The 57,671-nt window shown below is 35.4% G+C and carries 56 protein-coding genes, 1 pseudogene and 1 riboswitch (1 of these 58 only partly in view); of the genes and pseudogenes, 14 read left to right on the top strand and 43 right to left on the bottom strand.

Annotated elements, in window-relative coordinates; translation table 11 throughout:
- Positions 1 to 148 precede the first annotated feature (148 nt).
- Complete coding sequence (locus SPB_RS02555) at positions 149 to 847, top strand: hypothetical protein (protein ID WP_003105495.1); 699 nt, start codon at positions 149 to 151, stop codon at positions 845 to 847.
- 622 nt (positions 848 to 1,469) lie between these two features.
- Positions 1,470 to 2,183: a DUF554 domain-containing protein gene (locus SPB_RS02550; RefSeq protein ID WP_003104790.1), complete on the top strand. Its 714-nt coding sequence runs from the start codon at positions 1,470 to 1,472 to the stop codon at positions 2,181 to 2,183.
- Positions 2,184 to 2,479: 296 nt separating this feature from the next.
- On the opposite strand, the gene SPB_RS02545 is transcribed toward SPB_RS02550, so the two are convergent.
- From SPB_RS02545 to gyrA, 6 genes are all read right to left on the bottom strand, one after another.
- The gene (locus SPB_RS02545; RefSeq protein ID WP_003103708.1) at positions 2,480 to 4,927 is read right to left on the bottom strand and encodes a pneumococcal-type histidine triad protein; all 2,448 of its coding nucleotides are present in this window, start codon (positions 4,925 to 4,927) and stop codon (positions 2,480 to 2,482) included.
- Between the two features lie 12 nt (positions 4,928 to 4,939).
- Entirely contained in the window at positions 4,940 to 5,863 is a 924-nt protein-coding gene (locus tag SPB_RS02540) for a metal ABC transporter solute-binding protein, Zn/Mn family (RefSeq protein WP_372696721.1), read from the bottom strand.
- 185 nt (positions 5,864 to 6,048) lie between these two features.
- Positions 6,049 to 7,023, bottom strand: a complete 975-nt coding sequence (locus tag SPB_RS02535; protein WP_003104904.1) for a DUF1002 domain-containing protein — start codon at positions 7,021 to 7,023, stop codon at positions 6,049 to 6,051.
- 152 nt (positions 7,024 to 7,175) lie between these two features.
- Positions 7,176 to 7,589, bottom strand: coding sequence for an SMU1112c/YaeR family gloxylase I-like metalloprotein (gene gloA2 / locus SPB_RS02530; protein WP_003104317.1), 414 nt, complete (start codon positions 7,587 to 7,589; stop codon positions 7,176 to 7,178).
- Between the two features lie 212 nt (positions 7,590 to 7,801).
- Entirely contained in the window at positions 7,802 to 8,545 is a 744-nt protein-coding gene (locus SPB_RS02525; protein ID WP_003103235.1) for a class A sortase, read from the bottom strand.
- Positions 8,546 to 8,547: 2 nt separating this feature from the next.
- On the bottom strand, positions 8,548 to 11,076 hold the full coding sequence (gene gyrA / locus SPB_RS02520) for a DNA gyrase subunit A (protein WP_003105044.1): 2,529 nt from the start codon (positions 11,074 to 11,076) through the stop codon (positions 8,548 to 8,550).
- 190 nt (positions 11,077 to 11,266) lie between these two features.
- Here gyrA and SPB_RS02515 point away from each other — a divergent pair, with 190 nt between their 5' ends.
- Complete coding sequence (locus SPB_RS02515; RefSeq protein WP_003104251.1) at positions 11,267 to 12,250, top strand: L-lactate dehydrogenase; 984 nt, start codon at positions 11,267 to 11,269, stop codon at positions 12,248 to 12,250.
- 37 nt (positions 12,251 to 12,287) lie between these two features.
- On the opposite strand, the gene SPB_RS02510 is transcribed toward SPB_RS02515, so the two are convergent.
- From SPB_RS02510 to SPB_RS02465, 10 genes are all read right to left on the bottom strand, one after another.
- Complete coding sequence (locus SPB_RS02510) at positions 12,288 to 12,818, bottom strand: dihydrofolate reductase family protein (protein WP_003103327.1); 531 nt, start codon at positions 12,816 to 12,818, stop codon at positions 12,288 to 12,290.
- A 22-nt stretch (positions 12,819 to 12,840) separates the two neighbouring features.
- Positions 12,841 to 14,208, bottom strand: coding sequence for a H2O-forming NADH oxidase (gene nox, locus SPB_RS02505; RefSeq protein WP_003105841.1), 1,368 nt, complete (start codon positions 14,206 to 14,208; stop codon positions 12,841 to 12,843).
- A gap of 294 nt (positions 14,209 to 14,502) precedes the next feature.
- Positions 14,503 to 15,105 (bottom strand): lysozyme family protein, encoded by a 603-nt coding sequence (locus tag SPB_RS02500; RefSeq protein ID WP_003105012.1) that lies wholly within the window; start codon positions 15,103 to 15,105, stop codon positions 14,503 to 14,505.
- Positions 15,106 to 16,083 carry a nucleoid-associated protein gene (locus tag SPB_RS02495; RefSeq protein WP_003102637.1) on the bottom strand — a complete coding sequence of 326 codons (978 nt, stop codon included), beginning with the start codon at positions 16,081 to 16,083 and terminating at the stop codon, positions 15,106 to 15,108.
- A 2-nt stretch (positions 16,084 to 16,085) separates the two neighbouring features.
- Positions 16,086 to 17,345 (bottom strand): serine hydroxymethyltransferase, encoded by a 1,260-nt coding sequence (gene glyA, locus SPB_RS02490; protein WP_003105793.1) that lies wholly within the window; start codon positions 17,343 to 17,345, stop codon positions 16,086 to 16,088.
- Between the two features lie 4 nt (positions 17,346 to 17,349).
- Positions 17,350 to 17,784 carry a GNAT family N-acetyltransferase gene (locus SPB_RS02485; RefSeq protein ID WP_003104430.1) on the bottom strand — a complete coding sequence of 145 codons (435 nt, stop codon included), beginning with the start codon at positions 17,782 to 17,784 and terminating at the stop codon, positions 17,350 to 17,352.
- Positions 17,785 to 17,792: 8 nt separating this feature from the next.
- A complete protein-coding gene (locus tag SPB_RS02480; protein WP_003103626.1) occupies positions 17,793 to 18,383 on the bottom strand; it encodes an L-threonylcarbamoyladenylate synthase in 591 nt (196 codons plus the stop codon).
- Entirely contained in the window at positions 18,358 to 19,206 is an 849-nt protein-coding gene (prmC, locus tag SPB_RS02475) for a peptide chain release factor N(5)-glutamine methyltransferase (protein WP_003105423.1), read from the bottom strand. The genes SPB_RS02480 and prmC overlap by 26 nt, the downstream gene beginning before the upstream one ends.
- Entirely contained in the window at positions 19,206 to 20,285 is a 1,080-nt protein-coding gene (prfA, locus tag SPB_RS02470; protein WP_003104152.1) for a peptide chain release factor 1, read from the bottom strand. The genes prmC and prfA overlap by 1 nt, the downstream gene beginning before the upstream one ends.
- A 30-nt stretch (positions 20,286 to 20,315) precedes the next feature.
- Positions 20,316 to 20,897, bottom strand: coding sequence for a thymidine kinase (locus SPB_RS02465; protein ID WP_003102557.1), 582 nt, complete (start codon positions 20,895 to 20,897; stop codon positions 20,316 to 20,318).
- 192 nt (positions 20,898 to 21,089) lie between these two features.
- Here SPB_RS02465 and SPB_RS02460 point away from each other — a divergent pair, with 192 nt between their 5' ends.
- Together SPB_RS02460 and SPB_RS02455 are read left to right on the top strand one after the other, a co-directional pair.
- Entirely contained in the window at positions 21,090 to 21,275 is a 186-nt protein-coding gene (locus SPB_RS02460; RefSeq protein ID WP_003103505.1) for a 4-oxalocrotonate tautomerase, read from the top strand.
- Positions 21,276 to 21,339: 64 nt separating this feature from the next.
- Entirely contained in the window at positions 21,340 to 22,275 is a 936-nt protein-coding gene (locus SPB_RS02455) for an FAD:protein FMN transferase (RefSeq protein WP_003105270.1), read from the top strand.
- A gap of 35 nt (positions 22,276 to 22,310) precedes the next feature.
- Here SPB_RS02455 and SPB_RS02450 read toward each other — a convergent pair whose 3' ends face one another.
- The 9 genes from SPB_RS02450 to SPB_RS02410 form a co-directional block, all read right to left on the bottom strand.
- Positions 22,311 to 23,579 carry a nucleobase:cation symporter-2 family protein gene (locus SPB_RS02450; protein WP_003106009.1) on the bottom strand — a complete coding sequence of 423 codons (1,269 nt, stop codon included), beginning with the start codon at positions 23,577 to 23,579 and terminating at the stop codon, positions 22,311 to 22,313.
- Complete coding sequence (locus tag SPB_RS02445; RefSeq protein WP_003103086.1) at positions 23,579 to 24,160, bottom strand: xanthine phosphoribosyltransferase; 582 nt, start codon at positions 24,158 to 24,160, stop codon at positions 23,579 to 23,581. Before SPB_RS02445 ends, SPB_RS02450 begins: the two co-directional genes overlap by 1 nt.
- Positions 24,161 to 24,245: 85 nt before the next feature.
- A riboswitch (purine riboswitch) is annotated at positions 24,246 to 24,341 on the bottom strand.
- A gap of 52 nt (positions 24,342 to 24,393) precedes the next feature.
- Positions 24,394 to 25,377, bottom strand: a complete 984-nt coding sequence (gene guaC, locus SPB_RS02440; protein ID WP_003103987.1) for a GMP reductase — start codon at positions 25,375 to 25,377, stop codon at positions 24,394 to 24,396.
- Between the two features lie 228 nt (positions 25,378 to 25,605).
- Positions 25,606 to 27,027, bottom strand: coding sequence for a glycoside hydrolase family 1 protein (locus SPB_RS02435; RefSeq protein ID WP_003103451.1), 1,422 nt, complete (start codon positions 27,025 to 27,027; stop codon positions 25,606 to 25,608).
- A 128-nt stretch (positions 27,028 to 27,155) separates the two neighbouring features.
- Complete coding sequence (locus tag SPB_RS02430; protein ID WP_003104769.1) at positions 27,156 to 28,679, bottom strand: ABC transporter permease/substrate-binding protein; 1,524 nt, start codon at positions 28,677 to 28,679, stop codon at positions 27,156 to 27,158.
- On the bottom strand, positions 28,672 to 29,400 hold the full coding sequence (locus SPB_RS02425) for an ABC transporter ATP-binding protein (RefSeq protein WP_003106081.1): 729 nt from the start codon (positions 29,398 to 29,400) through the stop codon (positions 28,672 to 28,674). The genes SPB_RS02430 and SPB_RS02425 overlap by 8 nt, the downstream gene beginning before the upstream one ends.
- The gene (locus SPB_RS02420; RefSeq protein WP_003105856.1) at positions 29,397 to 29,834 is read right to left on the bottom strand and encodes a MarR family winged helix-turn-helix transcriptional regulator; all 438 of its coding nucleotides are present in this window, start codon (positions 29,832 to 29,834) and stop codon (positions 29,397 to 29,399) included. The genes SPB_RS02425 and SPB_RS02420 overlap by 4 nt, the downstream gene beginning before the upstream one ends.
- Before the next feature lie 10 nt (positions 29,835 to 29,844).
- Positions 29,845 to 30,798, bottom strand: coding sequence for a zinc-binding dehydrogenase (locus SPB_RS02415; protein WP_003102796.1), 954 nt, complete (start codon positions 30,796 to 30,798; stop codon positions 29,845 to 29,847).
- 151 nt (positions 30,799 to 30,949) lie between these two features.
- Positions 30,950 to 31,792: a Cof-type HAD-IIB family hydrolase gene (locus SPB_RS02410; protein WP_003105919.1), complete on the bottom strand. Its 843-nt coding sequence runs from the start codon at positions 31,790 to 31,792 to the stop codon at positions 30,950 to 30,952.
- A gap of 163 nt (positions 31,793 to 31,955) precedes the next feature.
- Between SPB_RS02410 and SPB_RS02405 the strand changes: the two genes are divergently transcribed.
- Positions 31,956 to 32,642, top strand: a complete 687-nt coding sequence (locus SPB_RS02405; protein WP_254655061.1) for a Na+ driven multidrug efflux pump — start codon at positions 31,956 to 31,958, stop codon at positions 32,640 to 32,642.
- A 47-nt stretch (positions 32,643 to 32,689) separates the two neighbouring features.
- On the opposite strand, the gene SPB_RS02400 is transcribed toward SPB_RS02405, so the two are convergent.
- The 6 genes from SPB_RS02400 to yjbM form a co-directional block, all read right to left on the bottom strand.
- Positions 32,690 to 34,033 (bottom strand): MFS transporter, encoded by a 1,344-nt coding sequence (locus tag SPB_RS02400; RefSeq protein WP_003104345.1) that lies wholly within the window; start codon positions 34,031 to 34,033, stop codon positions 32,690 to 32,692.
- A gap of 173 nt (positions 34,034 to 34,206) precedes the next feature.
- Positions 34,207 to 34,965, bottom strand: a complete 759-nt coding sequence (locus SPB_RS02395; protein ID WP_003104893.1) for an SDR family NAD(P)-dependent oxidoreductase — start codon at positions 34,963 to 34,965, stop codon at positions 34,207 to 34,209.
- 65 nt (positions 34,966 to 35,030) lie between these two features.
- Positions 35,031 to 36,023, bottom strand: a complete 993-nt coding sequence (pta, locus tag SPB_RS02390) for a phosphate acetyltransferase (RefSeq protein WP_003104541.1) — start codon at positions 36,021 to 36,023, stop codon at positions 35,031 to 35,033.
- A gap of 16 nt (positions 36,024 to 36,039) precedes the next feature.
- Positions 36,040 to 36,933: an RluA family pseudouridine synthase gene (locus SPB_RS02385; RefSeq protein WP_003105449.1), complete on the bottom strand. Its 894-nt coding sequence runs from the start codon at positions 36,931 to 36,933 to the stop codon at positions 36,040 to 36,042.
- The gene (locus SPB_RS02380; RefSeq protein ID WP_003102823.1) at positions 36,930 to 37,766 is read right to left on the bottom strand and encodes an NAD kinase; all 837 of its coding nucleotides are present in this window, start codon (positions 37,764 to 37,766) and stop codon (positions 36,930 to 36,932) included. Before SPB_RS02380 ends, SPB_RS02385 begins: the two co-directional genes overlap by 4 nt.
- Positions 37,741 to 38,412, bottom strand: a complete 672-nt coding sequence (gene yjbM / locus SPB_RS02375) for a GTP diphosphokinase (protein ID WP_003103704.1) — start codon at positions 38,410 to 38,412, stop codon at positions 37,741 to 37,743. The genes SPB_RS02380 and yjbM overlap by 26 nt, the downstream gene beginning before the upstream one ends.
- A gap of 92 nt (positions 38,413 to 38,504) precedes the next feature.
- Here yjbM and SPB_RS02370 point away from each other — a divergent pair, with 92 nt between their 5' ends.
- From SPB_RS02370 to SPB_RS10985, 7 genes and pseudogenes are all read left to right on the top strand, one after another.
- Positions 38,505 to 39,077, top strand: coding sequence for a CYTH domain-containing protein (locus tag SPB_RS02370; RefSeq protein WP_003104780.1), 573 nt, complete (start codon positions 38,505 to 38,507; stop codon positions 39,075 to 39,077).
- Positions 39,078 to 39,194: 117 nt separating this feature from the next.
- Positions 39,195 to 40,163, top strand: coding sequence for a ribose-phosphate diphosphokinase (locus SPB_RS02365; protein WP_003103411.1), 969 nt, complete (start codon positions 39,195 to 39,197; stop codon positions 40,161 to 40,163).
- Between the two features lie 8 nt (positions 40,164 to 40,171).
- Positions 40,172 to 41,299: a cysteine desulfurase family protein gene (locus tag SPB_RS02360; RefSeq protein WP_003104403.1), complete on the top strand. Its 1,128-nt coding sequence runs from the start codon at positions 40,172 to 40,174 to the stop codon at positions 41,297 to 41,299.
- Between the two features lies 1 nt (position 41,300).
- A complete protein-coding gene (locus SPB_RS02355; protein WP_003103804.1) occupies positions 41,301 to 41,648 on the top strand; it encodes a DUF1831 domain-containing protein in 348 nt (115 codons plus the stop codon).
- A 20-nt stretch (positions 41,649 to 41,668) separates the two neighbouring features.
- On the top strand, positions 41,669 to 41,881 hold the full coding sequence (locus SPB_RS02350) for a DUF4649 family protein (protein WP_003102643.1): 213 nt from the start codon (positions 41,669 to 41,671) through the stop codon (positions 41,879 to 41,881).
- A 170-nt stretch (positions 41,882 to 42,051) separates the two neighbouring features.
- Positions 42,052 to 42,696 carry a redox-sensing transcriptional repressor Rex gene (locus SPB_RS02345; protein WP_003105900.1) on the top strand — a complete coding sequence of 215 codons (645 nt, stop codon included), beginning with the start codon at positions 42,052 to 42,054 and terminating at the stop codon, positions 42,694 to 42,696.
- Positions 42,693 to 43,401, top strand: a pseudogene (locus SPB_RS10985) (gamma-glutamyl-gamma-aminobutyrate hydrolase family protein). Before SPB_RS02345 ends, SPB_RS10985 begins: the two are co-directional and overlap by 4 nt.
- Positions 43,402 to 43,407: 6 nt before the next feature.
- On the opposite strand, the gene radC reads toward SPB_RS10985, so the two are convergent.
- The 10 genes from radC to SPB_RS02290 all read right to left on the bottom strand — a co-directional run bounded on the left by radC (position 43,408) and on the right by SPB_RS02290 (position 53,743).
- Positions 43,408 to 44,088, bottom strand: coding sequence for a RadC family protein (radC, locus tag SPB_RS02335; protein WP_003105348.1), 681 nt, complete (start codon positions 44,086 to 44,088; stop codon positions 43,408 to 43,410).
- A 46-nt stretch (positions 44,089 to 44,134) separates the two neighbouring features.
- Positions 44,135 to 45,259 carry an AI-2E family transporter gene (locus SPB_RS02330; protein ID WP_003104468.1) on the bottom strand — a complete coding sequence of 375 codons (1,125 nt, stop codon included), beginning with the start codon at positions 45,257 to 45,259 and terminating at the stop codon, positions 44,135 to 44,137.
- A 113-nt stretch (positions 45,260 to 45,372) separates the two neighbouring features.
- On the bottom strand, positions 45,373 to 46,812 hold the full coding sequence (locus SPB_RS02325; RefSeq protein WP_003105914.1) for a 6-phospho-beta-glucosidase: 1,440 nt from the start codon (positions 46,810 to 46,812) through the stop codon (positions 45,373 to 45,375).
- A gap of 26 nt (positions 46,813 to 46,838) precedes the next feature.
- On the bottom strand, positions 46,839 to 47,768 hold the full coding sequence (locus tag SPB_RS02320; RefSeq protein WP_003105211.1) for an AEC family transporter: 930 nt from the start codon (positions 47,766 to 47,768) through the stop codon (positions 46,839 to 46,841).
- Between the two features lie 18 nt (positions 47,769 to 47,786).
- Positions 47,787 to 48,404 (bottom strand): histidine phosphatase family protein, encoded by a 618-nt coding sequence (locus tag SPB_RS02315; protein ID WP_003104859.1) that lies wholly within the window; start codon positions 48,402 to 48,404, stop codon positions 47,787 to 47,789.
- Position 48,405: 1 nt separating this feature from the next.
- Positions 48,406 to 49,020 (bottom strand): histidine phosphatase family protein, encoded by a 615-nt coding sequence (locus SPB_RS02310; RefSeq protein WP_003106087.1) that lies wholly within the window; start codon positions 49,018 to 49,020, stop codon positions 48,406 to 48,408.
- Positions 49,021 to 49,087: 67 nt separating this feature from the next.
- The gene (locus SPB_RS02305; RefSeq protein WP_003103308.1) at positions 49,088 to 50,554 is read right to left on the bottom strand and encodes a glycoside hydrolase family 1 protein; all 1,467 of its coding nucleotides are present in this window, start codon (positions 50,552 to 50,554) and stop codon (positions 49,088 to 49,090) included.
- 135 nt (positions 50,555 to 50,689) lie between these two features.
- Positions 50,690 to 51,541: a Cof-type HAD-IIB family hydrolase gene (locus SPB_RS02300; protein WP_003104375.1), complete on the bottom strand. Its 852-nt coding sequence runs from the start codon at positions 51,539 to 51,541 to the stop codon at positions 50,690 to 50,692.
- Between the two features lie 28 nt (positions 51,542 to 51,569).
- The gene (locus SPB_RS02295) at positions 51,570 to 52,184 is read right to left on the bottom strand and encodes an SGNH/GDSL hydrolase family protein (protein WP_003104376.1); all 615 of its coding nucleotides are present in this window, start codon (positions 52,182 to 52,184) and stop codon (positions 51,570 to 51,572) included.
- 71 nt (positions 52,185 to 52,255) lie between these two features.
- Positions 52,256 to 53,743, bottom strand: coding sequence for a family 1 glycosylhydrolase (locus SPB_RS02290; RefSeq protein WP_003105623.1), 1,488 nt, complete (start codon positions 53,741 to 53,743; stop codon positions 52,256 to 52,258).
- A 559-nt stretch (positions 53,744 to 54,302) separates the two neighbouring features.
- On the opposite strand from SPB_RS02290, the gene SPB_RS02285 reads away from it, so the two are divergent.
- Positions 54,303 to 55,229 (top strand): AraC family transcriptional regulator, encoded by a 927-nt coding sequence (locus SPB_RS02285; protein WP_003102850.1) that lies wholly within the window; start codon positions 54,303 to 54,305, stop codon positions 55,227 to 55,229.
- A 30-nt stretch (positions 55,230 to 55,259) separates the two neighbouring features.
- Here the strand turns inward: SPB_RS02285 and SPB_RS02280 are convergent, their stop codons facing one another.
- Together SPB_RS02280 and SPB_RS02275 are read right to left on the bottom strand one after the other, a co-directional pair.
- Positions 55,260 to 56,951 (bottom strand): carboxylesterase family protein, encoded by a 1,692-nt coding sequence (locus SPB_RS02280; RefSeq protein WP_003103691.1) that lies wholly within the window; start codon positions 56,949 to 56,951, stop codon positions 55,260 to 55,262.
- Positions 56,952 to 57,018: 67 nt separating this feature from the next.
- Positions 57,019 to 57,671 carry the final stretch of a beta-glucoside-specific PTS transporter subunit IIABC gene (locus SPB_RS02275; RefSeq protein WP_003102809.1) on the bottom strand. The gene runs 1,267 nt beyond the window's last position, so only the last 653 of its 1,920 coding nucleotides appear in the window; the start codon falls outside the window, past its right edge — the gene reads right to left on this strand; it ends in the stop codon at positions 57,019 to 57,021.

Here is a 57,671-nt window from a genome sequence, read left to right as displayed (position 1 = left end):
AGTCTGAAATTTCAATTATTCCCCAATATAGTCAAATCTTTTTTCTTTTAAAAGTGTCTATCTAAGAGTATTCTACCCCTTTCCTGTATAATGAAAGTATCCCAAAAATTACAATGCTCTTAATAACAAATTAAATAGGAGATTTGATATGAAACAAATTCACAACCGTCTTACTAAAGTCTTGGTGCCACTACTGGTGCTTGTCGCTCTTGCCTGTGGCCTCGGCTTCTTTTTCCGTGATCAACTCACCCACCTCTTCGGCGGCACAACAACCGCTGATTACAATTACGTCCTCAAACGATTTGACAAGCAAGTCCAGTTGGTTGTCGCTGACGCCGAGACTGATACTACCCGTAAGCAAACCTTTCAAAACGACAATTTAACAGAATGGCCGAGCTGGACAGAAACCATCACCAGATTCTTTATTGGTCGAGATATGGAAGTTTTGATCCCAGTTACCACTGAATTCAAAATTGACTTAGCCGGAATCGGCAAAAATGATATCCTGATTAAAGATAATACAGTGACCTTCAAAAAACCACTAACCGTTTATGTTGACTCCCAACAAAGTGGCAAAATAAAAATCAAAAACCAATCCAGTGGCTTAGTCGATAAAGCAGTTGACCTAGCAACCTCAAGTGTCAAAGCCCAAGAATTTTTAGCAGAAAAAACAGACGAAACCGTCTATAACACATCTAGATTTGTCCTCAGTGATAAAAAAGAGGACGTTATCAAAGCCTCAGAAAAAGCCCTAACTTCCATCCTAAATATCAATTCCGAAAAGAAAATCAAAGTCCAACTAGCAGAAGACGACTTGCACTTCAAAATTAAAGACAAGAAAAACTAAAATAACTCTCCATTTTGGAGAGTTATTTTTTTACATTTTTATCATTATTATCTAAAGTAGATTTTGCCAATTCTTTATTATTGTTAGAACAAGTTGTTAAAATACAAGAGCCGATAAAATGATCAATGACTTCTTTTCATTTCAATTACCTCTACTCCATTATATCATTTAATAGTTTGGATTATTTAACAACTATAAATCCGATACGAAGCTAAATATAATAGTTTGTTACCAGTTTTATGAAAAGTATGAAATGAAATTATAATATATTTCATTCAAGTCTAAAAAAGGTATGATTTCATAATTTCTATAAATATTTTTTCATTTTTTTGTATAGAATACTTATACATTTATGATAATTTAAAATAGTTTGACAAATTGATTGAAAGATTTTGACAATTCCTTTTTATCAATGTTTATAGGTGCTATTCATTTGATTTTCTGTCAATTCACATCAATTTTACTTCTCATTTTTTAATAACAAAATGTATAAACGCATACTTATTATAGGATATTTAATAATCTGAATTTTCTCTATCATAACACTTTACCAAAAGCCCTTGACAGCGCTTTCTTTATGGATATAATAAAGCTTGGGAATAACCTTATAAAAGGAGAAAACATGTTTGCCTTAGGAACATTAATTGATGCATCTGCAATTTTATTTGCAGGGATTGTTGGTAAATATTTTGGACGACAACTCAATGAGCGCCATCAAGAAAGCTTGAGTATGGCTACTGGTGTCAGTGTCCTCTTCATTGGCATTTCTGGTGCTATGTCGGGTATGTTGCAGATGTCTAAAGAGTCTTTAATTAGTGGTGGTAGCATGTTAGTTGTTGCTTGCTTAGCATTGGGCGCTCTGATTGGTGAAGTCATTAATATTGAAGGCGCCTTTGAGAAATTTGGTCAATGGCTGAAAGTCAAAAGTGGCAATTCCAAGGATCCTGATTTTGTAAACGCCTTTGTTGTGGCGACTTTGACAGTTTGCATTGGTGCTATGGCTGTTATCGGACCGCTTCAAGATGGTATCAGTGGCGATATCAGTTTACTCTTAACCAAGAGTGTCTTAGATTTTATCATTGTTATAGTCTTATCATCATCGCTTGGAAAAGGTGCCGTTTTTTCAGCCTTTCCAGTCCTCATCATCCAAGGTGCTATTACTGCTTTTGCTCATATTTTAAAACCTATTATGACTGACGGAGCACTAGCCAATATCTCACTGGTCGGCTCAATCCTTATCTTTTGTGTTGGGTTGAATATTGTCTTTGGCAAACGAATACGTGTAGCAAATATGCTACCAGCCTTAGTCTTCGCAGCATCTGTTGCATACTTTTAAATCAAGTGAAATACCATTTATGTACTGTTTCAAATAAGTCGATTTTTATATTTACAAAAAAAGGATTAAGTTCTACTCAGTACAGAACTTAATCCTTTTTCTTTGATTGATTATCTTATGTCGCTAATAAATGAATTCTATGAAATGACTAATCAAATCTGATATACCGCTATTTGATTGAGAGGTTATCATTTTATTGCTATAATCTATTAAAAATCCCCTTCATTAGATCTTCTATCTAATGAAGGGGAATATAATATTATCTATGATAAGATTTTTTGATATAGTTAACTGAATTATTGTACTTCTTGTTGATTAATTATATCATATGTAACTGCTCTACCATTTGAATTAAATAATAAATATTGGCTAAATTGAATATTTCCTATGCTAACACCATATTTAAAGGCTAGTTGAGTGAGTCGATTTTGGAAAGTTGCTTGATCTATTCCATACCGACTAGCTAATGCTTGCATCTGCGCATCATAATTATCGATGTCAACTTTCTCCTCCGCTACTTCAGCTTTATCAGCTGGATCAGCTATTGGAACATCTTGAGTCTCTTGTGGTGATGTTTCTTCTGGCTGACTTGGTAATGAGGTTTCTTTACCTTCCTTATTTTCAGGCATTGGCTGAGCAACGTCTTTTAATGTGTAAATGATAGGATCATTTATATTGACAAGCTTGAGAGATACCGTCGGTTTATTAGCAACACTGACGACATCTCCTGAAACATGTAAATCTCTTAAGCTTACATGATACTGTTGAGCAATATAGTCGTATTTTTTTTGCTCTAATTGTTTTTGATTATGTATTTCAACAAAGTCTACTTCTTTGTAGTCTATTGGTAATTTAATATCATTTAAAGAGATGGTTTTTTGGGATCCGTCTTTTAAATAAATGATTAAATCAGAGCCAGATCGAATGACATCTTCTGTTTGATAATCCAATTTTGCTTTGCCCATTTTAAGTTGCAAGAGGGTTGTCTTATATTCTTCTTGATCGTCAAACTGATCTGGATTTATTGCCGATGGCACATTTTTCATTTCAGCAGTATGAGTGTGATTACCATGGGGAATAATAATCTTATCTCCGGTTACCTTAAACTTATCAATTGGTACATTAGTTTGCAGTGAGAGGAATTGTAATTTTTTGGCAATTTCTTCTTTGCTATAGTGACCAGCTTCAATTTTTTCAATCTTACTATTCTTAGCATTAATGCTATCTTGAACTTGTTTTAACTCACTGTCTTCAAGTTCACTATAAGGAATATAATGTTCATGCCCTTCATGATCTGCTATAATCCCTTCTTCATCATATGATTTAATTGAATCAACAGAAAATTGATAACCATCATCAGTCGTATATGGTTTGCCGTCATTTCCTTGTTTGGTTTTCTTAATAGAGCCATTCACTAGATTAATCTTGCCGTCCTTACCTTTTGGTAATTCAGGCTTGTGGTCAACAGGTTTTGGTGATTCAGGTTTTTTTGGAGTTTCAAGCCCAAGAAGTTTCTCAGCTGTCGCTTTGTCCACCTGGCTTTGACCGGCAAGGTGCATCCTTGCCAAGTAGATTTCAAGCGGTGATAATTGACTCTCTGGTACTACGTGCCAATGATTACCATGTGGAATTACATAACCACGACTGGTTAATTTAGTGACTTGATTTGGGTCAAATACTAAACCATCGTCTTCACGGTGACGTTTATTTGCAGGTTGTTTGTAGAGTTTCTGCAAGAGCTCATGATAAGATACATGATTCTTATCAACTACTGGAGCTGGCTGATTTGGTTTGTGACGATGATCATCACCGCCAGTATGGTGTGGGGCTGGAATTGGTGAGTTAGGAACGATTGGGTAGTAGATAGGGGCATTTGAATGGCCTCCACCACTTGGAGCGGGAGCCCAGTTGCCACCGTTTGATACAGGAATTGGTATTGATGCACCGCCTGTACCAGCCTTATGACCTGCTCCTTTTCCTGATTTAGCAGCCCAAACGGCTTGAGCTGCACCTAATTCACTTGCAGATAATTCTGCTTTGGGAATATAGTGGAAGTGATTTCCGTGAGGCACAATGTAAGCATCGCCAGTATCTTCCAAAACATCATTTGGATTAAAGATATACCCATCATCAGTGGTGTAGCGCCCTTGGCTTTTAGCAGCTTTAATCTCTTGTCTAGAGGCTGCAACATGTCCACCAGACTTAGAAGCATTTTCTGAAGCTGATCCGTAACCATTTTTTTCTGCTTCTTTTCTTCCTTTTCTAGATTGTTCTGCTATTTGTTCCTTACTTCTAATATTTTCCTTCTTACTTCCTTCCTTCAGGTACAAGTAATATTTTCCATCTACTTTTATAATATAGCCATCTTTAACTTCGTTTACAACGTCTGCTTTATTGAAAACATAGTTTGGGTCTTTCATCAGCAACTCTTCACTGATAATAGCATTATATGGCACTTTTCCGTTGTAATAATGATAATGATCACCATGAGAAGTGACATAGCCCTTATCCGTAATTTTAACGACAATCTGTTCAGCTGAAATTCCTTCTTCTTTACTGATATCATCTGGACTCTTATCTGCAGCTTGCTTGATTTTGTAATTTTTACTTGCTTTATCAGCGTCAACATAAGACACTGAATTTTCTTTAACATGTTGAGCTTGGAATTGACCAAGTTCATAGCCGCAAGCACTAAATAACAAAGCAAGAACAGCACCGGTGCCAATCATTTTCTTCTTATTCATTTTTTACTCCTATTATTTTAATTCTTGATATAAAATTTCTAAATTTTGCTCAATATAGTTCAAGTAAGCTTTATTTTCTCCTGGATCAATTTCTAAAGGACTCAATTCTTTCAGTTTTGCACCCGTAGATTTAGCCACTGTTTTGGCCATTTTTTGTGACACATTTTTCTCAACAAAAATAGTATTGACCTTATAAGTTTTGATAAAGTCCCGGATTTCCTTAAGTTGTCTTGCAGTTGGTTCCTGTTCAGGAGAAATTCCTGAAATGCCAAGTTGGACTAAACCAAAGCGTTTGGCTAAATATGAAAAAGCAGTATGTTGCGTCACAAAGGTTTTCTTTTTCAAAGACTTAAATTTTACTTTATAGTCTTTGGCAATCGCTTCCGCTTCTTCAGTAAAGCTATTGGCGTTTTTTTGATAGACATCCTTATGTTTAGGGTCCAACTTGCAGAGCTTATCAGCAATATCATGTACTTCTTGTGCTGCCATAATTGGATCAGACCAGGTATGTGGATCATAAAGGGTAGCTGGATCAATCCCCTTACCCACCTCCATATCTTCTAGTCCTTGTACCTTGTCTAAAGGCAATGCTTTTGATGCTTCTATAATTTTAACCTTTGAGTGGTGGGTGCTAGCATCCAGTTGGCCCGCCCAAGATTCCAAAGTATGTGAATGGTAAAAAAAGACATCGGCATCATAGATGGCAGCAACGTCATTGGCTGAAGGTTCATAACCATGAATACCAGAATTTGTATGAATCATTTTAATATTATTCAGATCACCAGAGACATACTTGGTCATGGCATAGATTGGATAAAAACTAGTTACAATTTTTAATCCTTCCACCTTTTCTTGCTTTTCTGAGTGACAACCAGTAAGTATTAAGCAAATCGGTAACAATATACAAAATAATAAGCTATAAAAAATTTTTTTAATTTTCAATTGTTCTCCTTTCAACATTTACTAATTTAACTTAACCAGTTAAGTATATAACGTAATTTTATTTTAGTCAAGTGCTTATATAAAAATATGTTTTGAAGTAAAGCTACTAATAAAGTTAATCTTTTAAAATAATAATTTAAGAACTAAAAAAAGGATAAGTCTCCTTATCCTCTTTTTAGTTATCCAATTAAATTTCTAAAGAAATCAACGATTTGTTGCCAAATATTTTTTCCTGTCTCTACTGCTTTTGTTGTATCAACATTTTTCAAACTATCTAAGTTGATTCCTTTAAAGGCATTACCCGATTTTGCAACAATTGAATCCTTCAATGAATTCAATGTCTTCGTGAAGTCACCATTTGTGATGACACCTGAGTTTGATAAGTTAAAGGCAAAATTATTAATCATTGTAATTTGGTCTTGTGAGATAACATTATCTAATTTGTATTTAGCAAGGGTATCTGTAACAATCTTTTCAACATCTTCTTTCGTTAAATCAGACCCACCTTTAGCTACTTGCGCTTTAATATCTGTCAAAGCAACATTCAATTTATCAGTGTCGTAACCATCTTTACCTTGGTTCGCTGCATCGATGTCTGATAAGGCCTTCAATTCATCCTGCGCCAGCTCTTTGTTCTCTTGTGGAATCTGTGCTCCGTTTTCTTCAAGAGAATAATAGATCCCCGCGAGAGCTGATTCACCCGTAACAGCAATCGGCGCTGCAACACTAATGTCAGCATGCTCAATTCCGAGCGTCACAGCCGCATTACGGTACATGTCCTGAGTTACCTTGGTAATTTTATCAGGCGTCACAATTTCCACTTTGAGCACATCATTTGCACCCAATTTCTTGATTTTAACAGATGAATAAAGTTGGATGCTAGCATCATCAGCTACGTTCATGATTTTAGCATAGGCAGCCGTTGTCAATGTTTTTACCTGATTATCATTAGCACTATCATAGTTCAAGAGATTAAGTGTTTCTTGCTTTTGTGATTCATCAAGGGAATAGCCGAGCACGTAATCAGGCTGAACATAGCCCTCATTGATAACCTGCTGAACATCACTAGTTGCCGCATAAACTGGCGTGGCAATAATAGCCGAGGATAAAGCAAGACCTAGTCCTGCAAGCATTAGTTTTTTACTTTTTTTCATTATTTTTCTCCTTTGGAGTTATTTCCTAATTAATCAAAATCCCGTGTGACTATTATATCACCTTACCATTTAGAAGACGATTAAAAACCTGCGACTACCAGATGACAAAATGAGTCAATCCCATAACAAAAGCCCTAAGCATAGGGCGTTTGTTATTCATGTAATTCCAGTGGTAAGCCATCTGGATCAAAGAAAAAGGTCATTTTCTTGCCAGTATAGTCATCATAACGTAGCTCCTCTACAGGAATGGCTAGCACTTTCAACTCTTCTATATATGATTCAATATCTTTCACATAAAAGGCTAAATGTCTAAGGCCACAGGCTTCGCGGTCAAATTCCGGACGACCAACTCGTTTTGGTGGCGCCGTGAATTCAGGATCTGATTTTGAATTACCAAAAATCTCTAATTCAATGTCACCACATTTCAAGTCCAATTTATAATCATGACGCTCAGGACGATGATTTTCTCTGATAATCTCAAAACCAAGCTTATTAACATAAAAGTCTTTAGATTTATCATAATCAGAAACAATAATGGCCACATGATGAATAGCAGTTAATTTCATAAAAGTTCTACTCTCTTTTCAGTTTACATTTTCTATTTTTTGCAATCTATCAAGAATTAAATAAAAAATACTTTTCAAAGTGGTGATATCATTTAAAACAATAAGTTTTCAATGATAGGAATAATTTAGATGTTAGTCTAAATTATTAGGTATGGAATTCCATACCGCCCCTCTCCACATAAGAAAAGTAATTTTTAAAAGTAAAAATTTGATTATTCGATAGCTATTTGATTATAAGATTTACTAAAGTATCCAAGAACTTTTTTGGAAGCATTTTTATAATTCATCTGTTCTTTTAGTATACCTTTAACTACAATCCTCTCTTTAGCTTCTGCATCAGTACAAGTAATTAAAGTAATATCTTTGACCCCTAGAGTATCTTCAATTACATCAACACGATCAGGTGTCACATGATCTACTGATTTTATATCATAACGATAAATTTTCTCTTTGTCTGTTACATAGATAGGCATCCCAATTTTTGCGTTTTCCAGTGGAGAAAACAACATTTTTGAAGAACCTGCCATACCGAAAACATGATGACTTGAAAGAGAGTAATTATTATCGCCACCCATGACTTGGCCCTCTTTCATGGTACCAGCTCCGTAGAGTATTTCCACATTTCCTAGGCCTTTAAAAATCGGTAGGTTAATACTGACATCTGGTACTGCAATACCACCAATTACAGGAAGTTTCTGAGCCGCCATCTGAGCTTGAATAACTGCTTGTGTATCTACAGCTTTTACATCTTCAAATTTAAAACTTACTTTAGCTTTTTTATTTTTCTTGATCGTCTTTTTACTAACATGACTAACTTGGTATTTATTTGAATTCCAAGCAATTATAGTATTACGAATTGGCTTATTAAATAATAATCCCAATCCAACTATCATTAAAATAGTAGCTATAATTATTCGTACTCGATTTCCAAGACTTGATTTATAATTATTTTTCATGCTTATTCCTCACTTGGTGCTTGATTATCTCCATCAGCACTTGTTGGACTTGTTTCATTTATATCAGTAACTACTGATACTTCTGTTGAATTAACTTCTTCTACTTCAGGTTCCGGTTCAACTAAGGCAAAGGTTACAATTTTAGAATCTTGGTCTAATCTCATCACTCTAACACCGAGGGTAGCTCGACCTGTTTGGGAAACATTTGAGATTGATGTACGAATGATAACTCCTTTATTAGTGATAATCATCATATCCTCGTCACCAGATACAGTGGTTAAACCAGCTAATGGACCATTTTTAGCTGTGATATTAGCTGTTTTAATCCCTTTACCACCACGACCCTTTGTTGGGTACTCAGAGGCTGCAGTACGTTTCCCATAACCATTTTCAGTAATGATTAATACTTCTTGATCATCAGTGATTCGAGAAGCTCCAACAACCATATCTTCGTCCCGTAATTTAACACCACGGACGCCGGTAGCTGAACGACCCATGTTACGGATTGATGATTCATTGAAACGAACTGAGTAACCTGAACGTGTACCAATAATGATATCTTCAGTTCCATCAGTTAATAAGACATTGATTAACTCGTCGTCTTCTTTCAAGTTCAAGGCTCTTAAACCATTTTGACGGATATTATTAAATTCTGAAGCACTAGTACGTTTTACAACCCCACCTTTTGTGGTGAAGAAGAAATACTTGTCGGCAACTTCTACTTTTCGTGCATTGATAATGGTTTGAATTGTTTCACCGTCATCAAGCTTCAATAGATTGACAATTGGTAAGCCTTTTGCTGTCCGACCATACTCAGGAATTTCATAGGCTTTTAATCTATAAACACGTCCCTTGTTGGTAAAGAAGAGCAGGGTATCATGGGTACTTGTCGAAACTAATTCACGTACAAAGTCGTCATCATTTACACCAGTACCTTGTACGCCACGTCCACCACGTTTTTGCGCTCTAAATTCATCTTGCGCGAGACGTTTGATGTAGCCCATGTTTGACAAGGTGATTAGTACGTCTTCTTCTTCAATCAGATCTTCATCTTCTAAAGAGAGAACTTCCCCAACCATTAATTCCGTACGACGAGCATCGGCATACTTACGTTTAACTTCATCCATCTCTTCGATTATAATGGTTTGCACTCGCTCTGGCTTGGACAATATATCCGCCAAATCAGCAATTAAAGCAATCAGCGCATCGTATTCAGATTGAATCTTATCACGTTCCAAACCAGTCAGACGGCGCAGACGCATGTCTAGTATCGCTTGACTTTGTCGCTCGGAAAGTTCGAAACGTTGCATCAACTCAGCTTGCGCAATCACATCAGTCTGACTCTTACGGATGATTGCAATGACTTCATCCAAGTGATCGAGGGCAATTAGTAAACCTTCTAAAATATGAGCTCGCGCTTCTGCCTTATCCTTATCAAACTGAGTTCGACGTGTAATAACTTCTTTTTGGTGAAGAATGTAATTGTCGATAATCTGACGAAGTGATAAAATCTTAGGAACGCCATTTTCAATCGCAAGCATGTTGAAACTAAAGTTAGTTTGTAAACTAGTTAGTTTAAACAGGTTATTTAAAATTACATTAGCTGACGCATCACGCCTTACTTCGATGACGAAGCGGACACCCTCACGGTTAGATTCATCACGGACTGCTGTAATCCCTTCGATACGTTTATCTTGAGCTAGACGAACAATGTGCTCATGAACTTTTGTTTTATTAACCCCATAAGGGAATTCAGTAACCACAATACGTTCACGGCCATTTTTAGTTGTTTCAATTTCAGTCCGAGAGCGCAGGACAATTGAACCACGTCCAGTATCATATGCTCTATGGATACCAGAACGTCCCATTACCATGGCTCCTGTTGGGAAGTCAGGTCCAGGGATAACTTCCATTAAGTCACGAGTTGTAACTTCAGGATTTTCCATGACTAATTTAACGGCATCGATTGACTCACCCAAATTATGAGGAGGAATATTTGTCGCCATCCCAACAGCAATACCAGTTGCCCCATTAACTAATAAGTTAGGGAATCGAGCAGGTAAAACTAATGGTTCACGTTCACTACCATCATAGTTTTCTTGAAAGTCTACTGTGTTTTTATTAATATCACGAAGCATTTCAAGGGCAATTTTGCTCATTCTTGCTTCAGTATAACGTTGCGCAGCGGCACCATCACCATCCATAGAACCGAAATTTCCATGGCCATCAACAAGCATATGGCGGTATGACCACCATTGGGCCATTCTGACCATAGCTTCATAAATTGATGAATCGCCATGTGGATGGTATTTACCCATTACATCCCCGGTGATACGGGCCGATTTTTTATGGGGCTTATCCGGTGTTACACCTAGTTCATTCATTCCGTATAAAATACGACGATGAACTGGTTTCAACCCATCACGCACATCCGGCAAAGCTCTGGCCACGATTACACTCATGGCATAGTCAATGAAAGATGTTTTCATTTCCTTTGTCAGATTTACGTCAATTAAATTTCTATCTTGCATCTAAGGAATGCTCCTTTTCTAGTCCAAACTCTATTTAATTATAGCACAAAATCAATATTTTTGCGAATTGGAACCCCTTTCAGAAAACAATTTTCACTTTTTTCGTGATTTAAGTGACAAACAATTTTCAAAATGCTAAAATTAAGTTGTATGGGGCTTCCCTCTAAAAAAATTAAGGAGATGTTTAGAAATGACTTTAACTAAACAACATAAAAAAGTTATCTTGGTCGGTGATGGTGCCGTTGGTTCTTCATATGCATTTGCATTAGTAACACAAAATATCGCTCAAGAACTTGGAATTATTGATATTTTCAAAGAAAAAACTCAAGGTGATGCAGAAGATTTAAGCCACGCTCTTGCATTCACATCACCCAAAAAAATCTATGCAGCTGACTACTCAGACTGTCATGATGCTGACTTAGTAGTACTTACTGCTGGTGCTCCACAAAAACCAGGTGAAACTCGTCTTGACTTGGTTGAAAAAAACTTACGTATCAATAAAGAGGTCGTAACAGCAATCGTTGACTCAGGTTTCTCTGGTATCTTCTTAGTTGCTGCTAACCCAGTTGACGTCCTAACTTATTCTACTTGGAAATTCTCAGGATTCCCTAAAGAACGTGTTATCGGATCAGGTACTTCACTTGACTCAGCTCGTTTTCGTCAAGCTCTTTCAGATAAAATCGGTGTCGACGCTCGTTCTGTCCATGCTTATATCATGGGTGAACACGGTGACTCAGAATTTGCTGTTTGGTCACACGCTAACGTTGCCGGTGTTAAATTAGAACAATGGTTACAAGATAACCGCGACATCGACGAAGCAGGTCTTTTAGATCTCTTTATTTCAGTTCGTGATGCTGCTTATTCAATCATCAACAAAAAAGGTGCAACATTCTACGGAATCGCAGTTGCCTTAGCTCGTATTACTAAAGCTATCCTTGATGATGAAAATGCTGTACTTCCACTTTCTGTTTTCCAAGAAGGTCAATATGAAGGTGTAACTGATTGTTATATCGGTCAACCTGCTATCATTGGTGCATACGGTATTGTTCGTCCAGTAAACATTCCATTGAATGATGCTGAATTACAAAAAATGCAGGCTTCTGCAAAACAACTAAAAGCTATTATAGACGAAGCTTTCCAAAAAGAAGAATTCGCTTCAGCAGCTAAGAACTAATTAGAAAAGAACGACAATTAAAATTGTCGTTCTTTTTTTATCTCCTGTTATACCTTAGCATGGCGATGCCATCAGTGACAGTGGATTCTATCAGTTTTAATTTGTGTTCTTGGTCATTACCTTTGAATAAAGGTCGGCCTTTTCCGAGGATTGTTGGGATGATGCCAATAATGTACTGGTCTATCATATCATGATCGATCATCAATTGGACCAAATCAGCGCCTCCAAATAACCAAATTGGTCCGCCTTCTTCTGCTTTCAGGCTTTTAACATTTTCTAAAATAGATGAGGTAAAGTGAAGATTTGGTCTGTCCGAAAGTCTTTGCTGATGAGTTGCCACATAAAATTGTTTCATTTCATGATAGTCGATCATTTCCAGTGGGCAGTCATCATAGGCTTTGCGTCCCATTATAATCGTGTCACATGAGGCAAAAAAGCCTGAGTTATCAAATTGCAAGGGGGTATCAAATTGTTCTGTCCCATGCCCTTCAATCCAATCATAAGACCCATCCTCTCTTGCAATATAACCATCTAAGCTAATGGCGATATTTAAGACTAATTGCCTCATCTGTTCCTCATTTCTAGGGCTATTACTTAGCAGATAATGCCGCCATTGTAATGTAGTTGTATGGTTTATTAAAGTGTGGTAGGAAGAAGATATCCATTAAGGCTAATTTTTCAATTGTAACTTTTTCTTGGATGGCTAATGAGAACATGTGAATCCCCATAGAGATATCCTCTTTTGAAACCATTTGACAACCTAATACGACACGACTATCTTTGTCGTAGACAATTTTAATAGCCACTTCGTGGTTACCATGTTTGATAAATTCTGGCTTCTGTAAATCATTAAAACCAGTCTCTAATGCATTATACCCTGCATCTTTAGCTTTGGCTAGTGTCAATCCAGTCGAAACCATGTTCAACCCATAAATCGAAATACCATTTGAGCCTTGTACGCCTGCGCCCTCTAATTCATGACCACAAGCATTATGAGCAGCAACAATACCTGTCCGAACTGCATTTGATGCTAGGGCGATGTAGTTAACATCTTGACGGGCGTTGTCGTAGATAGTTGCACAATCGCCAATGGCAAATACGTCTTTCATACTTGTTTCTTGTTTTTTATCGACAATCCAAGCCCCATTTGGTAAGGTTGCTAATTTACCTTGACCAAGTGCTGTATTTGGTTTAAAACCAACAGCCATAATGACCATGTCGACATCAAAGCTTGCTTTATCTGTGACAATGCGTTCTACTTTGCCATTGCCTTCCACAGCCTTCAAGGTGTGGCCAAAGGCAAGTTGAATGCCATGGTCCTCTAGGTTCTTACTCATGAGGTCTGTGAACTCGCGATCGTAATAACCACCCATACATGTTTCAGCGATGTCAACTAGAACAACTTCTTTACCTTTGCGTTGAAATGCCTCAGCTAGTTCAACACCAATGTAACCAGCTCCAACAACAGCAATTTTATCAAGTCCTGGTTTAGCCAGTTTCTCAATCACTTCAGCAGAGTTTTGGAAGAGTTTAACAAATTGTAAGTTTTCTAAAGTAGCCTTGAATTCAAGTGAATCTTTGACTAATTCTACTCCTTCGATTGGTGGAATAATTGGTTGTGATCCTGTAGCTAAAATCAATTTATCATATGATTCCTGATGCTCTTGACCATCTACTAAGGCTGTAACCACTTTTTGATCAAAATCAATGTTTAACACTGGTGATTCCATGTAAACTTTTGCACCCATTGATTCCAATTCTTCCTTGTCAGAATAAAAGAGTCCTTCTGGTCCATCAATCTGTTCACCAATCCATAATGCCATCCCACAACCAAGGAAAGAAATATTAGAATTTTGGTCAAAAGTGACAATTTCATTTTCTTTTCCGTAATTTGTTAACATTGTTTTAATGGAAGCTGTTCCTGCATGGTTGGTTCCAACAACGATAATTTTTGCCATATATATTGTTCCTCTTTTCACAATTTTTAGTTTAGGGCTAAATTATAGCATAGAAAAAAGCGCATACAAAAACATATGCTCACCGTTTCACAAGTAATAGATTATTACAAAATCCCTTTTACAAGGCATTATTCGGAAATAAGTGAATTCTTACACAAAAATATTGGTTAAACTTTGTGAATATCCTAACATTTTGAATTAGAAATATTTATTTTGTTCCGAAAATCAATTATCAAAAATTTATAAAAAAAATGACAAATCAATTTAGATTTGTCATTTTCGCTCTGCCATTTTTTAAAATAAAGACATGAATTCTATGAGATACAAATTAAAATGGACTTCTTGAGAATAATAGATATTCCCACCATTTTTATATAATTGACCACCTGAAATTAATGCTAAGGGATGATAATAAAAATAAGTTTCACCACTTGTGTTACCTAAACTTGGAGCTACAACAGTTTTAGAATATGTTTTGGCCAAAGGAATGGTATTTTTACCACCATGATTGGCAACATAATGAATATAAGCAGTCCCAAAATTATAGGCTTGCACAGCAGTCCATGAATCGACTTGGGCTTGCTCGGCTAATTCTAGATTATGTGATAAGAGTTTAATGCCATGGTTAATACTAGATTTACTATCAGTGATAGAATTTGTCCTTCCACTGCTACTTTCACTAGCTTGCATGACATCTACTTCGCCACCCTTTGTCTCGGTGTAAATCATGGCGAGAACAAGGTTGACATTGGTATTTGTATTATTCTCAGCCAAGGTTTTCTCAACCATATCTTTATACTGTAGCACATTATGAACATTCTTATAGGTAATATATGCTTGAAAGACACAAAAAATGAAAACGACTAGAATAATAACACGTTTGAAAAATTTCAACATTTATTTATTCTTGATATCCTCTATATTTTTAATCAAGATTGAATAAGTTCCATCATCATTCATAATGAATTCAACAGAATCTGCATCTTGATAAACTGTATTTGGTACAATCAGTTCAATTCCATTTGAAAGTGACAGTTTTTGACTTTCAAATTTCTTTATTTGTCTGGAAGAATCAATATCACTCACCTGAATCGGTTCTGGAATACTCTCCTTAATTTGGTCAACAAAGGTTAACTTTGCAGTCAAATTATTATCAAAGAGTTGATCAGCCAATTTCTCAGGAGATAACTCTGCTTCTTCTTCTAAATTTTTATAAATGGCTGATTTGACTTTTGATTGAAAGGCAAAATCATCCTGATTAAAGTTTTCAGCAATCTTTTGCGCAGTCTGTTCTAGAGTCTTGATTGATTTTTTAACAGATTGTTCAGGTTTAACTTTTAACAAATTTTCTGAGAAATAATTCTCAAAGGATCCATTATGTTTAACCCTTTTTTCAATCAAGTAATAGGTATTGGATTGTAAATTGATGACTAAAGCTTCATCTGGTGCTTGAGCTGCAGAAGGTAAGTTGTTTTGCGTAATACTAAAAGGATTCTCTTGGCTTTCAGCCATATGGGCAAAGCTTTCCTTCAATGCAATTCTTAAAAATGCAAAATAAGGTTGACCTTCTTTGTCAAATTGAAGAAAGACCAGATCATTTGTTTTCTGGTCTTCTGAAATCACAAACTCTTCTTTCCAAAGCTTAGCAACTTTTTGACTGGAGTCGATAAAATCATCTGTAATTAGCTCTCTAAAAATATTATCATTTTCAAACTGACCACGCTTTGCATCATCTGAAAAAACTTTAGCTAACTTTTTACGAAAATACTCATCAATTCTTGGTGTGATATTAACTAAACCCTCTGACAGAAAAAGTTCCGTATCATTTGGCGAGAATTGATGAATAGTAATTTTTTTAATATATATATCTAACATGATTATAGGTTTTCATACAATGGGAAGGCATCCGTAAGTGCACGAACATCTTGACGAACTTGTTCTAAAACTTCTGGCTTATCGTGATTAACAAGGGCAGTGATGATTAATTGGGCAATTTCTTGACAGGCTTTGACATCCATACCACGACTGGTAATAGCAGCGCAACCAATCCGAATTCCAGATGTCTTGAATGGTGACAAAGTTTCATAAGGAATTGAATTCTTATTAAGAGTGATGTTTACTTCATCAAGAAGATTTTGTGCTAATTTACCATTAGCAATAACCTTTGTCACATCTACTAAGAAGACATGGTTATCAGTTCCACCAGAAATCACACGGAAACGGTCATCAGCTTCGAAAACTGATGCCATTGCTGCTGTGTTATCAATGATAGCTTGGGCATAGTCCTTAAATGCAGGATCAAGAGCTTCTTTGAATGATACTGCTTTGGCAGCAATGACATGCTCAAGTGGACCACCTTGCATACCAGGGAAGACTGCAGAGTTAATTCTTTTAGCAATCACTTCATCGTTGGTAAGAATTAGTCCACCACGGGGACCTCTGAGTGTTTTATGCGTTGTGGATGTTGTAATATCTGCATATGGTACGGGACTTGGGTGAAGGCCTGCGGCAACTAATCCTGCAATATGAGCCATATCAACCATTAAATAAGCACCAACTTGGTCGGCAATTTGACGAAATTTAGCAAAGTCAATTGTGCGTGAATAAGCTGAAGCACCAGCAACAATTAATTTAGGATTAACATCTTTAGCTTGTTGTAAAATGGCTTCATAATCAAGCATTTCAGTTTCTTTGTCAACATTATAGCCAACAAAGTTATAAGTTTTACCTGAGAAGTTAACTGGTGAACCATGAGTTAAATGACCACCGGCGGCTAAATCCATGCCTAGGACAGTATCACCTACTTCAATTAAAGCTGTATAAGCGGCAGCATTTGCTTGACTTCCTGAGTGAGCTTGGACATTAGCAAATTTTGCACCAAATAATTCTTTAGCACGTTCAATAGCTAAATTTTCAACTACGTCAACATTTTCAGTACCACCATAATAACGGTTGCCTGGATACCCTTCAGCGTATTTGTTAGTCAAGACTGAGCCTTGAGCTTTCATGACTGCTTTTGAAACAACGTTTTCTGAGGCAATTAACTCAATGTTGTGTTCTTGTCTATCTTCTTCGGCATGAATAGCATCCCAAAGTACTTTATCAAATTCTTGGTAGTTATCTTTATCAAAAATCATTTCCTTACCTCAATTCTTTCAAAAAGCGTTTTTGTATTTTATCTGATTTATAACCCAGATGCTGATAAAAAGCATGTGCTTCTTTGCGGCTATTTCCTGAGTTTAATCGAATATAGTTAATATTGTTCTTTTTAGCAATTTCTTCAATTGCTCTCATTAATTGGCCCCCAATACCTCGTCTTTGATAGTCTGGTAAGACAGCAAGTCCTAGAATATTATAAACCGTAGGTGCATAGGTAGTCTGGTAAAGTTGCATATGACAATAACCAATTACTAAATCAGTCATCTCATCAGTGTAACCTATTAGGATATGGTCATCATTCTTTAAGACAGCCTCTAAATGTTTTTGACACTCCTCTAAAGTAATGGCATATCCCAATGACTTTTCATTGATTACTTGTAACTGTGGTGCATCTTTAACACTAAGTTGTCTGATCATCAATCACCTCAAAATTCTAATTCAGGAACTACATCTAACAATTCTTCTTTAGTAATTGAACCTTGGCGTAAAATCTTAGCTTTTAATCCAGAGACGTCAATTATAGTCGAATCCTGCCCTGTTAAAGCAGCATCGTCAGAATAACCATCTACTTGATAATTAAATGCCTTCATAATTGCTTTAAAAGTTTTGCCACTGTCATCGCCCGAAATGTTTGCTGAGGGTCCAATAAGTGGACCCGTTTCTTTGATAATCTGACAAGTAACAGGATGATTTGGCATTCTAAAACCAACAGTAGTTTTACCCGAATTAATCCATGCAGGAACCTTCTGATTAGCCTTGAGAATAATAGTCAAGGGACCAGGCAAGAAGGCATTGACTAGCTTTTCTAAGTATGCTGGCTGACCCTGAGAATAATCAAGAATATCTTGATAGGAAGCAATATTTAAGTTCATTGCTTTATCTCTTGGCCTTTGTTTCAGCTGATATACATTATCAACTGCATTTTCATCCATTGCTTTGGCAAAAATACCATAGACAGTTTCAGTTGGTAAAACGACTGCTTGACCATTTTTAATTTGTTCTATCAGTTCCTTCATGATTGATTACTACCATCCTATCTTTTCCAAAATAATCTTGTAATAGTCTAACCCTGCATTGTGGAAAATTCGCCTCTGCTAATTCTTTCAAATCTTGACCTTGTTTATAGCCAATTTCAAAATAAATTGCACCATCTTCTGTCAAATAATGACTAGCCTGCTCCAAAATAGCTCTATAAATTGCCAAACCATTATCATCAGCAAACAAAGCTAAATGTGGCTCCGAATGCCAGACATTTAAACCAACTTCATCCTTATCCTCAAAAGCAATATAAGGTGGGTTAGATACAATAATATCGTACTTATCTAAAATATTACTAAACAGATCAGAATGCAACCAATTGATTTCTAAATCCAGTGCTCGTCCATTCTCCTGCGCCAAGCTTAAGGCATCTAATGAAATATCAGCAGCATCAATCTGCCAGTTTGGTCTCTCTTTTTTTAAGCCTAGGGCAATTGCTCCGCTGCCTGTTCCGATATCAAGAACGCGAAGAGACTGGTCCGAGTGCTCCTCAAGAATGAGCGAAACCAGTTCCTCCGTTTCCGGCCTAGGGATGAGCACCCGTTCATCAACTGACAGAATCAAATCTCGGAAATAGGCATTGCCAGTGATATACTGAGGGGAACGGTGAGTTTTTAATTGAGTCATGATTGACTGAAAGAGTTCTAAATCCCCAGTCGAAACTTCTTTGTTTTGATGAAGTAAATAATCTAAAGTTGACCATTTTTTTAATTCTTTAAAGACATAAATTAAATTTTCAGGATCTTCCCCGACAGCTTCCAATTGACTTTGGAGTTGACTAATGGTTTGTGCGTAATTCATTATTTATTGAGATCTTCTAATTTTTGGGTTTGATCATAAAGGACTAAGGCATCAACAATCTCATCCATTTTCCCAGATAAAATGGTGTCTAATTTTTGGAGAGTTAAACCAATCCGGTGATCTGTAACACGATTTTGTGGGAAATTATAAGTACGGATACGTTCTGAACGGTCACCAGTACCAATTGTTGATTTACGTTCAGCATCTTGCTCATCTTGGGCAATTTGCGCGAAGTGGTCAGCAACACGAGCGCGAATAATCTTGATCGCTTTATCTCGATTCTTTTGTTGGGTTCTTTCTTCTTGCATTTCAACTTTAATATTAGTTGGAATATGGACCATCCGAACGGCAGTTGCTACTTTATTGACGTTCTGTCCACCGGCACCTGAGGCATGGTAAATATCTACGCGCAAATCTTTGGGATCAATTTGGTAATCCACTTCTTCAACTTCTGGCATGATTAAAACTGTTGCAGTTGAAGTATGAACACGGCCTTGACTCTCTGTAACAGGGACACGTTGAACACGGTGAGCGCCTGATTCATATTTCAATTTTGAGTAAACTGATTGGCCAGAAACCATTGCAACTACTTCTTTAATCCCACCAACACCATTGTAAGTTGCTTCCATTACTTCAAAACGCCAGTTTTGACTTTCCGCAAACTTCTGGTACATGGTTAACAAATCCCCAGCAAATAGTGCAGCTTCATCACCACCAGCTGCACCACGAATTTCAAGGATGATATTTTTATCATCATTAGGGTCTTTTGGAAGTAAAAGAATTTTTAATTGTTCTTCATAAGTTTCTTTAGCCGCTTTTGATTCTTTTAGTTCTTCTCTTGCCATCTCTTCGATGTCAGAATCACCACCTGAATCTTTAATCATTTCTTCAGCGTCAGCGATTGCCTGAATAACATCTTTATACTTACGATAGACATCGACTGTTTCACGTGTGCCTGCTTCTTCTTTTGATAATTCCATGAAGCGTTTGGTGTCAGAAACCACATCTGGGTCACTTAACAATTCTCCTAACTCTTCATAACGATCTTCGACAGCCTGTAACTGATCATATATGTTCATACTTTTGGGTGTCTCCTCTACTTTTCTTTATTAATCTTCTCTTAACATTGGTGGTTGGAAATAATGTTTACGACAAACCGGTATATAAGTTTCATTTCCACCGATTTGAATTTGCTCCCCAGCATAGACTGGAACACCATCTTTCATCCGAAGTTGCATTATAGCCTTTTTACTACAATATTGACAAATTGTCTTAATTTCCTCAATCTTATCAGCTAAAAGAAGTAGATATTTCGATCCTTCAAAAAGCTCATTTTGGAAATCATTTTTAAGACCAAAAGCCATAACTGGAACACCTAAATCATCTACCACACGGGCTAAATCATAAACATTTCCTTTGGACAAAAATTGGCACTCATCAATCAAGACACAATATGGTTTTTGAACTAAACCATCAACATATGAATAGATATCCATTTGATCATTGATGGGAATTGCTTGGCGCTTCATACCAATCCTACTGGAAACTATGCCAAAACCATCTCTTGTATCTAAAGAACTGGTCATGATAACAACAGGTTTGCCCTGCTCCTCATAATTGTGTGCTACTTTTAAAATCTCAATCGTCTTGCCAGAATTCATTGTCCCATACTTGTAGTATAATTGAGCCAAACTTAGGATCCTACCTTCTTTATTTATCTAAACTATTTTATCACAAAAGTCGTCTTTTGGCGATTGCCTTTGACCTTAAATGATTATTTAAAAACGTTTACATTGTTTTTCATTTTTAGCTATAAAAAGCTGAAATCACTAGGCAATGGGATATGAAAATGGTAAAATATAGAAAGAAAGAAGGAGACAATAATGCCATTTGTAACTATTGATTTATTTGAAGGTCGTACACAAGAACAAAAGATTCAATTAGCTCGTGAAGTCACTGATGTTGTTTCTCGTATTGCGAAAGCACCAAAAGAAAATATTCATGTTATGATTAATGATATGCCAGAAGGAACTTACTTCCCAGCTGGTGAGATGAAATTAAAAAACTAAAATTTTTGGGGGCTTCTATGCCCCTTTTATATATTCTGGCCACTTAAACTAGAAAGGATATCAAATGATTGCCAAAGAAAAATTACGTATGATGGGAACCATCATTGATATAGAAATTAATTCTCAAAACGCTGACCAACAAATGGTCACTGTCTGTCAATTATTAGAGACCTACAAAAATCGTTTTAGTGCCAATGATGATGATTCGGAGTTAATGGCAATTAATCATGCGGCCGGTAAAGAACCTGTTTCTGTCCATCCCAATCTCTATGAACTAATTGAAATTGGAAAAGAAAACAGTTTTGGCGATTCTAATAATCTCAATATTGCCATCGGTCCACTAGTGCAAACATGGCGAATTGGTTTTTCCGATGCTAATTTACCTGAAGATGATAAAATCCAAGAGGCCCTAGCACTTACTAATCCAAATAATATCCAGCTATTTCCTGAAACTAAGTCTGTTTTTCTTACTAAAGAAGGAATGAAAATTGACTTAGGAGCTTTAGCCAAGGGTTATATAGCTGATAAAATTATGAATTTTCTAATTGAGGATGGCATTTATTCTGCCTTATTAAATCTAGGTGGAAATGTCTTAGTTCATGGTAAAAATAAAAACAGACCCGATGGTCGTTTCTATATTGGAATTCAAAATCCTGGTAAAAAACGAGGTGTTAATCTAGGCATAGTCAAAATTGAGAATCAATCAGTTGTGACATCAGGTGTTTACGAACGTCACTTAACAGTCAACGACAAAGATTATCATCATATATTTGACCGTGAAACTGGTTATCCCATTGAAACTGATATGGCAAGCCTAACTATTATTGCGGAAAAGTCCTTGGATTGTGAAATCTGGACGACACGTCTTTTTGGCCTAAATCCAATGCAAGCATTTCATATCATCAATGGCTTATCTGGTGTTGAAGGTATAATTGTTACTACTCATGGAACCTTGGCCAAAACCGACGGTCTTAAAAGTAATTTCCACTACTTATATTAAAGAAAAAAGCTCAGTTATGAACTGAGCTTTTTGGTTTATTTGTGATTTTTGTTAAAGACAAGATTTAAAACTACGGCTGTTACTGTTGCAATGACAATTCCGTTTGTAAGGAACATGTTAGCTGTTGATGGTAAACTTACAAATAAGTTTGTCCCATTGAATCCGACACCTGCTGAGATCGATACCGCTGCGATAATGAAATTATGTTCATTGCCCGCAAAATCGACACGGATTAACATTTGCATTCCTTGAAGTGCAACCATTCCAAATAGAACTAACATTGCGCCACCAAGTACTGGGCTTGGAATCATTTGAGCAAGGGCACCAAATTTTGGCAAAAGACCAATGACAATCAAGAAGATTGCTGTGTAGTATATTGGTCGGCGAGTTTTTATGCCTGATAAACGGACAAGACCAACATTTTGTGAGAAACCAGTGTAAGGGAAGGTGTTGAAAAGTCCGCCAAGTAAGACAGCCATACCTTCGGCACGGTATCCATTACGTAAACGTGTGCTATCAAGTGTATCACCAGTAATGTCAGATAAAGCAAGGTACACACCTGTTGATTCAACCATTGAGACAATAGCAATGATACACATCATGACAATTGATGTGATTTCAAATTTAGGCGCTCCAAAGTAAAATGGTGTTGGAATATGAAGCCATGGCGCACTAGCCACTGCTGAAGTATCAACGAGACCCATGGAAGCAGCAATAATTGTTCCTGAGATCAAACCAATTAAAATGGCAATTGATTTAATAAAGCCAGTCGCAAATTTTTGAGTAGCAAGGATAATGAAGATTGTGGCGAAAGCTAAAATAATACTTTGTCCTGTTGGTTTAGGAGTATTGTTACCCATATTACCCATTGCCACTGGAATTAAAGACAAGCCAATTGTTGTAATAACTGAACCCGTTACAATTGGAGGGAAGAACCGTGCAACTTTTGAAAAGATGCCTGCAATTAAGATAACAAAGATACCTGAAGCAATTAAGGCACCAAACATAGCTCCTGAACCTTGGTGTGCACCAATAATAGATAAAGGTGCAACTGATTGGAAGGCACAGCCTAAAACGACTGGTAAGCCGACACCGAACTGCTTATTTAGTTGCAATTGCAAGAATGTCGCAACCCCACACATAAAAATGTCAGTTGAAATTAAGTAAGTTAATTCTTTTGCAGAATAACCTAGGGCTCCTGCAATCATGATGGGAACTAAAATTGAACCAGCATACATGGATAAAAGATGCTGCAAGCCTAAAACGGCTGATTGTGAGTGTGAGTGTTGCTCTGTACTTGACATTATGCGTCTGCCTCCATAAAATTTAATTTACCATTGTCAAAGTTTTTGATACGTGCCAACGAGGTAACCCTAACACCTTGGTTTTCAATGACTTGACGTCCATCTTGGAATGATTTTTCAATCACAATACCAACGCCTGCAATCGATGCACCGGCTTGGCTAATAATTTCAATCAGACCTTTGGCAGCTTGGCCATTGGCCAAAAAATCATCGATAATCAAGACTTTGTCATTGCTATTTAAGAAACGCCCTGCAATTGAAACCGTACTAGTGACTTGTTTAGTAAATGAATAAACTTCTGCTGTTAAAATACCTTCAGTCATAGTAATGTTTTTATGCTTTTTAGCAAAGATCATTGGAACATCTAAAGCTTCAGCAACATAAACAGCTGGAGCAATACCAGATGCTTCTATTGTAACGACCTTAGTAATTCCTGCATCAGCATAGGCTTTTGCAAAAACATTCCCAATTTCTTTCATCAATTTGTAATCAACTTGGTGAGTCAAAAAGCTATCAACTTTTAAAATGTTTTCGCCTAGGATGTTACCGTCTTTAATCATACGGTCTTCAAGTAGTTTCATAAAAATCCTTTCTTAAAAAAGCAAAAAAAGCTCGCCGCAAAGCAAAAGGGAAAAACCCTTTGCTTTGCAAGGTTAGAAACCAAGCAAGCTTTTTAAGCTCACTTATTGTTAGACATTACGGTGTCTTGTAGAAACACTGCGCCAATTCACAGTATAAATAAGTAATATATTTTATTAGTTATAAATGTAATACAATATAGTCTACACTAGAATAGTCTACTTTGCAATAGCAATTATATCTGATCACCATTCCAGATAGAATTTTTAACGATAACATAGTCAACACGACGAAGTCCATCCAAATCAGTACCACCAGCATATGAGATTGAAGACTGCAAGTCCTGACGCATTTCAATCAAAGTATCTGCTAAATGACCTTTTGTTGGTAAGAGAATTTTCTTACCTTCAACGTTTTTATGTTCACCTTTTTGGTATTCTGACGCTGAACCATAATATTCTTTAAATGATTCCCCATCAATTTCAACTGTTTTACCAGGACTTTCAACATGTCCAGCAAATAATGAACCAATCATGACCATTGTTGCACCAAAACGAATTGATTTAGCAATGTCACCGTGTGTGCGGATTCCGCCGTCAGCAATAATTGGTTTTCGAGCAGCTTTAGCACACCAACGAAGAGCAGCTAATTGCCATCCACCAGTTCCAAAACCTGTTTTAACTTTTGTGATACATACTTTACCTGGGCCAATACCAACTTTAGTAGCATCAGCACCAGCATTTTCTAATTCACGAACTGCTTCAGGAGTTCCGACATTTCCAGCAATAACAAAAGTTTCTGGTAATTCTTTTTTGATGTGTTTTATCATATCAATAACACTGTTAGCATGACCATGGGCAATATCAATCGTAATGAATTCTGGGGCATCATCTTTAAGGGATGTTACAAAATCATACTCATAAGTTTTAACACCTACAGAGATTGAAGCAATTAAATCTTGCTCATGCATGCGTTTAATAAAAGGTTTTCTACTTGCTTCGTCAAAACGATGCATAATATAAAAATAACCATTTTTTGCAAATTGTTCTGCGATAGATTCGTCCATAATTGTCTGCATATTTGCAGGAATTACTGGCAATTTAAATGTGTACTTACCAAGTTTAACACTTGTATCTGCTTCTGAGCGACTGTTGATGATACATTTGTTAGGTATCAATTGGATATCTTCATAATCAAATACAGGCATGTCATTAAACATAAGGTTTCTCCTTTTGAAAGCAATCTAGGACTACTTTTCTCTTTAAAATGACCATCCTATGACCTCTTGTTAAAGAGGCATCGCTAGGTAAAAAACTTACCCTTCCTCATAGTAGTTTATACTTACGTTATTTTTTTGTCAAATTATTTTAAAAAATTTATATTAACGTTCGGAAATTATAAAAAATCTAGCTCAATTGAACTAGACCAAAATAACAAACAATACTGGTTAATCGCTCAAATCCTGTCCGTTTGATGCAATTACTTTTTTATACCAATAGAATGAATCTTTTCTATAACGTTTTTGCGTTTTCAAATCAAACTCATCACGGTCAACATAAATGAAGCCATAACGTTTTTTAATACCTTCGTGAGTTGAAATTAAATCTATAGCTGACCATGGGTTGTATCCAAGCATTTCAACACCATCAGAAATCGCTTCTTGAATTTGCGCAATATGGGCACGTAAATACTCGATACGATATGGATCATGGATTTTCCCATCTTCTGTAAGGGTATCGTATGCACCCAAGCCATTTTCGGTTACTAAGAGTGGTAATTGGTATCGGTCATAAATCGTACGAAGAGTTGCACGGAAACCAATAGGGTCAATTTCCCATCCGAACTCAGTTTTAGGCAAGTTAGGATTAGATACTGCACGGTAGTAACCAGGTTCAGTCAACATTTTTTGTTGGTCAGACTCTTCTTCTCCCAATGCGAAGTCTTCTGCACAATATTCAACTGTCGATGAATTGTAGTAGTTGAAAGCAATGAAGTCAGGTTTAGCATTTTTCAGAGCTTCTGCATCACCGTCTCTAAATGTTGGTTGTGCATCATGGTGTTCAAGATATGCCCAAACCAAATTGTTATAACGTCCATGCACAGCCATGTCCAAATAGAGCCAGTTACGGATAGCATTGGCATTTTGTGATGCAATCACATCTTCTGGTTTATTAGTGTTAGCATAGATTAGTGAGATGTTTGGAGCAGGACCAATTTTTGCATCGGGCAACATATCATGACACATTACCATTGCTTTAGCTTGTGCTACTAATTGGTAGTGGTTTTGTTGGTAGATTTCACGTTTGATATTTGTTGTACCTTCTGGTAAGAACAAAGTACCAATAACTGGACCAGCTAAAGTAAGGACGTTTTGTTCATTGATTGTTAGCCAATATTTAACGCGATCGCCAAAGCTTTCAAACATTAATTTAGCAAACTCTAAGAACCATTCAACGGAATCAGGATTTCCCCATGAGCCACGATTATCAAGAGCTGCAGGCATATCAAAGTGGAACATTGTTACAATTGGTTGAATGTCATATTTAAGACATTCATCAATTAATTGATTATAAAATTCGACACCTTCTTGGTTAACACGACCGGTTCCTTCAGGAAGTAGGCGAGACCAAGAAATAGAAAAACGATAAGATTTGAAGCCCATTTCTGCCATAAGGGCGATGTCTTCTTTAAAATGATGGTAATGATCGACTGAAACAGATAAGTCTGACGTTCCTTCTGGAATTTCTTTGACATCTTGACATGAAGGGCCTTTACCATGTTCTAAGGCTGCTCCTTCAACTTGATATGCTGATGTAGAGGCACCCCAGAAAAAGTCCTCTGGAAATGGTTTTAAAGTTTTATGAAACATGTGGTCGTCTCCTTTTATGTGATTACTGATATTATATCTTGCTTTGAAGATTAAATCTAATGATATACAAGGCTTTCATAATATTATCCTATGGTAATAAAAAAAGAGCTATCTAGCTCTTTTTTATTTTACTTAATCAATTTTTCTTTAACAAGGTAATCATGTGCTACTTTACTAGCATCTTTTCCTTGAACAGAAACCTGGTAATTCATTTTTTGCATTTCTTCCTCAGTAATTTTACCTGATAACTTATTGAGGATTTCCTTAATTTCGGGGTGCTTCTTAACTAGTTCTCCTTTCATCAAAGGAGCCCCTTGGTATGGAGGAAAGAGATGCTTATCATCTTCAAGAACTTGCAATTTATACTTAGTCAATTCAGCATCTGTCGAGTAGGCATCCGTAACTTGAATCTTGCCCGACTCGATAGCTTGATAACGCAAAGCTGGCTCCATTGTTGACACTTGTAAATTCAACCCATACACATCTTGCAACCCCTTGTTCCCATCAGGACGGTCCTTAAATTCCAAAGTAAAACCAGCTTTTAATTCAGATTGATATTTTTTCAGATCAGAAATTGTCTTAATTTTCTTTTCTTGTGCTAGCTTTTGCGGAATAGCTACCGCATAAGTATTTTGGTATCGGAATGGTTTCAAGAAAGCCAGATGATCTTGTTTAGCAATTCCATCTTTTGCATCATAATAAACTGTTTTAGGATTGTTAGATAAAGCAGGCTTTTTATTGAGCAGACTTGATGTAATGGTACCAGTGAATTCAGGATAGATATCAATGTCACCAGACTTAACAGCTTGATATAGGAAAGTTGTTTTACCAAAATTAGGTTTTAACTCAACGTTTAAGTCAGATTGATCTTCAATCATTTCTTTATAGATATTGATGAGAATCTCTGGCTCGGCGCCTAATTTACCAGCAATTGTAATGGTATCGGATTTCTTACCAATAGAATTAACAATGCTTGGTAAATATGATGAAAATAAACCAAGAACAATAACGGTAAAAGCATAGATAATTTTCTTGAGTGAAGCTTTTTCAAGATATTGCAAAATGGTATTAAATAAGATAGCTAAGATTGCTGAAGAAATAGCACCAATTAAAATCAGGTTCGGATTATTTCGGTCAATCCCCAAAAGGATAAAGGATCCGAGTCCACCTGCACCAATTAAAGCAGCTAAGGTAGCTGTCCCAATAATCATAACAGCAGATGTACGGACACCAGACATGATAACTGGCATAGCTATTGGAATTTCAAATTTTTTCAGTCTCTCCCATTTGGTCATCCCGAAGGCTGTCCCTGCTTCTACCAGACTTGGTTCAATCCCATTTAAACCAGTAATCGTATTTTGGACAATTGGGAAAATGGCATAAATAACTAAAGCTGTTACTGCCGGCACTGTACCAATCCCCATCAGTGGAATAAACAAACCAAGTAATGCTAATGAGGGAATAGTCTGGAAGATACCTGTAATTTGTAAAACTATATCTGACCATCGTTTACTTTTACTGAGCAAACTTGCTAATGGGATACCAATTATAATAGCAATCAAAAGTGCTACTAGTGAAATTTGTAAATGTTCGAGTAAGGCTTTGGTCCATTCACCAAATCTGTCTTGGAAGGTCATGAATAAATTAGTCATTCTCATCACCTCCGAAAAGACTGGCTACAAAATCATTAGCTGGATTAGCAATGATTGCTTCTGGTGTATCCACTTGGATAATTTGTCCTTTATCTAAAATAGCAACGCGATCACCTAATTTGATAGCCTCCTTAATATCATGCGTAACAAAAACAATCGTCATATCAAACTCACGATGTAAATCTAACATTAAATCTTGTAATTGTTTTTTGGAGATAGGATCTAAAGCAGAAAACGGTTCATCCATTAACAGAATTCTAGGATAAGAGATGATAGCACGCACTATACCAACCCGTTGTTGTTCACCACCTGACAGATCTTTTGGATAACGATCCATGTATTCTTCTGGATTAAGGCCAACCTTAGATAAGAATTCTTTTGTTTTAGTTGAAATTTCTGCTTCTGTCCACTTCTTCATTTCCGGCACAAGGGCAATATTTTCAGCCACTGTCAGATTTGGAAAGAGGGCAATCTGTTGCAATACATAGCCCATCGACAAACGCATTTCCCTTAAATCATAATCTTTCTGTGGTTTTTTATTAAGGAGAATTTCCCCCGAACTCGGCTCAATTAAACAATTAATCATTTTCAACAAAGTTGTTTTACCAGAACCAGATGATCCGACTAAAACATAAAATTCTCGATCATTGACTTGAAAGCTTTGCTCATGTAGAACTGCTGTGACACCAAATACTTTTGATACTTTATTAAATCGAATCATAAATTCTCCATTTCTTTAACTAAATAAGTTGTATATTTTTTCAGTAGTTTAACAAACTGTTCCCTTTCTTCAACAGCTAAGGAGGCAATTGCTACTAGTTCAATTTTTTCCATAGGAATAATGATTTCTTGAGCAAAAACATTCCCCTTTGCAGTTAGCATGATGACTTTTTGTCGTCGATCATCTTCATATTCCTGCATCGTAACATAACCTTTTTGAAGCCAAGTTTTGATTGTTGCATTTATGACTTGCTTAGTTGACAAAGTCCTATTACTCAAATATTTTTGAGTTACACCTTTGGGATTATTATAAATCCATAATAAGATTTGTAAACTTTTACCTTGCAAACCATGTTGTCTAGCATACAATTCGTAAATACTCTTATAACTATCAAAAGATTTAAATAATTCCCTGGACATTTTTGTTAATTCCATAATTTATCTCCTACACTAAAACTACTGCTTTTCCAAATCCTTTATCTCCTTCAATAAAGATATGTGCATCCGCAACTTCCTCTAATTTGAAAACTTTCGGTTTTGGAATGGTTACCTTATTATCATCGACATAATCTAATAATTCTTGAATTTGTAATTGTGAGACATTCCCAGAGTAGAAAGTTGTTAAATAGATATTATTAGACAAAGCCACTATTGGATCGAATTCCTCTAGATACCACTGATAACCCAGTTGCCCACAAGAACAAATGATACCTCCCTTAGACATGTGACTAATACTATTATTTATTGTTTTTGGCCCAATTAATTCTAGAACTTTTGTAAATAATAAATCTGTTTGTAGTTTACCATCTTGATCAAAAATGATTTGGTCATAGCCTAGTTCTAATAGTTGTTTTTCTTTGGTTATAGATCTGACACTAGCGATGACTTTTATTTTGGGATATTTGGCTTTGACTAAATTTAAAAAAGCTATCCCAAGAGCAGATGCACCTGCTCTGACTAATACAGTATCACCAGCTGAAATTTTCAACTGTTTCATCGCACCAAAGGCTGTATAAAAGGATTCAGGTAAACTAACCAATTGATCTAAAGGAAGTTGACTAGTAATTGGATAAATATGTTGATCGGGGATTAAGACATATTCAGCATAGGAACCATCATAAGCCCTCCCCATTTCGCCCATAATGGAAAGAATTAATTGTCCTTTTTCTAATGAACAATTAGAACTTGCTTCTTCCATAATTCCAACACATTCAATCCCTAATACTCTGGGGAAAGTGACATTTGGTGAAAAACCTTGTCTTGTAAAAATTTCAGAGCGATTTATCCCAAATCCAAGAATTTTTATCAGTGACCACCCTTCTTTAACAGATGGTTTTGGTATTTTAACTAGTTTCAACACCTCAGGTCCACCAGCTTTTGAAACTTGAATAGCTTTCATATGAACCTCCAATATTTTACCTTTAGTCTATAGTTTCATTAAAAATAAGTCAATTATTTTGACTATTTCATCCTTAGAAGTTGATAGATGATATTTACCAATTTTAGAAAGTTTATCAAATAAAAAAAGTCGGTGTTTTCACCGACTCTCATTATAGAAGTTCTAATTTTTCAAAAGCATTATAGAGACCATCTTCTTCTACATCATCTGTAATCATGTCTGCCATAGCTAATATTTCTGGGCCACCATTACCCATTGATACACCAATTTCACAAAACTCAAGCATTGGAATATCAATTTTTGCATCACCAAAAGCAATAGTGTCTTTTTTATCTTTTTGTAAATGTTTTAAAATAACATCAATAGCGTGAGCTTTGTTAATATCCTTAACACCTAGGTCACCAAAAAGAGCTGTTTCACCACGTCCACCCCAGGTGTTTGCTACAAGCTCAGGAAATTCTTCTTTTGAATCCAAATGATCTTGATAAGAATTTAGGATAAAAGATACTTTATTTAAATCATCACGATAGAGTTCACCACCATAAACGAGACCATGCAAGGCATCTTCTGCTTCCATTCCTTGAACTTCCTCTTCGGTCTTGCCTTTACGCATAACATAGGTACGCAATACCGGACGGGCAGCTTCTTTAAAGTTCTCACTGGCAAATAGCCCGTTGTTTGATTCCAAATAAAATTCTAAACCACGTTCATGTAACCAATAAACGATATGTTTAGCTTCTTCTTTAGAAATTAATTGGTGCATAATAACTTGTTCATGGTATTCAACATATGAACCATTGCCACCAATCATGCCGTCGATGCCCATATCCCAAATCTCATTTTGCATTTCTGCACGGCTCCGACCTGTACACACAAAAACAATATGACCATTTGCACGCGCTGCTTGAATAGCTTTAACTGCAGATTCCGGGATCTGGTTATGATAATCAACTAAAGTTCCATCAACATCTAAAAAGATAATTTTATTTGACATATTTCACCTCATATTTTTCTTAACTACATTATACTATGCTATAAAGATTTGATTCTAGGCTTTTAGTGTGAATTTATAATACTATCCTATGGTCATCTCCTCCGCTTAAAAAAAGAACAGTAGAATTGCTATTTCAGAAAAAAGTCGCTATCATTGTAGTATGATGAATCCTTACAATGTATTAGCACTGAATCCAAATCAAGATGCAGAGCTCGAATCACTATACAAAACTCTTGAAGAACATTTTTCTCATTTATTCCATCTTACCATATCTTCTACTTTTTCTATGGAAAAAAGCAGAGACTTCCAAGCAGTATTTCTACCTAAAAATGATGATAGGCTACTGCTTCCACAATTGATATTCAGTACAGCTGAGCTAAGCAATTCTCATTTGGTCTATAAAGAAAATTTAGTTGAGATGAAACAATTTTCAGCACTAAATGTTAAACTAACAAATTTTTATTTTACGATTGCAAATCAAATGATCAATGCTCATCCTTTTCAAGTCAGATTAGCTGACCAAACAGGAACAATTATTAGGCATAACCATCAATTTAATGGTAGCTTTTTCGAAGATGACAATCTAAAAATTGAATCTTGGATTCAAAAACAGTTGGTCAAACCAAATGGAATTGACCAGAAACACTTTTTATTACCTTCAGCATCGGCTGATCACATCTATTATCAATCCTATTATGCCTTAAAAGATGAGCAGGGCACCTACCTTGGAAGTTTGGATTATGTTCAGGATATAAAACCTATCTTGGCTGATTACTTGGAAGAAACAGCGCAAGCTATTGTGGGATGGTCTGATGTGACTTCTGGTCCTTCCATTTCTGATGATTTTTAAATTGCTCTGCAATTAGAAAAGCCTTAATCAAAGATTAAGGCTTTTTGTTATGAAATAGCTTTTCGATTTTTTAAGATAAGGATGTTAATAAAGGTAATGACGACAAAGACTAAAATAAAGTAGACTCCATTACGGGCTCCAAAGCTTTCGCCATTTACTTGACCACTGGCTTGTCCAATAGCAAAAAACTGAGAGGCAACGGCTGTCGCAAAGGCTCCTGCAAATTGTTGTAAAGTGTTTAAAACGCTGTTACCATCAGCTTCTAGGTTCTTTTCCAGTTTCGTAAGTGCAGATGTTATCATGTTACTTGCACCAACACCCATCCCCGCTTTAACTAGGATATCTGAAACTAACAAGAAGAGGGCTGATTTGCCCATCAAGGCAATCGTCATAAAAGCGAGTCCAATAATAGCAAGGGATAATCCCAAAACAAGTGGCTTAAAGGCACCCAGCCGATCTAAGATATGTCCTGATAGTGGGTAGAGTATTGCTGCTAAGATAGCACCAGGGAACATAAAGAGTCCAGCTTGTACTGAACTTAGGTTGAGGACAAGCTGCAAATGATTAGGCAAGATGAATGATAGAGCTAGAGGAATCATTTGATAGGTCAATACACCCAGTAATAGAATTAAGTAGGTTGTGTTCTTAAAGACTTGCAAATTCAATAACATTTTTTTCTTGTTGAAGAAATAAAACAAAACAAATGACAGCATGCTGACTATAAATAGGATCACTGAAAGTTTTTCAATAGATATCAATAAAGTTGATAAGGCAATCCCTAGTACACCAAATGCCAACCAATTGACTTTTTCAATTATCAGAACATCACGATTGGGAATTGATTTGAGACCAAAGAATGTAGATAAAAGGATTAGTGGAAAAAGTGTTACGAAAATCATTTGCCATCCCATGTAAGCCAGGATAATTCCCCCATAACTTGGTCCAATTGCTGGAGCTAATGAGGTAGTCATGGTCGCCACTCCCATCACTAACCCTCTTTTTTCAAATTCAACCCGACTCATGATGATATGAAAGAGCAATGGTAAGGCAATCCCAGTCCCCATTCCTTGAAGAATTCGACCAATCAGTAAAATTGATAAAGTAGGGGCAATACTGTCGATAGCCATCCCAATTAAAAATAGACTATTAGCTAAAATAAAAATATAGCGTTCAGAGTAGTTCCTAATTAAATAAGCTGATAAGGGTACAATACATGCTACTGCTAGCAAATTAGCTGTGGTTAGCCACTGAATCGCAGCGGGTCCAACTGAAAATAGAGACATTAATTCTGGGAAAGTGACATTCATTGATGTTTCAATTAAGACACCACAGAAACTTAAAATAGCCGTGGAAATAATTGCTGGCATCACATGCCATTGTTTTGTATTCATAGTTACCTCATTTAAGATTGATGTTTAAAAGTTATTAGAGCCAGACAAAAGGGTACTTGAATATATCTAAGCACCCATTTAATTGTTGCAATTAAAATTATATTTTCTGTCTGTCAAAGCTCTATCTATTTTATCAAATATCAGGACTAATGAAAAGTATCTTTTATTAATTTTTAATCTCTATGAACAGGTTGTGGTCCATAAGATTGACTTACTGGCATGATTTCGATGCGATTGATATTGACATGCTCTGGTTGACTTACAATCCAACTGACTGTATTAGCAATATCAATCGGTTGAATGGCATTAGCACCTTGATAAACAGCATCAACGCGGTTTTCATCACCATTGAAACGAACTGATGAAAATTCAGTTCCTTCACACAAACCTGGTTCAATATTAGTCACTCTAATTTTTGTACCAGCTAAATCAGCTCTAAGGTTTAGTGAAAATTGTTTAACAAAAGCCTTAGTCGCACCATAAATATTACCACCAGGATAAGGGATTGTTCCAGCAGTTGATCCCAAATTAATGATCATCCCACTATTTCTGTCAACCATTTGAGGTAAAATTTGTCGTGTTAAATAGGTCAACCCGATGATGTTGGTATTTATCATCGTCATCCAATCTTCAAAATTAGCTTCATATGCTTTATCAAGTCCAATGGCTAAGCCAGCATTGTTGATTAATAAGTCAATTTGAGACCACTCTTCTGGAAGTGATTTTAAGACTTGGTCAATCATTTCTGTTTTTGTAATATCCATTTGAACAGGATATACTTTATCCTGACCAAAAATGGTTTGTAGTTCAGTTAATTTTTCCAAGCGACGGGCAGCGACGATAATGCGATAGCCATCTTCTATTAATTTTGTAACAATTACTTTTCCAAAACCGGCTGAAGCTCCTGTAACTAAGGCAACTTTATTAGACATATCTTTCTCCTAATTTAAAAGAAAAGCGGATTGACCTCACAAGGAAATCAAGTCCACTCTATCTATTATTTGTTTTCTAAAGCTTGTGCAGCAGTAATAATACCTAATTTGTAGATATCTTCAGCACTAGATCCACGTGATAAATCATTTACAGGTTTATTTAAACCTTGTAAGATTGGTCCAATGGCATCAAACATACCTAAACGTTGTGCAATCTTGTAACCAATGTTTCCTGATTGTAAGTCTGGGAAGATAAATGTGTTAGCTTTACCAGCAACATCTGAATCTGGGGCTTTGATTGCTGCAGTTTCTGGAACAAAGGCAGCGTCGAATTGTAATTCACCATCTAAAGATAATTGTGGCGCTAATTCTTTAGCAATTTTGGTTGCTTCTGTTACTTTATCAACTTGAGGTGCTTTACCTGAACCTTTAGTTGAGAAGCTTAACATAGCAATTTTAGGTTCAATATCAAAAATTTTAGCTGTTTCAGCAGTGTTAACAGCAATTTCAGCTAATTCTTGTGCATTTGGATCAATATTGATAGCACAGTCAGCAAAGATATAACGTTCGTTTGTGTTTTCACGGTTCATTAAGAATACACCTGATGTACGTGAAATACCTGGTTTTGTTTTAATGATTTGAAGAGCTGGACGAACAGTGTCAGCAGTTGAGTGAGCAGCTCCTGAAACCATACCATCAGCAAGACCCATTTTAACTAACATAACACCAAAATAGTTAACGTCTCTTAACATTTTGTCAGCATCTTCTAAAGTTGCTTTACCTTTACGAATTTCAACAAATTCAGCTTTCATTTGTTCAAATTCAGGATAAGATTCTGGATCCATAATGATATATTCTTGATCTTTGAATCCAAGTTGAGTAAGAATTGAATGTATTTCATCAGTTTTACCGAGGATGATTGGTTCTACAAGACCTTCAAATTTTAAACGCGCCGCTGCACGGACAACACGTTCGTCATTTCCTTCAGGAAATACGATTTTCATGTTTTTACCAACAACTTTTTCGCGTAATCCACCGAATAAACTTCTAATATTCATTTTTCTATACCTCTTTTTATTTTTTCTGTAAATCTATGATAACGTTCTCAAAGTCATCTGTCAAATCAATTGCATGTTTACTTTCTTTTTCAGTAAAAGGATCATAAAAATTTAATGAGTGACAATGCAAGGCTTGCCTTGTAATACCAAGGTCTATCCGGCCTCCATAAAGGTCATCACCAAGGAGTGGAAAACCAATATGAGAAAAATGAACTCTGATTTGGTGAGTTCTTCCTGTATGTAGTTTGATGTCAACTAAATGGACATTTTCCGCAAAGCGTCCAACAACTTGGTATGTTGTTTTAGCATACTTGCCCATTGGATCAACTGCTCTAGTAATGATGCTATCTTTTGAACGACCAATTGGTGCAATAATCTCACCGCTATCTGGTAATTGTCCTGGCCCTGAGACTAATGCATAATAATGTTTATCAATAGACCGAGCCTGCAACTGCTTATCTAATCTAGCATGCGCATAGCCATGTTTTGCAAAGAGCATCAATCCACTTGTATCCCTGTCCAATCGAGTAACAATATGGACTTGTTTGTTGGGATAATCTTTTTCAATATAGTAAGCCTTAATAAAATTTGCAATAGTATTTGAATGAATAGCACTTGGAATACTGGCAAACCCAAAAGGTTTATTAATCACCAAAAAATGTTCATCTTCGTATACAATATCCAAAGGATGTGACACAGCTTCTAACTTTTCAAAAGGCAATTCATCTGGAATGTGGATAGTTACAATGTCATTAATATCTAATAAATAGGTGGCATTTTGTTCTTGCTCATTTACGAGAATCTTACCACCACGATATTTAACTTTAGCTAGTAGACCCTTGGAAACGTCATGCCCCTTCAAAAGTGTCTTTACTTTCGTCCGGCGGTCGGCTGTATAATCAAATCTCATGACTCAATTTCACCGATGAAGGCATCTTTAACCCTTTCCCAAAAACTTGTATGACTAGAAGTCGCAACAAAGTTAATTTTCTTTTCATCAATGAAATATTCAACTTTTGTAACGTTCTTTAAATTATAGGTTTTATTATCAATTGAAACAGTATAGATACCAGTTCTTTGCGGAACTAATTCGATTTTATCTTTCTTGGGAATAATCAAAGATGAACCTACAGTCCGAAAAACTAAATTATTCAAACTGGAAATTTCTGTTAATTGTAAAGCTTCAATTGTTGGATGAAGAATTGCACCGCCTAAGGACTTATTATAGGCTGTACTCCCTGTTGGAGTTGAAACCGATAAACCATCTCCACGGAAAGCTTCGAATCGAACATTATTAATAATTACATCTACTACCATTGTTTTTTCGATTCTTTTAATGGTTGCTTCATTCAATGCACGCGCAGTTATCACACGTCCGTCTTCTAGTGAAATTTTTACTTTAAGAATTGGATAAGAGACTTTTTCACCCTTGTCCTTACGTAAGTTCTCAATTAATTTATCAACTTCGAAATCACGATAGTCTGTATAAAACCCAAGGTGACCGGTATGGACACCTACAAACCGTACCTTATCAAGTTCTTTTTCATACATATGAAAGGCAGAAAGGAGCATCCCATCTCCACCAATTGAAATAACGATATCCGGATTCTTTTTTGAGAGGTAGAAATCTGGATCATCTTTAAAAACAGAAAAAAGCTTTGAAGCGACACGCTTACTTTGGTATTTTCCATTAGCTATGATTGCTACACGAGTAGCTTTATCTGTATAATTCATCTGAGTCATCACTGTTTCCTACACCATCACTATAATTACGCGTAACTGGATCAAATAATAGCTGAGCTTCTCTGATATCTTCGCGAATTTTACGCATCTCTTCATCAAGCTCTAAAGCCATTTTTGCAGTTGTCGAAAGTCTTTTTTTAATTTCTTCTGGAAATTCACCTCGATATTTGTAATTCAATGAATGTTCAATTGTTGCCCAAAAGTTCATTGCAAGTGTTCTAATTTGAATCTCAGCTAAAACCTTCTTTTGGCCATCAATTGTATCAACTGGATATTCGACCACCACATGGTACGAACGGTATCCAGAGGATTTCATGTTACGAATATAATCCCGTTCATAAACGATTGACATATCTTTTCTATGGCGTAAAAGATTCAATACCTCATCAATATCATCAACAAATTGAACCATAATTCGGAGACCAGCTATATCTTGAATATCTTGAGCAATGTTCTCTTCGAGGACGCCTCGTAATTGCATTTTTTCTTTAATACTTTCAACAGATTTGACACGACCTGTTACAAATTCTATTGGAGAATAGCGATTTTGTTTACGAAACTGCTTACGAATACCACGTAATTTAATCTTTAGTTCTCCAACCGTTTGGATGTATGGATCCAAAAATTCTTCCCAATCTAGAGGCACGTTGCCACTCCTTTCTTGTCAAAATTTCTTCTTTAATATAAAATTGAAATAACAATTAATTATAGCATAAAACGAAAGCAAAGGGAATTTGCATGACTAACCTAGAAATTGAATATAAAACACTGTTAACAAAGGATGAATATAATCGTTTGTTAGCAAAAATGTCGCACATTCAGCCTGTGACACAAACTAATTACTATATTGATACCCCTAATTTTGATTTAAAGAAACATAAAATGTCCTTGAGGATTCGAACTCTAGCTGATAAGGCTGAAATGACCCTTAAAGTCCCTGAAGAAGTTGGCAACCGTGAATATAATGTAAGTTTATCTAATAAACAAGCTAAATTTTTAATTAAGGATTTTTCCTTAATAGTTTCACCAATTAAAGAAATAATCGATGCTCTAGATATTGAGCAAGACCAATTAGCTTGTTTTGGTCACCTTACAACAGTTCGTCGTGAAACAGACACATCAATTGGTAAAATTGCTCTAGATTACAACCAATATGCTAACATTAAGGATTATGAGTTAGAGCTTGAAGTTGACCAAGCTGAAAAAGGTCAACAAGACTTTAATCAGTACTTAAATGATAATCAGATTTCTTTTAAATTTGCCAAAAGTAAAGTTGCACGATTTAGCAAAACTCTAAAAGACGAAAATTAATAGCTAAAAGACTGATTTTTTTCTCATTTTTTGATAGAATTAAAGTGTTGAAATTAATCTAGAATAGAATCAAAAATTTGACTACTATTCCTCATAAAATAAGGAGCACAATCTCTAATGACTGAACGATATGCTGATAAGCAAATCAAATTATTTTCACTAACTTCAAATCTTCCAATTGCGGAAAAGATTGCTGAAGCGGCTGGTATTCCTTTAGGAAAACTTTCATCACGTCAATTTTCTGATGGTGAAATTATGATTAACATTGAAGAAACTGTACGAGGAGATGATATTTATATTATCCAATCAACAAGTTTCCCAGTTAATGATAACCTTTGGGAACTTTTAATTATGATTGATGCATGTAAACGTGCCTCTGCTAATACTGTCAATGTTGTATTACCATATTTTGGCTATTCTCGACAAGACCGTATTGCAAGTTCACGTGAACCAATTACAGCAAAGCTTGTTGCTAATATGTTAACAAAAGCTGGAATTGATCGTGTTTTAACGCTTGACTTACACGCAGTTCAAGTTCAAGGGTTCTTCGATATTCCTGTAGATAACTTATTTACAATTCCACTATTTGCCAAAGAATATTGTAAACAAGGTTTATCAGGTAACGATGTTGTTGTTGTTAGTCCAAAAAATTCAGGTATTAAGCGAGCTCGCTCATTAGCTGAATATCTAGATTCCCCAATTGCTATTATTGACTATGCACAAGACGATTCTGAACGTGAACAAGGATTTATCATTGGTGATGTTGAAGGCAAAAAGGCCATTTTGATTGATGATATTTTAAACACAGGTAAAACTTTTGCGGAAGCTGCAAAAATTTTAGAACGTGGTGGAGCAACAGAAATATATGCTGTTTCAAGTCATGGACTTTTTGCTGGCGGAGCTGCTGATGTTTTAGAGGCTGCACCAATTAAAGAAATCCTTATAACTGATTCTGTTAAAACAAAAAATCGTATCCCAAATAATGTTAAGTACATTTCTTCAAGTCGATTAATTGCAGATGCTATCATTAGAATTCATGAAAAAAAACCACTAAGCCCACTATTTGCTTTTGACTCAACTAAATAAAAAATAAAATGAAAAATAAACTAATCTATTTTGACAATGCAGCGACAACTGCACTAAGTAATTCAGTAATTGCTGCCATGACTTCGGTCATGGCTTCTAATTTTGGTAACCCATCTAGCATTCACTCTTTTGGCAGACTGGCCAATAAGACTTTAAGGGAATGTCGTCAAGAGATTGCCAATTTACTCGATGTTCCAAGTCGTCAATTAATTTATACCTCAGGTGGTACTGAAAGTAATAACACGGCGATTAAAGGCTATGCATTAGCTCACCAAGATAAAGGTAAGCATATTATCACTACTGCCATTGAACATCATTCTGTTCTTCATACCATGGACTATCTTGAAAAGCGTTTTGGCTTTGAGATTACGTACCTAGAAGCAAAAGATGGGATTATCTCACTAGATGAATTTCAAAAAGCTCTGCGTCCAGACACTATTTTAGTTAGCATGATGTCAGCTAATAATGAAACTGGTGATCTTCTCCCAATTGCTGAAGTTGGTGACATCCTCAAAGATCACCAAGCCGTTTTTCATGTTGATGCTGTTCAAACCATGGGAAAAGTGCAACTATTCCCAAAAAATCTTGGAATTAATATGATGTCGGCTTCTGCCCATAAATTCCATGGACCAAAAGGAGTTGGTTTCCTTTATCAAGATGATGTTCTTTTTGATCCACTTCTACATGGCGGTGATCAGGAAGAAAAGAGACGCTCAAGTACTGAAAATTTAATTGGAATCGTTGGAATGACAAAAGCTCTTACTGATGCTTATCAAATGATGTCTGAAAATTATCAGCATGTTGAGCAACTTAAGGAACATCTTTTGGAACAATTGCAGGGCACTGCTTTTTATCTTAATAAGGGCAACAAATCCTTACCACATGTCATTAATCTGGGCTTTCCCGGACAAGTTAATGCCTTGCTATTAACCCGCCTAGATCTGTCAGGAGTAGCAGTCTCAACTGGCTCTGCTTGTACTGCAGGAACGGTGGAACCAAGTCACGTTTTGGAAAGTTATTATGGGAAAGATGCTCATCAACTAATTGAATCACTTAGGATCAGTTTTTCAGACCAAAACACCATTGAGGAAGTTGATTTTCTAGTAGATGAAATAAAAAAAATAATAGGAGAATAGAATGGCTTTTGAAAAAGAAATTGCCTTAAAGGATTGCAAATATACTTATATCATCAGTCCAAAAGTAAAGAAATATACATTGCGTGATACAACTTTTAGTGAAACTAAAATTGGCCACTATGAATTAACTCGACTGTTAGAGGAAGTTCCAAATTCCGGTGAAGGTTTTCCTTTAAAAATCACAATCAATAAAGATTTAAGCTCTTTTAAATTAACTATCACAGACAAATCTGCTCTTCGTTTGGTCAACATCTTTAAGTCAGAAGATAACAAAATTATTCAAGATAAATTTTACTTTTTAATGGATAGTTTGGTAGAACGAGATATTTTTATCAAACAAGAAAATTAAGATTCTATAAGGAGAAATTAATGATTAAAGTCAGTTTTTTTAATGAAAGTAAACAAGAAAAAACAGTTTTATTTTCAGATTTTAAGGAATTTGAACGGGCTCAAGTCTCTTGTGATATTTCAACCCCTGATTACCATCCAGTTATTTCTGTAACTGTAGACGGACAAGAATTAAATTATCAGGGAACTTATGGAGACCTTTATTTTTATCTGCTTAAACGAAATGAAAAATAATAGTTTCACCAATTTTGATTTAACATGTCAAAATTGGTTTTTTTATACATATTTTATAAAATTTTTTAATTTTTACTGTATTTCAAATTTTAACGTTGCAATTTTCACAAAGTATTTGTTACAATAGTAACAGAATTATATCAGTCTATTATATTAAAGGAGCTACTACCGTGGTTATCGACAAATCTATTCCAAAAGCGACTGCAAAACGCTTATCCCTCTACTACCGAATATTTAAAAGATTTCATGCTGATCTAGTTGAAAAGGCGAGTTCAAAACAAATTGCAGATGCTATGGGTATCGACTCAGCAACTGTTCGTCGTGATTTCTCATATTTTGGTGAATTAGGCCGTCGTGGATTTGGCTATGATGTTACAAAATTAATGAACTTCTTCGCCGACCTACTTAATGACCACTCAACGACAAATGTCATCATTGTAGGGGTAGGTAATATCGGTCGGGCTTTACTACACTACCGTTTCCATGATCGCAATAAAATGCAAATTGCCATGGGCTTTGATACTGATGATAATCCAATTGTTGGAACATCAACTTCAGATGGTATTCCTATTTATGGTATTTCATCAATTAAAGAGCAGCTTAAAAACACAGAGATTGAAACTGCAATCCTAACTGTTCAAAGTGATCATGCACAAGAGGTTGCGGACCAACTTATTGCTTCAGGAATAAGAGGTATTCTTTGCTTCTCTCCAGTTCACTTAAATGTTCCTAAAGGAATTATTGTACAGTATGTGGACCTAACTAGTGAATTACAAACTTTACTTTACTTTATGAATCAAAACGATACATTATAGGAGTAAGTAAGACTAAGCCAATTATTGGCATTTCTGCCAATCAACGACTAAATACTGCTTTAGATGACCTGCCTTGGACCTATGCCTATGCAGGTTTTTTTGATGCAGTAATTAAATCAGACGCCATTCCACTACTTCTCCCTATTGGTGATGAGGAATTTGCTCAACGCTATGTCTCCCTTATAGACAAAATTATCTTAATAGGTGGTCAAAATGTAGATCCTTCTTTTTACAAAGAAGAAAAAAATGCCTTCAATGATGATTTCTTATATGAAAGAGATATCTATGAAATTGCCTTAATCAAAGAAGCTTTGAAGCAAGGTAAACCAATTTTTGGAATCTGTCGTGGCATGCAATTAATGAATGTTATCCTTGGTGGCACACTTAATCAAAATATACTAAATCATTGGCAAAATGGACCATCCGATTCTCAATACCACGAAATGGTAACTAAAAAGCACTCTTTTTTACAGGATATTTATTGTGAAAAAGCTTTGATTAATTCATTTCATCACCAAAGTATTAAAGAACTTGGTAGAGGTCTGGAGATCATTGCTATCAGACCCGAGACATAATACTGTAGAGGCTGTTATTTCAAGCAATCCAAAACTTAATTTCATTGGTGTTCAATGGCATCCTGAGCTACTTCAACAAAAATCAGATACTGATGTTCAGTTATTTAGTTATTTTATTAATACTTATTAATACTTATTAAAAAATTTGTGTATTTTCTCTGAAACTATAATATGTTTTCTTTCCAACGATGATGTGATCCAAACAGGTTATTCCAATTTGGTCGCATGATTGTTTTATTTTTTCAGTGAAATGAAAATCATTTTCACTTGGGTTCGTTAATCCAGAAGGATGATTATGGACAACAATTAAACTAGTTGCCATATTTTTACAGGCATAATGTAAGATTTCTCGAGGTTCTGCTATTGAGCGTTTCACACTCCCAATAAAGATGGTTTTTTCCTCAATTATCCGATTTTGGGTATCTAAATAAATAGTCATTAAGTGCTCTTGTTTTTTCTCTCCAAGCAGTCTAATCATCCGTTGAGCAACTTGATGGGATGACAAAAGTTGTCCTTCAATCTTTTCTTCACTTGCTTGAATCCGATTAGCTAATTCGATCATCGCTTTTATCTCAATTGATTTGACCTTTCCAATTCCTGCCAACTGTTGTAGTTCTTGCAAAGATAACTTTTTAAAGTCAGATAGTTTATCTAATCCAGAAAGGATATGGGCAGATAATTCCATTACTGGTTTTTCTTTATTCCCAGTTCGCAATAGAATAGCTAATAATTCCTGATTACTTAGCATTTCAGCCCCTAGGCTGACAAGTCTTTCTCTTGGCATTAGTGATTCTTGTTCAATTTTAATGTTGTACATATATTTTCTCCTTCTATCAAATTATTCGAAAAAAAAACAGATTTCCTTAAGAAACCTGTTTTTTTTGAATAGCTTGTTTTTTTTCAACATTGTCCCGAATCATCTGATAGAAGGTTGCTGCTAAAGGAACAGCTACAACCATCCCAATAATTCCTTTTAATGATGCGCCAATTGTAATTGCTAACAATACCCACATCCCTGGAAGTTTGATAGAGCCACCAACTACACGTGGATAAATCAGATTACCTTCAAATTGTTGTAATACGACTAAGAAAACAACAAAAATAATAGCTTGAGTCATAGATTGCGTCATAATTAATATAAATCCAATAACTAACCCAATATAAGCACCTACAACTGGAATTAATGCTGTAAAAGCAACTAAGACACCAATAGTTGCCGCAAAAGGAATTTGCAAGATAAACATACCAAGTGCAGTTAAACTGCCTAAAATTATTGCTTCAATACTTTGTCCAACGAAGAAACCATGAAAGCGACTGTGAAGTAAGCCAACAAAATAATGAATCCGTTGTGCATAAATACCAGTGTATGTATCCACTAGTAAATTACCTTGACGGCATAATTGTTCTTTATTGGCCAAAACATAAAGTGAAAATACAAAACTGACAAATAAACTAATAACTGCTGATGCAATCATTGTTACTGAAGTTAAGATATTTGTAAACACTGATAATAATTGTTGTAGTAATTGGTGACTGTAGTTTGAAATTGTTTTTGTTATTTCAGAAACACCTCCAGCATATTTAATGGCTTTTGCAATCAATTGATTGTGACTTAAGTCATGAACCACTGTTTTAATAGATGCTGTGTCAAATTGAAGCATCAATGATAAACTAGCAATTAAATCTGGAATAACAATAGAAATAATCCAAGTTAAAAGTGTAAAGAAGGTTAAGTAAGCTAGAATCATTGAGATTGCCCTTTTTAAGCTAGCATATTTTTCTCCTTTTATCAGTCTACCTAAACCAGTTTCATAGGTGCTCATCACAATATTGACGACATAAGCTAAGGCTGCTCCATACAGGAAAGGTAAGCTAGTTCGATAAATGGTTTCTATTACATTTGAGCCCATCTCCCAATTTGATTTTATAGCATAACAGATTACAAATAGTAGGACTAAATTTAAGACCTGTTTTTTTTCAAATTTCATCATTACTCCTTTCCTATCATTATACACTATTTCTCTATATTAACTCGACAATTGGATTAAAAAGAAGCCGAATAATCGACTTCCAGTATTTTAAAAAGACTAAGGACAATTTGTTAATCTAAATCAGTACCTTGACTTGCAATAACTTTTTTATACCAATCAAATGATTTTTTCTTAGTACGCTTTAAAGTTCCGTTTCCGTCATTGTCACGATCTACATAAATAAAGCCATAACGTTTTTTCATTTCACCTGTACCTGCTGAAACTAAGTCAATACAACCCCAAGTTGTATAGCCCCATAACTCAACGCCATCGATATTAATAGCATCATTCATGGTTTGAATATGTTGACGAAGATAGTCAATACGGTAGTCATCTTCAACATCACCATTTTCATCAGGCGTATCAATAGCACCGAGTCCATTTTCAACTACAAACAGTGGTTTTTGATAACGATCCCAAATGGCATTCATTGTAATACGAAGTCCAAGTGGGTCAATCTGCCATCCCCATTCAGAAGAATCTAAGTAAGGATTTTTAATTGAAGCAAAGATATTTCCTTGTGTTTCCTCATTTACCTTTGGATCTCCTGAAGCAACACGACTTGAATAATAAGAGAATGAAATGAAGTCAACTGTATGTTCTTTTAACAAAGCTAAATCATCTTCAGTCATCTCAATATTCAAATTATCACGTTCAAATTTCTTCAAAGCATAATTTGGATAATAACCACGCGCCTGAACATCGATAAAGAAGTAATTTTCACGATCTTCTTTCATACCAGCCCAGTAATCTTTTGGATCACAAGTATTTGGGTAATATTGCCCAGCAGCTAACATACATCCGACCTTATTGTCAGGATCTACTTCATGAGCAATCTTAGTTGCTAAGGCTGACGCCACCAATTCATTATGGGCAGCTTGAAATTTTACTTCTTCCTTATTTTCGCCTTCTTCAAAACAAATACCTGCTCCCATAAATGGTGCATGAAGAATCATATTAATTTCGTTGAAAGTCAACCAGTATTTAACAAGACCTTTATAACGGTTAAAAATAACATGGCATAGGTTTCCGTAGAAATCAATCATCTTACGGTTACGCCATCCACCATATTCTTCAATTAAGTGCATTGGACAATCAAAGTGAGTGATTGTTACAAGCGGTTCAATACCATATTTACGGCACTCTTTAAAAACATTTTCATAGAATTCTAAACCTTTTTCATTTGGTTCAGTTTCATCACCATTAGGAAAAATACGTGACCAGCCAATTGACATACGGTACGTTTTAAAGCCCATTTCAGCAAATAAAGCTATATCTTCTTTGTAATGATGGTAGAAATCAATTGATTCTTTTGCTGGGTAAAAATAGCCATCTTCAAAGTCAAACATTTTTCTTTCACCAGCAATAATTGGGAAACGATCTTCACCAATTGGAACTAGGTCAACGTTAGCTAAACCACGTCCATCGACATCGTAAGCACCTTCACATTGATTGGCAGCTGTTGCACCTCCCCAAAGAAATTCTTTAGGAAATTTTGCTTGATTTGACATATTCTCTCCTTTTAAAATAAACTGGCCTAAGCCATAAAGACAACTAGTAAAGTATAAACCACTAGTGTGACAATAAGTGATAACGAAATAAAGGTTGCTGAAAAGAGTTCATCTTTTACAGACTTAAAGGCTGGCATAATAATTGCTGGCATGGCAAATCCTGTAGGACACATGAAATATAATAAAACAGCAATCTTAAATTCCTTGTTTTCCATTAGTACTGGAAATAGTAAGAAGAATCCAGCAATAATTAAACTATAGATAGCAACTCGAACCAATAAGAGTTTCCCAATTGACTTAAAAGTCTCTGGGTCAAATTGTAAGTCATATCCTAAAATAAAGAGTATAGTCCCAACAATTGGAGAGGTTGCTTTTTCAATTATGCCAAAGTAAGCATCTCCAAAGGGAGCATGACTAATTAACTGATTAAGATGAAAAGCGTTAGCTACTAAGCCAAGACCAATTGCAATTAAAAACGGATGGGTTATTGTAGAGATTGCTAATTCTTTTAGCGAAGCATTCGATGCACTTGCTTTGGATACCAAGATTGGTATAACCAAGAATGCTGTGGCTGCGCCAGCTAAGTCAAATATAACCGTATTACTGGAAACGCCGACGATGGACAAATATAAAGGCAAGGCAACACTTCCGCCTTCAACGGTCGGTAATAAGAAATGTGCAAAGTGTGCATGTGACTCCCCAATAAATCCTTTGAGCAGTTTTCCTAGGACCATTGCCAATTGAAATGCAATAAATATGTAGAGTAAAATTGGAAAAGTAGATGCTTTGATTTCCGCTGACATGATGAGATGAAAAATCAGAATCGGAAACAGGATGGTGAAAATTAAGGCATTAGCTCCTGCCTTTTGATCTGCTGTTAACCACTGCTTATGTCTGGCTAAGTAGCCGAGAGTAAGCATGAAGAAAACAGGTGCTAATGTATTAAATGCTTGCATAAATGTTAAATTCTCCCTTTAATTATTTCTTTGGTAGACATACTCCTGGTCATATGGGTTATAAACTGATTGGACTTGGAAGTCTTTTCCATCATATGTAAACTCGAGTATGGAACAATTTGACATGCGTTTGTCTAAAGTTGGTGGCTGGATTGTTTTGTGACGATAAAATTGTGTAATCGACGCACCATGGCTGACCAATAAGTTAATGTCTGCTTCATCAGAATGGTCTAAAACCTCACGTATTGTTTTATCCATTCGTTCATAGACTTGAATATTTGATTCTCCCCCATAGGCTACAAAATAATCTCGATAGCCAGACCCGTCTTCTTTATGTAAATGCGGATTGAGGTATTCTTGATGACCTTCAAATGTTCCAAAATTCCATTCTTTCAACCCTTTTAAACGGATTAAATCTGTTCGACCACTAGCAATTTCGGCAGTGTCACAAGCTCGTTCTTGTGGTGAAGAATAAACGTGTGTAAAGCTAAGACAAAGTTCTTCAAAGTGTTCTTTGGCATTTTTAGCTTGTTCGACACCTAAATCTGTTAAGGGAGAATCACATGCTCCCTGAATACGACCTTGTACATTAAACAAAGTTTGACCATGACGCATTAAATAAAATCGTTTTAACAATCTAATTCTCCTTTTTATCAAAATAGAAAATTTTAAAATCCTGATCTGATTGGATAATCCGTTTAAATCTTAACTCATTATTCTCAAACTCGAATTCACAAATGGCACAATTCCCAATTCTATAACGGTGAGGGAATGGAATCATTAATTCTAAACTAAGTGCCCACATAGCACCACCATGGGTTACCATAAGCACTTTTTCTGCAGTTGACTGGACTAAAGTATCTATAATTGTTTCTTTGACGCGTTTTCCAACAGTATCTGCTGATTCACCACCATAAGGAACTAATAAGTCTTCAAAGGAATCAGCATCCGGATTTGATTTTGGCAAAAGCATTTCTGGTTGCGCTTCGAATGAACCAAAGTTCCACTCCTTCAACCCTTTTAATTGGACCACTGTTTGTTCAGATACTAATCTTGCTGTATCTGTCGCCCTCTCTTGAGTCGAAGAATAAACTTCGTCAAATGAGATATTATTCTTTAAAAAATAATCTTTGACTTGCAAAGCTTGTTGAATTCCTAATTCAGTCAAAGGAGAGTCACATGCCCCTTGAACTCTATCTTGGACATTAAACAATGTTTGACCATGCCTCATTAAATATAGCTTTTTTGTCATTTAATACCTTACCCTTCATATCTTCAAAAAATTTGTTCCTTCTTAAAGAACAAATTTTTCAACTAACTTACAGTATATTTCTTGCTTGGTTAGCAATGACATCTTTATACCAATAGAATGAATCCTTCTTATAACGATCAAATGAGCCATTTCCTTGGTCGTCAGCATCGACATAGACAAAACCATAACGCTTAGACATTTCTGAAGTTGAAGCAGAAATTAAATCGATACAACCCCACATAGTATAGCCCATTAGTTCAACACCATCTTCAATGGCTTCATACATTTGTTCAATATGTTTTTGTAGGTAATCAATCCGATATGCATCGTGTACACTTCCATCTTCTTCAAGCTTATCTATGGCACCTAATCCATTTTCAACAATGAAGAGTGGAATTTGATAACGGTCATAAAGTTTATTTAAGGTTACGCGTAATCCAACAGGATCAATTTGCCAGCCCCAATCAGATGCTTCCAAGTAAGGGTTTGCTTCTCCAAGAATCAAATTACCACCGGTTTTTTGTTCATAAGTTTGGTTTTTAGGACTACGAGTGATTGAACTCATATAGTAAGAAAAACTCATAAATTCAACTGGATATTTTTCTAGAATTTCTTTATCGCCTTCTTCAATAATTAAGTTAATATTGTTTTCCTTGAAGAATCGTGTCATATAAGTTGGATATTTGCCACGAATTTGCACATCTGCAAAAAAGAGATTTTCATGATCTTTTTTGATTGCTTCCATTACATCATCTGGATGGCAAGTTGCAGGATATGATTCCATACGTGCAAGCATCATTCCAACTTTATTATTTGAGTCAATCTCATGAGCTCGTTTCGTTGCTAAGCTTGATGCAATAAATTGATGGTGAACAGCTTGGTACATTTCTTCTAAATCAAGTTTACCATCTTCAAATAATAAACCACCTGAAAGGTATCCAGTCATTCCAAGAATATTAATTTCATTGAAAGTCAACCAGTATTTTACTTTACCTTTATATCGATCAAAGACAGTTTCTGCATAATGAACGAAGAAATCAACAATTTTACGGTTTTTCCACCCACCATATTCTGTAACTAAGTGAATTGGAAATTCATAATGTGATAGAGTAACCAATGGTTCAATCCCATTCTTGTTTAACTCATCAAAGACTGCATCATAAAAAGCTAGTCCTTCTTCATTTGGTACTGTTTCATCACCTTTTGGGAAAATACGAGACCAAGCAATTGACATACGGTATGTTTTAAAGCCCATTTCGGCCATTAAAGCAATATCTTCTTTATAATGATGGTAAAAATCTGAACCCCAACGTTTTGGGTACAAACCTTCTTTATCATTTAAAGCAAAATCCAATTTTTCACGATTCATTGGTGTTAAAAATTCACTACCCATTGATTTACGATCTTTTGGATCAACAGCTCTAGAAGTATCTGAAGTTGCCGGACCACGACCACCTTCGTTCCATGCACCCTCAATTTGATTAGCAGCTGTCGCACCACCCCATAAAAAATCTTTCGGAAATTCTCTAGCCATTTTCGAAATCCTCCTTAGTATTATGATAATATTATCATGAATTAATACTGATTTCCTATAACATCCTCTGGATATATGATACTATCCTCCTACCTCTAGATAGATAAAAAAACTGAGCAGAGCTCAGTTTTTCCTTTATGTATTAAAGTCAGAATCCTCTTCTGCACTCACTTGCACCAAAAAGGTCTCAAGAATTTGCAAAACTCCTTCTTCATGATGATGAGGGGCAATAAATTTGGCAGCATCTTTGACAGATTGCGGAGCATTCTCCATTGCATAAGAATATTTAGCTAATTTCAACATCTCAATGTCATTACCACCGTCTCCAAAGGCCATTATCTCATCACTACTAATATCATATTTATCCATTAATAATTGAAGACCCCACGCCTTATGAATGCCAGTTTGAATCACATCGACCGCACCAAAACCACTGGTTACAGCAGTTAGGTCACCAGGAAAATTATCATTAAAATCTGCAATTACTGCATCGCAAATTTCCTCAGGTAACATCATAGTAATCTTTAAGACTTGATGTTTATCAATTTCTGAAAAATCATCAACTTGTTTAATTTTCAAGAAAAATTGATGAAACTCTTCAGGGTCAATTGCCATAGCTGTTGGTAATTTTGCATTCTTTTGCATATAAGACTTATCTTTAGAAGATACCATTACAGCATACCGGTCAAGAAAGTCTTTATAGTAATCTAAAAAAAGAGTCACATCTTTAGCATTTATTTTATGACGTTTTAAATTTTCACCCTTAAAAATAACATGTGCACCATTTTCGGCAACAAAATCCAAGCGATCTGTTAAGCCCTTGAAAATCAAATTTAATCGATCCATATTATTACCACTAGCTACGACAAATTTAATATCACGTTCATCAAGTTGCTTTAAAATTGTTTCAAATTTTTGACGATTATAGGTACCCTTATCATTCAAGAAAGTACCATCCATGTCTGAGGCAATTAATTTGATTGTCATAAAAATACTTTTCCCTTTTTTGCTTCAATTATACATATTCTAATAAGATTTGTGAAATTTTTTGATAACCTAAAAGATTTAAATGAAGACCATCTTTGGTAAAATCATCTGCTAAACCACTACCACCAGCTTTCAGAATAGTAGCTAAATCAATAAACTCAATTCCTGGTATGGTTTGTAAATCAGCATTTAAGGAATCAATTACCTGATTTGTTCGCACCTTAACCGTATTTTGATATTTTATATCTTCTGATACAGGTAAAACTGACATCAAACAAACCTTAATATAGGGATTTTCAGAGTGGATTTCGGTTAATATATCTAAAATATTTTCTTTAATTTCTGGATTTGATTTTCCAAGACCAATGTCATTAGTCCCAATTAAGATAAAGACCTTTTCAGGCTCTAGTGCCAAGACTTGCTCATGTAAGTGCTCTTGTAACCAAGTACTATCCGTCCCTGCAATACCTCTATTAATGATTGGTACATCTCGCCCTAAATATTTTTTTAATGGAAAAAATTCAATGATTGAATCACCAACAAAAACAATACCTGCGCGAGCCATAGTCTTGTTTAATTCTATGTAGCTGTCTAAGCGGTCTTCTTGGTAGGCTAATAGTTCATTAGAAACTGTTTCAAGCATAATATCCCCCTTTGATATATCTAGTATATCAAAATTAGAGATGGTCAGCACAGCAATTCTAAATGTAAACGTTATCCTAAATCTTGTCCATTTGAGGCAATAACTTTTTTATACCAGTGGAAGCTATCCTTTGGTGTACGGTCAAATGTCCCCTTACCTTGGTCATCTTTGTCGACATAAATGAATCCGTAACGTTTACGCATTTCACCTGTCCCGGCAGAGACGATATCAATACATCCCCAAGTTGTATAAGCAATTAAATCAACACCGTTTGCAATAGCATCTGACATGGCTTTAACGTGAGATCTATGATAGTCAATACGGTAATCATCATGGATGCTTCCGTCCTCTTCTACTGTATCAAAGGCTCCAAGTCCATTTTCAACGACCATCATTGGCAAATCATAACGGTCATACATTTTTTCAAGGTAATACTGCAATCCCGTTGGATCTTGTGCCCATCCCCAATCAGAATATTCAAGATATGGATTACGGACACCGGCAGAGAAGTTACCTTCCACTTTATCTGTTACTTCATGTGTTGTCACGTTGTTAGACATATAATATGAGAAAGTGTAGAAATCGACTTTCCCTCTTTCAAGTAATTCAAGATCGCCTTCTTCCATTTTGATTTCTACATTATGTTCTTGCCATAAACGTTTTGTGTATGTGCCATATTTACCTTTTGCTTGAACGTCGCCACAGTAGTAAATACTTTGTTGCCACTTATGTTCAGTTGCTAAGATATCCGCAGGATCACATGTTGCTGGATAAAATGTAATACCACAAATCATATTCCCAATCATATAATCTGGGTTAATTTTATGCCCGATCTCCACGGCTTTTGCAGAGGCAACAAATTGATGATGTAAATGTTGATAAGCATCTTGATATTCTTCATCTTTAGCAGAATCGCCAAACATGTCAAGGAACATAACCGTATTGTTGATTTCGTTGAAAGTTAACCAATATTTAACGAGACCATTGTATTCCTTAAAGATAGTTTCAGCATACTTTGCATAAAAATCAACTAAAGCACGATTGGTCCAACCACCAAAATCTTCTTCCAAGGCAAGTGGTGTGTCAAAATGCCAAATTGAAACCAATGGCTCAATATTATATTTACGACACTCTTCAAAAACACCACGATAAAAATCTAAACCATCTTGATTAGGTTCACTATCATTACCATTTGGGAAAATACGTGACCAGGCAATTGATAATCTAAAGATACTGTAGCCCATTTCAGCAAAAAGCTTGATATCTTCTTTATAACGGTGATAAAAATCAACAGCTTCATGATTAGGATAGTAATGATCTTCTAAAACAGCAAATTTAGCACCATCAGGCAATTTAGCTGTATGACCCATTGATGGCAATTCCCCTGGATTACCATCTTTATCAATGTAAGTTGCCAAACGTGATTGGGTTGAAGATCCACCAGTCGTAACGTCAGTTTGAACTAACCCACGTCCGCCTTCTTTATAAGCACCTTCAGCTTGATTTGCGGCAATAGCTCCGCCCCACAAAAAGTTTTCTGGAAATTGTGTTGTTGTCATTAGAAATTCCTACTTTCTTAGTAATGCTTGTAGTATACTTGTTTATTGGTAATATATCCACGCATATCCTATGAAATACTAATACTATCCCATGAGCAAAGCCATCCATAATTTATTTTCTAACAAAAAAAACACTAGGACGGAGATTAAGTGCCCAGTGCATTTTGATTTAATTATTATATTATCTTCCAAAAACTATCTGTAAGATAAAAATAATTTTAAGTCTTATTTTATGTCATCATAAGGAGCCAACTTTTCATGACATAAATTAAGTATATGAAAGTTCAGGCGACAGAGCTAACACTATTATTTTAATTTCTGATACTATCCTATTTACTATTCACAATTATAAAAATTTCTTTTATATTATTATTAAAATATTTTATAGTTTCACATATTTTTTTCAAATTGGTATAGTCCAAGTCAGCTATCAGTATGCTAATTTTTGTCATTGGTTGTTTTTTATATTAAAAATTGACTAAACATAAGTTTTTTGTATTATTTTAAAAACAAACTGTTATAATATTATTATACGAATATACAAGGAAGTGGCCAAACTGTGTTAGTATCCAAATTACCAATTAACCAATATTATGAACAAAAGAAACATTTATTACCTTATCGCTATTTTCATACTAGAGTAAAAAATGGTCGACCGGATATTCTTTTTCATTGGCATCCTGAGCTAGAGGTCTCATATATTTATGAAGGAACAGCTCGATACCATATTGATTACGATTTCTTCAATAGTCAAGAAGGGGATATTATTTTAGTGCGCCCAAATGGCATGCATTCGATTCATCCAATTAATAAAGAAAAACATATCATGGATACTTTTCAATTTCACTTAGATATGATTGGTCTATCAAATGTTGATCAAGTCAGCCTACACTACTTACAACCTTTACAGAACAGTGTCTATAAGTTTGTCCATTGCATCAAGCCAAACATGCCTGGTTATACAGAAATAAAGAAAACTTTATTTGATATCTTTCAATTGGCTAAAGTAGAGAGTCGACATTTTGAAATATTATTAAAGTCTAAATTACATGAATTTATCTATTTACTATACTTCCATCGCTATGTTGTTAGAAAAACAACTGATGATACTTATCGTAAAAATGAAAAAATTCGTCAATTAATTGACTACATCAATAACAATTATCACCAGAATTTAACAATCGACTTTTTGGCGGACTTTATTGGTTATAGCAAGACTCACTTTATGACTGTATTTAAGCAACACACTGGCACATCCTGTACAGAGTTCGTCATTCAAGTTAGGTTAAGCAAAGCTTGTGAACTGTTAGTTAATTCGACTAATTCAATCTTGGAAATAGCTAATGAAGTGGGCTTTAATAATCTCTCAAACTTTAACCGCCAATTCAAAAGTTATTACCTTTTAACCCCAAGTCAATACCGAAAAAAATTTAGTAAACCTAAAGAAAGTCGCACACTGATAAATCCACCAAAAATCAAAAAATAACTTCTACAAAAAGTAGAAGTTATTTTTTGATTATTTATTGTATAAACTATCAATTGGATTACTAAACCAACGACCATTTAAGACATTTTTATTTAAGTCCTCTTTTTGTTCTTGTGTTAAAGTATTATCATTTTTCATTTTTAACAAAATATCATCCGCGGTTTCTTGATCTTTTGTTGCTATGATTTTTGATTTTGACTTGTCAGCATCAATTGATAATACTTGATTATCACTAGTAAAATCATCCCACTTTGGTAATTTAGCTTGATTAGGATCTCCATTTTCAATAAAACTTTTTAAATATAATTTGAATTGTTTAGACATTTCTTTGGCACCATCATTTTCAAAGGATTCTCCGATAAAGTCCTTATAATTAGATGGTGTTTGTAACATTGGTTCAAAGATACCATGGAACGAACCAAGTGATTGACTTAATTTTGGAGTAACCTCTTTATTATCTCCATAAGCAATTTCAGTCACATAGATTGGAGATTTATACTTGTTAGCCATTTGCTTAGCACTATCAACACCATTTGATAGTCTATATAGTTGACTTCCATATGTTTTACTATAATTAAACTCAGCTAATTTTTCTTGATCCTTAAAAAGATTACCAGACATAAAATCTTCCATAAACGTTTTGTCAAATGCAGCAAACATTGAAAACTCACTGGTTCCTGTAACTAACATTACAGGTACATCATTATATTTACTAGTCTCAAATCCTTCTTTTGGAATGACATAGCCATCCTTATATAAATGAGGAAAGACAGACATACGGATCCCAGCATTTCCCATTAAAGGTGCTAATCGTTCTGCTTTAATGCTATTAAGGTAATCATCTACAGCTTTATCTTTGCTTAAAAGCCATTTTTGAGCAGCTTCAACCGTATCCTTCTTCTTATCCTCAACGGCTAATGGAGCAATTGCTTTTGCAAATATTTCTTGACTGACATCATTGTCAGCAAGTGTCATTCCTCCACTAAAAGAAATAGCTTTATTGTATTTATTTTTAAAAATCGGTGAAATAAGAGTTGCCATTACATCTCGTCCACCTGCTGAAAAACCAGTTAACGTAATATTATCTTTATTTCCTCCGAATGTTTCTGCATTAGCCATTACCCAATCAAGAGCAGCTGCAATATCCAATAAACTATAGTTACCAGAATTTTCTTCTTTAGAACCTGTTTTTAAAGCTTCTAATGGATTGAATCCTAATGCTCCCAGTCTATAATTAACAGAAACGTACACAGCATCAATATCATTGACAATTGTATTTCCCTTAATTTCCTGGCTGGTTCCAGATTGATTATTACCCCCATGAAGATAAACTACGACAGGCAAATCTTTTTTTGAATTATTAGGTCTAACTACGTCTAAATTCAGAGCATCCTCTGAACCTTTAACCTCTCCATTAGAAAACTGAATAGCTGTATCTCCATACTTGCTCACATCCTTTGTCTTTTCCCATTTGTCAGCTTTTTGAGGAGCTTTCCATCTCAACTCACCGACTGGAGATTTAGCATATGGCACACCCAACCATTCAATAACATCATTCTTTTTATCCATATGCCCTTTAATTTTTCCACTAACAATAGTTTTATTAACAGTTGCTTTAAAAGTTTCCGCATGTTCATTCTTACTTGTTGAATCTTGACAGGCAACTAAAATTAAAGTCAAAGCAATTGATGCTATCCCAATGGTAAATTTTTTCACTTCCATTTTATGTAATCGCTTTCTTATTTGTTTTAGAAAATACCTAATAATAATTAGGCATTTTCATTATTTATTATTTAACTGTTGTTAAGAGGTAATCTCCTTTTTTAACAGTTTTTTCTTGGCTTACCAAGACGTCGTCATAGATTGCTGTGTTGGTAATAATAATTGGTGTAATTGTTGGCAGTCCTGCTGCTTTAATTGCTTCAATATCAAATTCAAGTAATTTTTGACCAGCTTGCACTTTTTCACCTTGTTGGACAAAGGTTGTAAAACCATTTCCATCTAGAGAAACTGTATCCATACCTACATGGATAAGAATTTCTGCACCATTATCACTTTGGAAACCAATAGCATGTTTTGTAGCAAATACTAAAGTAACAGTACCATTAGTTGGAGCATAAACAACTCCTTCTTTAGGATTGATTGCAATACCTTTACCCATTGCTCCTGATGCAAATACTTCATCTGGTACTTCAGTTAATGGAACGATTGTACCATTGATTGGGCTCGCAATAATTTCTTGATTAATTTCTTTTAATGGTGCTACTTCTTCAACTGGTGTAGTTACAGGTGCAGCATTGTCAGCTTTTGATCCACCGTATAAGTAAGGAACTGGAACCAACATTTGAATTGCAAAAGAAGCAAAAATAGCTAAGAACATTAAGCCAATACCAATCCACATTGGTGTTAATCCTTGTGTAGGGCTTACCCATGCTGGAAATT

The sequence above is a fragment of the Streptococcus parauberis NCFD 2020 genome (assembly GCF_000187935.1).
In the GTDB taxonomy this organism is placed as follows: Bacteria; Bacillota; Bacilli; order Lactobacillales; family Streptococcaceae; genus Streptococcus; species Streptococcus parauberis.
Note: the sequence above shows the minus strand (reverse complement) of the source record. Positions and strands in the feature narration are given on the sequence as shown.

Coding starts and splice junctions, on each gene's coding strand:
- SPB_RS02295 (WP_003104376.1), bottom strand. CDS start 52,184: ATGCTTGAAACAGTTTCTAATGAACTATTAGCCTACCAAGAAGACCGC.
- SPB_RS02445 (WP_003103086.1), bottom strand. CDS start 24,160: ATGAAACTACTTGAAGACCGTATGATTAAAGACGGTAACATCCTAGGC.
- prmC (WP_003105423.1), bottom strand. CDS start 19,206: ATGAATTACGCACAAACCATTAGTCAACTCCAAAGTCAATTGGAAGCT.
- SPB_RS02525 (WP_003103235.1), bottom strand. CDS start 8,545: ATGAAAAATAATTATAAATCAAGTCTTGGAAATCGAGTACGAATAATT.
- SPB_RS02405 (WP_254655061.1), top strand. CDS start 31,956: ATGAATCCTTACAATGTATTAGCACTGAATCCAAATCAAGATGCAGAG.
- SPB_RS02325 (WP_003105914.1), bottom strand. CDS start 46,812: ATGTCAAATCAAGCAAAATTTCCTAAAGAATTTCTTTGGGGAGGTGCA.
- SPB_RS02330 (WP_003104468.1), bottom strand. CDS start 45,259: ATGAAATTTGAAAAAAAACAGGTCTTAAATTTAGTCCTACTATTTGTA.
- SPB_RS02380 (WP_003102823.1), bottom strand. CDS start 37,766: ATGACTCAGATGAATTATACAGATAAAGCTACTCGTGTAGCAATCATA.
- SPB_RS02485 (WP_003104430.1), bottom strand. CDS start 17,784: ATGATCAGACAACTTAGTGTTAAAGATGCACCACAGTTACAAGTAATC.
- prfA (WP_003104152.1), bottom strand. CDS start 20,285: ATGAACATATATGATCAGTTACAGGCTGTCGAAGATCGTTATGAAGAG.
- SPB_RS02550 (WP_003104790.1), top strand. CDS start 1,470: ATGTTTGCCTTAGGAACATTAATTGATGCATCTGCAATTTTATTTGCA.
- SPB_RS02535 (WP_003104904.1), bottom strand. CDS start 7,023: ATGAAAAAAAGTAAAAAACTAATGCTTGCAGGACTAGGTCTTGCTTTA.
- SPB_RS02410 (WP_003105919.1), bottom strand. CDS start 31,792: ATGTCAAATAAAATTATCTTTTTAGATGTTGATGGAACTTTAGTTGAT.
- SPB_RS02450 (WP_003106009.1), bottom strand. CDS start 23,579: ATGTCAAGTACAGAGCAACACTCACACTCACAATCAGCCGTTTTAGGC.
- SPB_RS02355 (WP_003103804.1), top strand. CDS start 41,301: ATGGCTTTTGAAAAAGAAATTGCCTTAAAGGATTGCAAATATACTTAT.
- SPB_RS02395 (WP_003104893.1), bottom strand. CDS start 34,965: ATGTCTAATAAAGTTGCCTTAGTTACAGGAGCTTCAGCCGGTTTTGGA.
- SPB_RS02280 (WP_003103691.1), bottom strand. CDS start 56,951: ATGGAAGTGAAAAAATTTACCATTGGGATAGCATCAATTGCTTTGACT.
- SPB_RS02320 (WP_003105211.1), bottom strand. CDS start 47,768: ATGCAAGCATTTAATACATTAGCACCTGTTTTCTTCATGCTTACTCTC.
- nox (WP_003105841.1), bottom strand. CDS start 14,208: ATGGCAAAAATTATCGTTGTTGGAACCAACCATGCAGGAACAGCTTCC.
- SPB_RS02455 (WP_003105270.1), top strand. CDS start 21,340: ATGATTGCCAAAGAAAAATTACGTATGATGGGAACCATCATTGATATA.
- SPB_RS02420 (WP_003105856.1), bottom strand. CDS start 29,834: ATGGAATTAACAAAAATGTCCAGGGAATTATTTAAATCTTTTGATAGT.
- SPB_RS02400 (WP_003104345.1), bottom strand. CDS start 34,033: ATGAATACAAAACAATGGCATGTGATGCCAGCAATTATTTCCACGGCT.
- pta (WP_003104541.1), bottom strand. CDS start 36,023: ATGAATATTAGAAGTTTATTCGGTGGATTACGCGAAAAAGTTGTTGGT.
- gyrA (WP_003105044.1), bottom strand. CDS start 11,076: ATGCAAGATAGAAATTTAATTGACGTAAATCTGACAAAGGAAATGAAA.
- glyA (WP_003105793.1), bottom strand. CDS start 17,345: ATGATTTTTGATAAAGATAACTACCAAGAATTTGATAAAGTACTTTGG.
- SPB_RS02425 (WP_003106081.1), bottom strand. CDS start 29,400: ATGATTCGATTTAATAAAGTATCAAAAGTATTTGGTGTCACAGCAGTT.
- SPB_RS02515 (WP_003104251.1), top strand. CDS start 11,267: ATGACTTTAACTAAACAACATAAAAAAGTTATCTTGGTCGGTGATGGT.
- SPB_RS02435 (WP_003103451.1), bottom strand. CDS start 27,027: ATGTTTCATAAAACTTTAAAACCATTTCCAGAGGACTTTTTCTGGGGT.
- SPB_RS02300 (WP_003104375.1), bottom strand. CDS start 51,541: ATGACAATCAAATTAATTGCCTCAGACATGGATGGTACTTTCTTGAAT.
- SPB_RS02360 (WP_003104403.1), top strand. CDS start 40,172: ATGAAAAATAAACTAATCTATTTTGACAATGCAGCGACAACTGCACTA.
- SPB_RS02365 (WP_003103411.1), top strand. CDS start 39,195: ATGACTGAACGATATGCTGATAAGCAAATCAAATTATTTTCACTAACT.
- SPB_RS02495 (WP_003102637.1), bottom strand. CDS start 16,083: ATGTTAGATATATATATTAAAAAAATTACTATTCATCAATTCTCGCCA.
- SPB_RS02545 (WP_003103708.1), bottom strand. CDS start 4,927: ATGAATAAGAAGAAAATGATTGGCACCGGTGCTGTTCTTGCTTTGTTA.
- SPB_RS02415 (WP_003102796.1), bottom strand. CDS start 30,798: ATGAAAGCTATTCAAGTTTCAAAAGCTGGTGGACCTGAGGTGTTGAAA.
- SPB_RS02555 (WP_003105495.1), top strand. CDS start 149: ATGAAACAAATTCACAACCGTCTTACTAAAGTCTTGGTGCCACTACTG.
- radC (WP_003105348.1), bottom strand. CDS start 44,088: ATGTACAACATTAAAATTGAACAAGAATCACTAATGCCAAGAGAAAGA.
- SPB_RS02370 (WP_003104780.1), top strand. CDS start 38,505: ATGACTAACCTAGAAATTGAATATAAAACACTGTTAACAAAGGATGAA.
- SPB_RS02310 (WP_003106087.1), bottom strand. CDS start 49,020: ATGACAAAAAAGCTATATTTAATGAGGCATGGTCAAACATTGTTTAAT.
- SPB_RS02430 (WP_003104769.1), bottom strand. CDS start 28,679: ATGACTAATTTATTCATGACCTTCCAAGACAGATTTGGTGAATGGACC.
- SPB_RS02460 (WP_003103505.1), top strand. CDS start 21,090: ATGCCATTTGTAACTATTGATTTATTTGAAGGTCGTACACAAGAACAA.
- SPB_RS02305 (WP_003103308.1), bottom strand. CDS start 50,554: ATGGCTAGAGAATTTCCGAAAGATTTTTTATGGGGTGGTGCGACAGCT.
- SPB_RS02510 (WP_003103327.1), bottom strand. CDS start 12,818: ATGAGGCAATTAGTCTTAAATATCGCCATTAGCTTAGATGGTTATATT.
- SPB_RS02385 (WP_003105449.1), bottom strand. CDS start 36,933: ATGAGATTTGATTATACAGCCGACCGCCGGACGAAAGTAAAGACACTT.
- SPB_RS02480 (WP_003103626.1), bottom strand. CDS start 18,383: ATGAAGGAACTGATAGAACAAATTAAAAATGGTCAAGCAGTCGTTTTA.
- guaC (WP_003103987.1), bottom strand. CDS start 25,377: ATGTTTAATGACATGCCTGTATTTGATTATGAAGATATCCAATTGATA.
- SPB_RS02290 (WP_003105623.1), bottom strand. CDS start 53,743: ATGACAACAACACAATTTCCAGAAAACTTTTTGTGGGGCGGAGCTATT.
- gloA2 (WP_003104317.1), bottom strand. CDS start 7,589: ATGAAATTAACTGCTATTCATCATGTGGCCATTATTGTTTCTGATTAT.
- SPB_RS02350 (WP_003102643.1), top strand. CDS start 41,669: ATGATTAAAGTCAGTTTTTTTAATGAAAGTAAACAAGAAAAAACAGTT.
- SPB_RS02500 (WP_003105012.1), bottom strand. CDS start 15,105: ATGTTGAAATTTTTCAAACGTGTTATTATTCTAGTCGTTTTCATTTTT.